Raw genomic sequence first — 55,202 nt, forward strand, 5'->3', positions numbered from 1 at the left:
CCAGGTGCTGGTCCTTGAGAATCCAGGGCGCTTCCAGGCCCAGGCCGAGGGTCAGAATCTGGGTGCCGTCCATGCCATGCCTCCTGTCCAAGTGGAGGTCATATCCTGGCCCAGCTCAGGGGGCGAATTCCACACCCAACGACGAAGAGCCCTTATTCTTGCGTGATGGTCACGGCCTTTCCCCTGGCGGGCTCCGGCCTTTTCGGCCTGGGCTTCGGGTTGGTGGCGCCCTTGGTCCACCCATGCTCGCGCATGTCTTGTTCGGGGCGGTGATCGGCGCCACCCATGCCTGGCTGCGCGGCATGTTTTAGGCCCCGTCCCCGACCCTCACCGCACCGGCATCGGCGTTGCGCCACGCCAGCGGCGAGTAGCCGGTATGACGGCGGAACACCTTGGCCAGGGCCGAGGCACTGCTGTAGCCCACCCGCTCGGCAATGGTGTCCAGCGGCACGCCGTCCCGCAGCAGGCTCTTGGCCAGGCTGATCCGGTACTGGCTCAGGTAGGCGGCGGGGGGCTGGCCGACGCTGTCGCGAAAGACGCTGGCGAAGCGGGCGCGGGACATGCCGGCCTCGTGGGCCAGCCCGTGCAGCGACCAGTCGGCCGCCGGTCGCTCGTGCATGGCGATCAGTGCCTTGACCAGCTTGGGGTGCGCCATGCCCGCCAGCATTCCGGAATCCACCTCACCGGCGTCCATCAGGTAGCGCAGCAACCGGATCACCAGCAGCTCGCACAGTCGGTCCAGGCTGGCCTGCCGGCCGCAGCGTTGCTCGCGCATCTCCTCGAGCATCAGCGGCAGCAGGCCGGCCATGCCGGTCAGCCGGTCCAGGGGAATCGCCAGCAGCGTCGGCAGGGCGCGATAGATCGGGCAGAGGTGGCCGGCCCCGAAGCGGAACGAGCCGCACAGGGTCTCGGCGCCCGCCGGGCCCGGCCCGAGCCGATGCGCGTCGCTGGTGGCCAGCAGGATCAGCACCGGCGCATCGAAGCGCCGCTGCGTGCCGTCCGCCAGCTCCAGGTGCACGCTGCCGTGGGTCAGGACATGGACGAAACCCATGCCGGCCTGTGCCGGATGACGAGTGCTGTAGCACAGCGGGCCGGCGTTGAACACGCTGGCGGCAAGGTGGAAGTGGGCGAGCAGGGCGGCGAGCCGGTCCATGGTGAGACTCCTGGACGCTATTTTAAGATATTTGGAATCCTATCGTCTAACCGTCGTTCTATACTGTCAATCGAGCGTGATCGAAACGGCACATGAACGAGAGGAGCGAGGCGATGATGACGACGATCAACACCCTTGGCCTGGCGGCGCTGCTGACCCTGGCCGGGATTCCTGCCTTCGGCGCCGATCTGGCGACCACGACCTTCCGTGACCATGTGGACGGTGAGGGCAACATCTCACTGCCGGCGGATGCGCGGGCCAGCTGGGTGCACCTGGGCTCCTGGGTGGTTAATGACGCCGAGGCCCCGGGCGCCGGCTTCCACGACGTCTATACCCAGCCCGAGGCCGCCCAGGCGTACCGGGACAGCGGCGAGTTCGCCGATGGCACCGTGCTCATCAAGGAAATTCGCGGCATCGAGTCCGCCGAGAAGACCACCGGGCCGGCGCTGTGGGCGGGTGAGCCGCAGCTCTGGTTCGTGATGGTCAAGGATGCCCAGGGGCGGTTCGACGGCCCCCACTGGGGCGAGGGCTGGGGCTGGGCGCTCTTCAAGGCCGACAATCCGGACGTGAACGTGTCCGAGAGCTTCGAAAGCACCTGCATGGGCTGCCATGTCCCGGCGCAGCAGACCGACTGGGTGTACGTCGAGGGCTATCCGACGCTGCAATGAGCCGGGGGCGGCCGACGGCCGTGGGGAACTGATGCCCCGGAGGACCATGCCGCTTCTCCGGGGCATCAGTTCCCCCATTCTTGCGGCGTCACATCACACCCGGACACGCCTCTACCGCCATCTGACCGCCGCACCTCCTATGGAGCGCCTACACTGAAAAGGCACATCAATAGCCGGGAGGACGCCATGAAGTCTCGCCTGTTACGCGGGGTGATGGCCGGGTTCACGGCCACCCTCGTCATCTCGCTGATCATGGTGCTGCGCCTGGCGGCGGGCATCATCCCCTGGTACAACCCCATCGAAGTCATGAACCTGGCCGCCCAGGACGTGCTCGGCACGCCGGATAGCCGCATGCTGGCCTGGGGCATCCATTTCGCCGTGGGCACGCTGATCTGGGGGCTGCTGTTCGCGCTGCTGGTGCCCTATCTCCCCGGCCGCACGCCCACGCGCCGCGGCCTGGAGTTCGGCGTGGCCAGCTGGCTGGTGGTGATGCTCACGGTCTTTCCCCTGGCGGGCTCCGGCCTGTTCGGCCTGGGCCTCGGGCTGGTGGCACCGCTCTCCATGCTGATCGCCCACCTCATCTTCGGTGCGGTGATCGGCGCCGTCTATGGCTGGGGGAGGGGCGTGGTCTAGCCTCGGCAGGGGCGGCACTCAACTGCCGCCGGCAAGTCGCATCGTCTAGGCTGTCAGGGGATGACGGCGGAGGACACGACGATGCTCAAGGCGGTACTGCTCGATATCAGCGGCGTGTTGACCGAGGACGGCGAGGCCCTGCCCGGTGCCGTGGAGGCGGTGGCGCGGCTCGAGGCGAGCGGGCTTGTGCTGCGCTTTCTCACCAATACTTCGCGCAAGACCTCGGCGGCGGTGTGCGAGGAGCTCGAGCGGCTCGGCTTCGCGGTGACGCCGGCGCAGGTCTTCACCGCGCCGGGGGCGATCCGCCGCCATCTCGAGCGCCATCGGCTGACGCCCTACCTGCTGATCCACGAACACCTCGAGCCGGAGTTCGCCGGTCTGCCCGAAGGAGAGCCCAGCGCCGTGGTGCTCGGCGATGCCGAGCAGCGCTTTGACTACGCCCACCTCGACACGGCCTTCCGTCTGCTGCTGGCGGGCGCGCCGCTGCTCGCCGTGGGCACCAATCGCTACTTCCGCGCGGATGGCACCCTGCACCTGGATGCCGGCCCCTTCGTGCGCGCCCTGGAGTATGCCGCCGACATCGAGGCCCGCATTCTCGGCAAGCCCTCGGGCGACTTCTTCCACGCCGTGCTCGACGCGGCCGGGGTGAAACCCAATGAGGCGCTGATGGTGGGCGATGATGTGGAGTGCGACGTGCTCGCCGCCATGGCGATCGGCCTCGCGGCGTGTCTGGTGCGCTCCGGCAAGTATCGCCCGGGCGACGAGGAGAGGGCGCCCGAGGCGCGCTGCGAGGCGAGCCTTGAAGCGCTGGTCGAGGCGCTGCTCGAGACGCCGTGATTTCGACCGCTACAGGTTGATAGCAGGCTAACGCGTCCCCATATCGGGCTCAGGTCACACGATTCGCCACCGAGGAGGGCCCATGAGCCAAGGCAATGACTACACCCCGCCGAAGGTCTGGACCTGGGAGAAGGCCAGCGGCGGCACCTTCGCCAGCATCAACCGCCCCGTCGCCGGGCCCACCCACGAGAAGGAACTGCCGGTCGGCGAGCATCCCTTCCAGCTCTACTCCATGGGCACGCCCAACGGGGTGAAGGTCACGGTGATGTTCGAGGAGCTGCTGGCACTCGGCCACCGGGAGGCCGAGTACGACGCCTGGCTGATCCGCATCGGCGAGGGCGACCAGTTCGGCAGCGGCTTCGTGGCGATCAACCCCAACTCGAAGATCCCGGCGCTGGTCGATCGCAGCGGCGACGAGCCGGTGCGGGTGTTCGAGTCAGGCGCCATCCTGCTCTATCTCGCCGAGCGTTTCGGCGAGTTCCTGCCGAGCGAGCTCGCTGCGCGCACCGAGACGCTCAACTGGCTGTTCTGGCAGATGGGCAGCGCGCCCTTCCTGGGCGGCGGCTTCGGCCACTTCTACGCCTACGCGCCCGAGCCGCTGGAGTACCCCATCGACCGCTACACCATGGAGGTCAAGCGCCAGCTCGACGTGCTGAACCGCCGCCTGGCCGAGACGCGCTACCTGGCCGGCGACACCTACACCATCGCCGATATCGCCAACTGGGCCTGGTACGGCCAGCTGGCGCTGGGCCGGATCTACGGCGCCGGCGAGTTCCTGCAGGTGCAGGAGTACGAACACGTGCAGCGCTGGGCCAAGGAGATCGATGCCCGGCCGGCGGTGCAGCGTGGCCGCATGGTCAACCGCACCTTCGGCGAGCCCTCCATGCAGCTCCACGAGCGCCACGACGCCAGCGACTTCGAGCACAAGACGCAGGGCGTTATAAGCTCTTAATCTTCTGGTCATTGCACACCGAGCGCCGTGGGCCTAAGGTCCGCGGCGCTTATCGTTTCCCGAGAGGTCAAGATGTCTACTCTTCTGTCCCCCCTGTGGCACGGCTACCGCGATGCCTCGCTGATCCTGCGCGTGAGCCTCGCCCTGGTGCTGGGCGTGGTGGTCGGCCTGGTCGGCGGGCCCGCGGTGGCCGAATGGCTGGCCCCGCTGGGCGAGCTGCTGATGCGGCTGTTGAAGTTCATCATCCTGCCCATCGTGCTGTTCACCCTGATGACCGGCATCAACCAGGGCCGGGCCGGCAGCCTGGGGCGAATCGGCCGCAAGGTGTTCCTCTACTACCTGGCCACCTCGGCGCTGGCCATCGCCGTGGGCCTGGCCGTGGCCACCCTGCTGTCGCCGGGGGAGGGCATGTCGCTGGCCGGGGCCGGCTCGGTCTCGGTGCCCGACAATCCCGGCATCCTCTCGGTGGTGCTCGGCATCGTGCCGAACAACATCGTCGCCGCCTTCGCCGAGCAGGACCTGCTGGGCATCATCTTCGTCGCGCTGGTCTTCGGCCTCGCCGTGGCGAAGATGCGTCAGTCCGAGTCCCAGGCGGCGCTGGGCGAGCGGCTCTATGGCCTGATTGAGGCGCTCAACGCCGCCACGCTCAAGGTGATGGGCGGCATCCTGCACGTCGTGCCGGTCGGGGTCTTCGCCATCGTGGTGGGCACCGTCGCCGAGCAGGGCTTCGCGACCCTGCTGTCGCTGGGCGACATGGTGGCGGTGCTCTACCTGGCGCTGGGCGTGCAGCTGCTGGTCTATCTGGGCCTGCTCAAGGGCTTCGGCGTGCCGGCGCGGGCCTTCTTCCGCGAGGCGCGCACCCCCATGGCCACCGCCTTCGCCACCCAGAGCAGCTCCGGCACCCTGCCGCTGACCCTGGACGCCGCGAGCCGCCTGGGCCTGCCGCGCAGCCTCTACGGCTTCAGTCTGCCGCTGGGCGCGACGCTCAACATGGACGGGGCGGCGATCCGCATCGCCATTTCGGCGGTGTTCGCCGCCAACGTGATGGGCGCGCCGCTGGACTGGTCGAGCATGCTGCAGATCGTGGTGGTGGGCACGCTGATCTCGGTGGGCACCGCCGGGGTGCCCGGCGCCGGCATCGTGATGATCGCCACGGTGTTCTCCCAGGTCGGCCTGCCCATCGAGGCCGTGGCGCTGCTCACCGCCATCGATGCGCTGGTCGGCATGGGCTGCACGGCGCTCAACGTCACCGGCGATCTCGTCGGCACCGCCGTGATCGGCCGCAGCGAGGGCGAGCGCCTCGACGAGGCTCGCGCCGCGCCGCAGGCGGCGGCCGCTGCCGGCCAGGGTGACGCCTCATGAGCAGCACCCCCTTCGCGGCGCTGGCCTGTCCGCTGGACGGCGGGGCACTAAAGCGCCACGACGGCGCCTGGCGCTGCGCCGCCGGGCACAGCTTCGATATCGCCCGGCAGGGCTACGTGCACCTGCTGCCGGTGCAGCAGAAGCGCTCCCGGGATCCCGGCGACAGCAAGGCGATGGTCGCGGCGCGTCAGCGCTTCCTCGAGGCCGGCCACTATCGGCCGGTGGCCGACGCGGTCGGCCGCGCCGTGCTGGCCGGGGCGGGGCCGGGCACGCTGAGCTGCCTCGATGCCGGCTGCGGCGAGGGCTACTACCTGCGCGAGCTCGCCCGAACTTGTGATGAAAGCTGTGACGAGGGGCTCGAGGGGGCGAGCGACACGCCGCCGTCGCTGTCGCTGCTGGGCCTGGATATCTCCAAGTGGGCGGTGCTCGCCGCCGCCCGGCAGGGCAAGCAGGCGGGGGTGTCGGCCAGCTGGGTGGTGGGCAGCAACGCCCACCTGCCCGTGCAGTCGGGCACGCTGGATCGGCTGCTGTGCCTGTTCGGCTTCCCGGTGGCCGCGGAGTTCGCCCGGGTGATGAGGCCCGGCGGGGTGCTGCTGATGGCCGAGGCCGGGCCGGATCATCTGCGCGAGCTGCGCGAGATCATCTACCCCCGGCTGAAGCCCAAGCGCACCGCAGAGCCCGCGGCGCCGGCGGGCTTCGAGCGCCTCGACACCGAGACCCTGCGCTACCCCCTCGAGCTCGAGGGCGCCGCGCCCATCGCCGACCTGCTGGCGATGACCCCGCATCTCTATCGCGCCGGCGTCGAGGGCCGGGAGCGGGCGGCGTCGCTCGAGTCGCTCACCGTCACCGTGGAGGTGCGCTTGACCCGCCTCAAACGCCGCGGCGCCGAGGAGCCGGCGGCATGACGCCCGTCGCGGATCAGGTCGCCCTCGAGGTCGCGAGGTTTTCGCCGACCACGGCGGGTGACTATCTTGACAGGTAGCATCGATGCCCAGATCAAGGAGCCCGTGCCCATGAACACACCCGTGATAGCGGCCAACTCGCCCGCGACCGTGACCCTGACCAAAGGCAAGGAGTACGCCTTCTGCCGCTGCGGACGCTCGGCCAACCAGCCCTTCTGTGACGGCTCCCACGCCGGCACGGGTTTCACGCCCCTGAGCTTCGTGGCCGAAGAGGACGGCGAGGCCACCCTGTGTCGCTGCAAGCACACCGCCGATGCGCCCTATTGCGACGGCACCCACGCGCGCTTCAGCGATGACCAGGTGGGCCAGGAAGGCCCCGGCGATGCCGCCGACGAGTCGGACGAGTCGGACGAGTCGGACGAGTCGGATGCATCGGAGGAGAGCGGCGGGGCGCCCGAGGCCAAGGCCACCGAGGAGGAGCCCACGGTGGCTTTCATCCACCGGCTGGCCCGCGAGGGGCTCGAGCGGATGGGCCCCCATGGGCCGATCAGCGCCATGGGCGTGCCGCGCCACACCCTGCCGCACTGGGACGACCTGCAGATCATGGCCGCCCAGCTGGCGACTCAGCCGCTCGGGGAAGAGGCTGGCGTCGCCACCGAACTGGTCATCGGCCCCGAGGCCAAACAGCCGCTGACGCTTGCCATGCCGCTGCTGGTCTCGGACATGAGCTTCGGCGCCCTCTCCGAGGAGGCCAAGATCGCCCTGGCCCGTGGGGCCGAGCGGGCCGGCACCGGGATCTGCTCCGGCGAGGGAGGCATGCTGCCCGAGGAGCAGCAGGAGAACTCGCGCTATTTCTATGAGCTCGCCAGCGCCCGGTTCGGCTACGACGAGGCGCTGCTGGAGAAGGTCCAGGCCTTCCACTTCAAGGGTGGGCAGGGCGCCAAGACCGGCACCGGCGGCTTCCTGCCGGGCAACAAGAACACCGCCAGGATCGCCGAGGTGCGCGGCATCCCTGAGGGTGAGCCGGCGGTCTCGCCGCCGACCTTCGAGGACCTGCACTCGGTCGCCGACTTCCGCCACTTCGCCGACCGGGTGCGGGAGCGAAGCGGTGGCATCCCGATCGGCTTCAAGCTCAGCGCCAATCATATCGAGCGGGACATCCAGTTTGCGCTCGACGCCGGCGCCGACTACCTCATCCTCGACGGCCGCGGCGGCGCCACCGGGGCGGCCCCGACGCTCTTTCGCGACCACATCAGCGTGCCCACCATCCCGGCCCTGGCGCGGGCCCGGCGCCATCTCGACGAGCAGGGCGCCAGCGGCCGCGTCACCCTGATCGTCACCGGTGGGCTGCGGGTGCCGAGTGACTTCGTCAAGGCCATGGCGCTCGGCGCCGACGGCATCGCCATCGCCAACAGTGCCATCCAGTCGATCGGCTGCGTGGCCGCCCGGATCTGCAACACCAACAACTGTCCCGCCGGCGTCGCCACCCAGCGCCAGGACCTGCGCCAGCGGCTCGACGTCGACAAGTCCGCCCGCCAGCTGCAGACCTTCCTCGAGGCCTCCGTGGCGCTGATGCAGGTGATGGCGCGGGCCTGTGGGCACCACCGCCTGGATCAGTTCAACGTGGAGGATCTCGCCACCTGGCAGCGCGAGATGGCCCTGCTCAGCGGGGTGCGCTACGCCGGGGTGCTGGATCCGCGCGGCTGAGCGGCGCTGATCGCCAGCGCGTCGGCGATCAGCGCCAGCCCATGTGCCAGGTGGCGTCGTCCTTGAGGGCCTGCCAGGGCAGGGTGGTCTCGCGCCGGGTATAGATCGCCTCGAGGATCACCTCGACCACGGTCTCCTCCTCGTCGCGCACGAGTTTCGTCACCAGGAAGTGCTTCTCCTTGTGGCGGGGCTGCACGGCGGTCCACTTGCTGTGGTGGAGCTTCTCGGGATTGATGGCGTTCATGGCCGTCTCCTCGGGGGGATGAGGCGCGGGGCGAGGCTGCGGAGTGTGACACCTCAGGCGCGCCTCAGGCTCTCAGCCCGGAAGGGGAAAGGCAACGGCGGCGCCGGCTTGGCCGGCGCCGCCGTTTGCATTACGCGATGCGGATCAGAGCCTGACCAGCATCTTGCCGCGGTTGGCGCCCTCGAATAGCTTGAGGAAGGCGTCCGGAGTGCGCTCGAGGCCCTCCTCGATGGTCTCCTCGTAGTCGATCCGGCCGTTCTCGACCTGCGGGCCGACCTCCTCGAGAAACTGCGGATAGTGGTCCCAGTGATCGAAGACGATGAAGCCCTGCATGCGGGCGCGGCGAATCAGGATCATCGCCAGGTTGCCCGGCCCGGCGCTCGGCGTGTCGTCGTTGTAGCGGGCGATCATGCCGCACACCGCGATGCGCGCGCCGACCCGCAGGGTGTTCAGCGCCGCCTCGAGGCAGGTGCCGCCGACGTTCTCGTAGTAGACGTCGAAGCCCTCGGGGCAGGCCGCGTTGAGGGCCTCGGTGAGCTGGGCGGCGTCCTTGCCCTGGTAGCTGACGGCCTTGACGCCGTGCGCCTCGAGCCAGTCGAGCTTCTCCTGGGAGCCGGCGATGCCGACCACGGTGCCGCCCTTGGCCTTCGCCAGCTGCACGGCCAGTGACCCCACCGCGCCGGCGGCGCCGCTGACCAGCACGTTGTTGTCTTCCTGCATCTCGGCGATCAGGTTGAGGCCGGTCCAAGCGGTCATGCCCGGCATGCCGAGCACGCCCAGGTAGGCCTGCTCCGGCACCTCGAAGGTGGGCAGGGTCTCGAGCTCTGCAGCGGGCAGCTGGGCGATGTCGCGCCAGCCGCCCATGTGGCGCACTTTGGTGCCCACCGGAAAGTTCGCATCGCGGGATTCGATGACCTCGCCGATGGCGGCCCCTTCCAGCGGCGCGTTGAGCTCGAACGGCTCAATGTAGGTGGTCACACCACTCATGCGGCCGCGCATGTAGGGGTCCACTGACAGCCAGCGGTTGCGGATGCGCACTTCGCCCTCGGCGAGGTCGGGCAGCGCCTGCTCGTGCAGATCGAACAGCTCCCGGGCCGGGGTGCCCTGGGGGTGATCGTTGATGGTGAAGAAGCGGGTTTGCATCGTGCGACTCCTGTCGGTGTGCGGTGTAAGTGTCACTAGACGACCAGTCTAATCCAGGGTGGCGAGCAGGCCAACCACCACCCTGGTGAAGAGCGGCGTCGTGGCGTTGAGAATGGAGGCGGTCCGTGCGGTCGCCTCGGCCTGTGCGGCCAACCGGATCGGCGTACTGATTCCCTGCCTCCGCGTGCTACGCGGCGACGGCAACCTGGGCGGCTATCGGTGGGGCTGGAGCGCAAGCGTGCCCTGCTGGAGGCCGAGCGAGGTGGCGGGGAGACACTAAGGCCGCTGATCTATAGTGATGGGTAGCCCTCACCGTGGCGACGCCAGGAGGCCTCTCATGACCATGATCCCCGTGATTCGCGACGATGCCAGAGGGGCGGCCCTCCTCGATGAGCAGATCCTCGATACCGCCCTGGCGATGGCCGAGGAGGGCGGCTGGAAGGCGGTGACCCTGCCGCAGGTGGCGGCGCGCCTGGGCATTCCGGCCAGCCGCGTGCTCGAGCATTTCCGCGACCTGAATGCGGTGGCCGATGCCTGGTTCGGCCATGGCTTGAAGGCGATGCTGGCCGATAACCCCGCCGGCTTCGCCGACTGGCCGGCGAGCGAGCGCCTGGAGCATTGTCTGATGGCGTGGTTCACGGCCATGGCGCGGCACCGCCGGGTGACCGTGGAGATGCTGTGCAGCAAGGCCCACCTGCCGCATCCGCATACCTGGGTGCCGATGGTGTTCGATCTGTCGCGATTGATCCAATGGCTGCGCCAGGCGGCTTTCCTCGAGGCGCCTTATGGCAGTCGCCACGCCCGGGCCGAGGAGGTCGGCCTGACGCTGCTGTTTCTCGCCACCCTGAGCACCTGGTCCCGCGATACCGCGCATGACCTGCATGCCACCCGCCAGGCCCTGCACAAGCGGCTGGCCTGCTGCGCCTGGCTGGTGCGCTGACCCACACGCCGGCCATCGCGGCTGGCGGCCCTGAACGAAAACACCCCATCCGGCGTGGGCCGAATGGGGTGCGGTGAGCGCAGCGTCGTGCTCATGGCCTCAGCGTTGAGGCTGTTCCTCGAAGAGTTCCGCCTTGGCATCGCGCATGACGTTCTCGCAGGCGGCCTGGTGGGCGAGCTGGATGAGCAGGCCCTGGGTCACGGCGAAGCCCTTCTCCAGGCAGGTGTCGACGTCCTCGCGGCTCACTTCGGGGGTGACGTTGCAGTCAAGCTTGATCGTTCTTCCACCACCGTCCAGCCGGTCGGCGAATTCCCGAAAGCGCCAGGCGATTCGCTCCTTCCAGCTGGCTGATTCTTCCACGCCCTCGTTTACGCTAAACGTGCACTGCCACTCCGGTTTGTAGACCTTCATGAGAACCTCCCGTGCTGGCTTGAAAGAATGATCGATCGTGTCTTCTGCTCCGTATCTAAAGATGTTGCACAATCATCATACAGGCTTTCGCTCGACTGACCATCGCTGTCGCCATGGGGCCCGTCGGCGGTCGCATCCCACGCGAGCGGGGCTCACTCGAGGTCGACCTCGCTCAGCACGCCGGTCAGCTGCTCCAGCACCTCGCCGCTATGTCGCCAGAAGTGCCAGAAGAGCGGGACGGACAGCGCGCGCTCCGGGGCGATGCTGGCCAGCCGGCCCTCTGCCACCGGCGACGCCACTTGCATGCGCGGCATCATGCCGTAGCCCATGCCGGCGAGCGTCAGGCGCACGAAGCCCTCCGACGAGGGGCAGAGGTGGTAGGGAAAGTGGCCGTGGCAGCCGCAGCTCGCCAGGAAACGGTGCTGCAGCTGGTCATGGGGGCCATAGACGATGGCGGGAGCTCGTCGGAAGGCCTCGGGCGTCGGTCCTGTCGGGAAGTGGCGGTCGATGTAGGCTGGGGTGGCGTAGGGGTGGTAGACCATGGTGCCCAGCGGCACGCAGCGGGCCCCGGCGATGGGCTGGTCGCTGGCGCACAGGCAGGCCGCCACCTCGCCGTCGCGCAGCCGCTTGAGCCCCACGTCCTGGTCCTCGATCACCAGGTCCAGCAGCAGGCCCTTGGCCCGGCAGAAGTCGCCGACGGCCGCGGCCCACCAGGTGGCCAGGCTATCGGCATTGAGGGCGATACGCAGGCGGGGTGCGGCCTCCTCCAGGGTCGGCAGCGTCGTGCGCAGGTCGTGCTCCAGCAGCTGCACCTGCTGAACATGGTTGAGCAGCCGCTGGCCCGCGGGGGTGGGCGCGAGAGTCGGGTGGCGGATCAGCACCGGCTGCCCCAGGCGGACCTCCAGCGCCTTGATCCGTTGGGAGACCGCCGACTGCGAGAGCCCCAGCTGCTCGCCGGCGCGCTCGAAGCCGCCGCACTCGATCACCGTGGCCAGCGCCTGGAGCAGCTTGTAGTCCAGCATGGGCCCTCCATCGGGCAGGCGTAGCAGGGGTTAGGTATAAGAAAAACTGATGTGATATTAGCAGGATGATTTTTTGGCATGCCAGGATGTCGCTATGCTGGCCCCTCTCGACGGGAATCAGGAGGGGGACACGCGATGCTGGAGAGCTATCTCACCGGGCTTTTGGTATGCGGCGGCATCATCGTCGCCATCGGCGCGCAGAATGCCTACGTGCTGGGCGTGGCCGTGCGCCGTGAGCATCACTGGTGGTCGGCGGGCCTCTGCATGAGTACCGATGCGCTGCTGCTGCTGGCCGGGATGTTCGGGGTCAGTGCGGTGCTGCTGAGCATGCCGAGTGCCCTGGAGGCGCTGCGCTGGCTGGGCGTGGCCTTCCTCGCCTGGCTGGCGGCCCAGGCCTTCCTGCGCGCCGCCAGCGGCCGTCAGGGGCTGTCCGTCGGCGGGGCGGGCGAGCGCAGCCCGAGACGCGTGATGCTGGCCACCCTCGCGGTCACCCTGCTCAATCCCCAGGTCTACCTGGATACCCTGCTGCTGATTCCCTCCATCGGCGCCCAGCAGCAGAGCACCGTCACCTTCGCCGCGGGCACCATCACCGCCTCGATCCTCTGGTTCAGCCTGCTGGCCTGGGGTGGCGCGGCGCTCTCGCCCTGGCTCTCGCGCCCCCTGGCCTGGCGGGCGATCGACGGCACCATCGGCGTGATGATGGCGGCCATCGCCGTGCACCTGTCCCTCGGCGCACCCTTGGCCGCCTGAACGCTAGCCCTCGTTGCCGGCCACGGCCTCCTCCCTGGCCGTCGGCTCCTCCAGCGGTGTCCACTCGATCGCGGCGCTGATCACGTCCAGGTAGTTGCGGATCCGCTGGACGTAGTGCACCGGTTCGTAGCCCCGGGCATAGCCGTAGCGGGTCTGGGGGTAGTAGCGCTTGTCGGCCTTCAGCGGCAGCACCTCCCGCATGTCGGCCCAGGAGTCCGGGTCCTTGCCGAGCTCGCGGGCCAACTCTCGGGCATCCAGCAGGTGGCCGCGGCCGATGTTGTAGCTCGCCAGGGCCAGGTAGGTGCGGTCCGGTTCGGGAATGGTGTCGGGCAGCCGGTCATGCCGATCGGCCAGGTAACGGGCCCCGCCGTCGATGGCCTCGGCCGGATCCAGGCGATTGGCGACGCCGAGCGACTCGGCGGTGTTCCGGGTCAGCATCATGATCCCGCGTACCCCGGTGGGGGAGACGGCGCCGGGATCCCAGTGGGACTCCTGGTAGGCCAGGGCGGCGAGCAGGTCGGCGGGCATCCCGGTCTCTTCCGAGGCCTTCACGAAGAGCTCCAGGAAGGAGGGCAGGCGTTCCTCGATGCGCCGGTTCAGGGCCCGCAGGTCGACGAAGTCGAAATCGCCGATGTAGTCGTAGTAGCGGTGTTGCATCGTCTCGACACGGGCCTCGCCCTCGGGGCTGGCCATCCACTCCCGGGCACGCGCGGCGAGGGCCCGATGCCCGGCGGGCAGGTACCAGCCCAGCCGATCGCCACGGGTGAGGTTCATGGCGACCTCCAGGTGCGGGAAGTGGCGGCGTACCACCTGCACGATGTTGGAGTCGGCCAGGGTGCAGTCGATCTGTCGCTCGGCCACCGCGGCCAGCAGCATCTCGGTGGTGCGCGGATCCTCCGCGTAGGCGATGCCGGTGTAATCGTTGGACAGGCTCTCGAGCCGTTCCGTGTAACTGGAGTCCGCCGTGACGCGGATCTCGACGCCGGCCATCTCCTCCACCTCGCGGGGCATCGGGCGCATCTCGCGATGGCACACCAGCTGCTCGACGACGTCGGTGTGGCTCGGCCCCTGGCGGAAGCGCTCGTCACGCGAGGGCAGATGAGTCAGGCCGGCGGCGGCCAGGTCGACCGCGTCGCCCTCCAGGGCTTCCAGCACCTCGGCGGTGGAGCCCAGCGGCACCCACTCGACCTGCCAGCCGTTGGCCTCGGCGAAGGCCTGCACCAGGTCGTGCTCCGGGCCGGCAGGTTCCTGTCGGCGGTCGAGATAGTAGGTGGTGGCGGCGTTGCGGGTGGCCACCCGGAGGGTCTCGCCGGGCTCGGGCGGCTCGAGGGTGGCGACCGAGGCCTCGTCCGGACCGCAGGCCTGGAGCATGGCCAGCGGCAGGAGGGCGATCAGCAGGCGGAACCTGGGCATGGCGATCACTCCTGATCGGCGAAGAGAAAACGTCAGCTGGGCACCAGCTTATCAGCCTCTCTCGCCGTGCGGTCGGGGCGAGTCAACGCAGCGCGGCAGGCGCCGGCCACCACCGGGCCGCCAGGGCGGCGGCGACGGCCAGCAGAGGCAGCCAAGCGCCGGGCTCGCGAAGAAGATAAAGGGTCAGCGCACTCTGCAGGCACCAGAGCGCGGGAAGGGCCAGCAGCGCCCAGGCGCGGCGGGCCGGTTCCGCCATGGCCAGCACGCCCAGGGTGGCGATGGCGAGTGGGTCGGGGGTGAGCCCGAGGATCTCGGCGCCCGCCAGGCCGCGGCCCGTCGCCAGGGCGACCAGCGGGTGCAGGGCCAGGGCATAGGCGAACAGCCCGATGCCGAGGCCGCGCCGCACGCTCCACCGTCGCGGCAGGCGGAGCCCAGCGCGTAGCGTGCCCAGGCCCGCCAGCAGCAGCGCCTGCAGGCCGAACAGCGGAGCGACATGGGCGATGCCCCACTGCAGGGGAGCATAGCGCTGCCACAGGAAGGTCCAGGTCACGAAGGCCCAGGCCACCGCCAGCAGGACGACGACCAGGCGAGTGCCCCGCGGGCCGGGGCGCAGCAGGACCGCCAATGCCATGGCGCCGAGTGCCAGGGCGAGCAGCTGAGCGGGCCACAGCGCCTGGTTGTGCAGCTCGAACAACCGCGCGTAGACCCGCGGCGAGACCATCAGCAGGTCCTCGGGGCGATAGGTCCACCAGACGCTGGTCGCCATGCCCTAGAGCCCCCGGACGTGCTCGGCCATGCATCGACGCATCGCCTCGTCGGGCAGCGGCTCGCGGGCGGCGGCGAGATTCTCGCGGACATGCTCGACCCGGGTGGTGGCAGGGATGGCGCAGGTGATCGCCGGGTGGGAGATGATGAACTTGAGGATGAACTGCGCCCAGGTGGCGGCGCCGAGCTCGGCGGCCCAGGGCGGCAGCGGCTTGTCTGCCAGGCGCCGGATCAGGCGCTTGCGCTGGAAGGGGCGGTTGGCGATCACGCCGATGCCGCGCTCCCGGGCGAGGGGCAGCAGGCGCCGCTCGGCCTCGCGGTCGACGATGTTGTAGGTGAGCTGGACGCTGTCCAGTTCCACGCGGCGCATGACGTGCTCCATCTCGTCATGGCGCCGTCCGTGGGAGGTGGTGATGCCGAGGTGGCGCACCTCGCCGGCCGCCTTCATCGCCTGCAATGTCTCGAGGTGACCCTCCCAGCCCCGCAGGTTGTGGACCTGCAGCAGGTCGAAGCGTGGCACCCCCCAGGCCCGGCGGGAGGCCTCGATCTGCGCCGGCCCCTCGGCGGGGCTGGAGGTCCATACCTTGTCGGCGGCATAGACGCGCTCCACGGCCTGGAGCCGCTTCAGGGCGTGGCCGATCGTTGCCTGCGAGGAGCCATACATCGGCGAGGAGTCGATCAGGCGTCCCCCCGCGGCGAAGAAGGCCGCCATCACCGCGGTACACGCCTCGAGCAGCAGTGGATCGTTGCCGACGTTGAAGGTGATCCAACTGCCCAGGCCGACCCGGGGCAGCGCCTCGCCGGTGCCGGGCAGCACGCGGGTCAGCGGCTCGGCCGCCCGCGCCAGGGGCCCGGCAGAGGGCAGCGCCGTGGCGGCCGCCGCGGCGAGTAGGCCGCGCAGCAGCCGGCGGCGGGAGAGGGCAGGGAGAGGCTGGGCCATGATGCGCTCCTGGGCATGCTGACCACAGTATAGCGGGCGGACGAGGCGGGCCGGGTGCCGTCAGGAAGAGGGGGCGGCCTGCAGGGCCAGCCAGCCCTGGAGCATGTCGCGCAGCTCGTCGGCGGCAGGCTCGGTCTGGCGCAGGATTTCGTCGATGCGGTAGAAGTGCAGCAGGCGCACGCCCCGGGTCTCCGGGCGCAGGTAGAGGTCGGGGGGCCGGTGGTGCAGCGCCTGTCGGATGATCGCCTGCTGCATGATCTTGAAGCTGTTGAACAGCATGTCGGTCAGGCCGACCTCCTTCCCGTCCTCCCGCTCCCGGCTGCCCGAGACGTCCACCGCGATGACCAGGTCGACTTCACCATGGAGCAGGTCGAAGGGCAGGGGCTTGGTGGTGCCGCCATCGATCAGCAGCTGCTCGCCGCGATGGACGGGCAGGAAGAGCCCTGGCACCGCCATGCTGGCCTCGATGGCCGGGAAGAGGAGGCCCTCGTCGAGGGTCACGCTCTCCCCCGTCCAGTAGTCGGTGGCCACCACCTCGAGCGGGATGCGCAGCTCGTCGAAGCTGCGAACCTCGGTATGAGCGGCCAGGAAGCGCAGGAAGCCGGCCGAGTCGAGCAGCCCGGCATCGTCGCGCCCGAACGGCACCAGCGCCGACAGCTCCACCTCCGATTCGGCCAGGCCCGAGAGGGCATCCAGGGGCGAGCCGGCCACGTCATCGAAGATGTCGCGGATCGCCTCGGCCGGGAGCCCCGCGGCATAGAGCCCGCCGATCACCGCGCCGATGCTGGTGCCGACGATGCGGTCGGGCACGATCCCGAGGTCGTCGAAGACCTGCAGGATGGCGATGTGCGCCAGGCCGTTGGCCCCACCCGAACCCAGCGCCAGGCCGATAGTCGGCCGGGGCGACGGGGTATCGGGGGAGGCCGACGCGCCCGGCGGCGCCGCCAGCAGGGCGGCGGTGAACAGGGCAAACGCGAGCCGGGGCATGATAAGCCGTGGCGTCATGCTCAGTCTCCGGGCCCGCACTCCATGCAGCGCTCGGTGATGGCCGGGCCCTGCTGCAGGTTGGCATTGAGGTCGCGCAGGGCGCTGCGCAGCCCCTCCTCGAGCACCGGGTGGTAGAAGGGCATCTCGAGGATGCGGCTCACGCTGGGCCGCTCTTCCAGCATCCAGGCCAGCAGGTGCGCCATGTGCTCCACCCGGGGGCCGAACAGCTCGGCGCCCAGGAACTGGCCCGAGCCGTGCTCGGCGTAGAGGCGCATCAGCCCGCGGTTCTGGCGCATCACCACGGCGCGCCCCTGGTCCTCGAAGGAGGCCTCGCCGGTGGCGATGCAGTCGCAGCCGCCGTACTGCTTTTCCAACTCGGAACGACTGGTGCCGATGGTGGCCATCTGCGGGTCGGTGAAGACCACGGAGAGGGGCACGTTGCGGGTGCCGGCGCGTAGTTCCGGGTAGCGCCCGGCGTTGTCGCCGGCGATCCGCCCCTCGGTATTGGCCACGTGCAGCAGCGGCAGCTCCTGGTTGGCATCGCCGGCGATGAAGACGTGGCTGGGGCTGTCGTCGGCGTTGCGGCACTGCAGGGTGAAGCGGTTGTAGTGGGGCACGCCCTTGTCGTCGACGGCCAGGCCGGCCTTCTCCAGGTCGAGCCGGTCGACGTTGGCGCGCCGGCCGGTGGCCGCGAGCAGGTAGCCGAAGCGCTCGGTGAGGCGCCTGCCGGTGTCGCGCTCGAGGAAGGTGATCACCACGGCGTCGCCGTCGCGCTCGATGCGCTCCACCTTGGCGTCGGGGTCGACGTAGAACTCCTCGTTGAAGGTGCGGTCGGCGTAGTCCCGCACGGCCTCGTCCTGGAAGGGCCCCAGGGCGCCACCCACGCCGAAGACCCGCAGGCGTACGCCCAGCCGGTGCAGCGCCTGGCCGAGTTCCAGGCCGATCACGCCGGGGCCGAACACGGCGACGGACTCGGGCAGGTCGTCCCACTCGAAGACGGCGTCGTTGACGACCAGCCGGTCGCCGGCCGCCTCGAAGAAGCCTGGCCAGGTGCCGCGCGAGCCGGTGGCGATGACGATGGTGCGCGCGGTCACGCGGGTATGGTCGCCGACGACCAGGGTATGCGGGTCCTCGAAGCGCGCATGGCCCTCGAGGCGGTTGTCCTCGCCCAGGCGCGCCACCGTCTTCATCACGCTGCCCACGAAGCCGTCGCGCTCGCGCTGGACGCGCTCCATGACGGCGCGCCCGTCCACCTCCACGGGGCCGGTGCGCACGCCGAAGCCGCCGGCATCGCGGGCGTGGTGGGCGGATTCGGCGGCGGCGATCAGCAGCTTGGAGGGCATGCAGCCGATCCGGGCACAGGTGGTGCCATAGGCCCCGCCCTCGATCAGCAGCACGCTGTCGCTGTGCTTGCTGGCGGCGTGCCAGGCACTCAGGCCGGCGCTGCCGGCGCCGATGATGGCGATATCGACCTCACGTTCCTGCATCGGGGTCTCCTCTCATGGGTGGGTGCGTCGATGTGCATGGCCTCACTATGGCACAGGGTGGGGATGGGCCGCCGGGACGCAACGGTGGCGTCTTGACGCAGGACAAGGCCGCCGGCCCCTCAGGCGGCCAGGCGCAGGGCGAAGCCGATCATCAGCGAGCCGAAGGTCCAGCGCTGCAGTCGCGCCCGCAGCGGGCTGCCGGCGAACCAGCGCTGCAGCGCGGCCCCCAGGGTGGCGTAGCCGGCATCGAACAGCAGGCCGATGCCCACCAGCAGGCTGCCCAGCAGGGCGAACTGCAGCAGCACGGGCCCCTCCCCGGGAGACACGAACTGGGGCAGCAGCACCGAGCAGAACAGCAGCGACTTGGGGTTGAGCAGGTTGGTCAGCAGGCCACGGCGCCAGGCGCGGCGGTGACCGTCGTCGAGCATCCCCACACTGACCGCGTCGATGCCCTCCGTGACGGGCGGCGAGCGGAGCAGCTGCAGGCCGATCCAGGCCAGGTAGGCGCCCCCCGCATAGCGCACCGCATCGAAGGTCCAGGGCGCGCTGGCGAACAGCGTGGCGAGCCCCAGGGCCGCCAGGGCCACGTGCAGGCCGCGCGCCACGGCCAGTCCCACCGCGGTGGCCAGCGCCCGGGTGTGCCCCTGCTGGCTGCCGGTCTGCAGCACCAGGAGCATGTCAGGGCCAGGCAGCAGGTAGACCGCCGCCAGGGCGCCGATGAACAGCCACAGCTCCATGGGTTCGCCTCCCGCCGTCGTGAAACGTCTTGCTGGAACGCTGCCAGTCTAGCCCCGGGGGCGCCGGCAGGTCCTTGCGAAGTCGGCCAGGAAAGCGGATAAAATTGGCAGAAAATGCCAATGAAGAAAATTGAGGTGAATGTTCATGCCAAACACTCGGCTGGATGCCATCGACCGGCGCATCCTGGCGGCACTGCAGCGTGACGCCCGGCTGAGCAACGTGCAGCTGGCCGAGGAGGTGAACCTCTCGCCCTCGCCCTGCCTGCGACGGGTGCGCCAGCTGGAGGCGGCGGGGCTGATCCGTGGCTATCACGCCGAGCTGGACCGCGGCGGGGTGGGCCTCGGCCTCACTGTCTTCGTCGGGGTCAAGGTGGAGCGCCACCACGAGGCCGAGGCCAACGCCTTCCGCGAGGCGGTCGTGGCGCTGCCGGAGGTGGTCTCCGCCCACCTGGTGTCGGGGGAGTCGGACTTCCTGCTGCAGGTGGTGGTGGCGGACCTGGCGGCCTACGAGCGCTTCCTGACCGGGACCCTGCTGCGCCTGCCGGGCGTCAGCGACATCCGCAGCAACTTCGCCATCCAGACCGTCAAGGAGCACGGCCCACTGCCGCTCACACGGCCCGGGGGCGAGGGCCGATAGCCGCTGCCCGTCGGTCGACGCCCCTGAGGCCCGCCCTGGTCCGGGACCCTAGCCGGCATCGAGCCAGCCCAGGACCGCCGCGTGCAGTCGCCGGGCCTGCGCCTCGTCGAGCCCGGGTGCCGTCATCTCGCGGCCAGGCATGTCGTGGCCTGCTTCTGCCGGCATCTCGATGCCGATGATCCGGATGCCCGCCCGGAAGAGCCCCAGGGCCTCGACCAGCGCCAGGGTACTGGCCAGGTCGAGGCCATGTGATGACAGCCGCGCGGCGGCCGTAGGGAGCTCCGCCGGCGCAAAGACCTTGAGGGTGCCGGGCGGCCCCTGGCCCCGCATGGCGTCGACCAGCAGCAGGCGGTCGCGTGGCGTCACCGCGTGCAGGAAGAGGTCGACGGGCTGGTCGAGTCGCGCGACCGTGAGGTCATCGCGCTCGCGTAATGCATCGCCCAGCCACTCGACGGCGAGCCAGCCCAGCCGGTCCCCGCCATGGGGTGAGCCGAGCCCGAAGAGATAGGCATGGCCCCCGGGCCGGCCATCTGCGGCGTTCGTCACGGCCGCGCCCGGGGCATTCCCGCGTGGCTTATTTTCGCAGGACATTTTTTCGCAAGTCATTTTCTCGCAAGACACGGAAGTCCAGGAAGTGGGTGGCGCAGGAGATGCAGGGGTCGTAATTGCGGATCACCATCTCGCCGTGAAGCCGCAGGGCGTCGTCGTCACGCTCCAGGCCGAAGCGCGTGAGGCTCGCCGCGAGGTCCTCCTCCATCCGCGCCTGGTTCTGGCTGGTCGGGGGGACGATGCGGGCCTCGACGACCCGGGCCTGATCGTCCAGCGCATAGCGGTGCCAGAGGATGCCGCGGGGGGCCTCGGTGCAGCCCACGCCGCCGCCGGCCCGGGCGGGCGCCTCGGCATGGGGCTCGGCGGCGGGGTCGTAGTCCTCGGTGAGGCGCAGCGCCTCGGCGAGGGCGACATGCATCTCCACCGCCCGGGCGACGATGCTGTGGAACATGTTGCGGCTGGGAAAGCGCACGCCGAGGTCGTCGAGCAGCTGTCGCAGCGCCTCGGGCAGCCGGTCGAGGTTGTTGTTGAGCCGGGCCAGCGGCCCGACCAGGTAGGGATGGCCGTCGAGCTGGGCGTGCAGGGCGGTGGAGTGGGGCACCTGGAACTCGCGAAAGTGCTGCTCGAAGTCGGCCGGGGCGATGTCGAGCCCCTGGTCGGAGACGATCCGGCCCTCAGTGATGGGGTAGTCGTGGTCATGGCGCAACGAGACGGAGACGAACGCCTGGTCGTCCTCGGGCAGCGGCAGGCCGGCGACCCAGGTGATCAGCTCGCGTGCCTCCTCGAGGCCTTCCGCCAGGTGCTGTCGAAGGGCCTCGATGGCCGCCGTGTCGGGGGCATGGAAGAAGCCGCCCGGACAGATGCCGACCGGGTGCACCGAGCGGCCGCCGAAGGTGCGGATGATCTCGTTGCCGAGCCCCTGGAGCCGCAGGCCACGGCGCACCTCGTCCGGGTAGTCCCTGGCCATCGCCGGGGCGCTCTCAAAGCCGAGGAAGTCGGGGGCGGCCAGCAGGTGGATGTGCAGGCTGTGGCTCTGCAGCCACTCGCCGCAGTACATCACCCGGCGCATCGCCTCCACCCAGGGGCTGGGCGTGACGCCGAGGATCGACTCGAGCGCGGTCACCGCGCTCATCTGGTAGGCCACGGGGCAGATGCCGCAGATGCGGGCCACGCTGTCGATCACGTCCTGGGTGCTGCGGCCCTCGAGCAGCTTCTCGAACAGCCGGGGCGGCTCGAAGATGCGCAGCGTCAGCGCCTCGATCCGGCCCGCCGCGATGCGGATGTCCAGGGCGCCCTCGCCCTCGACCCGTGCCAGGATGGGCACATGGATCTCGCCGGTTCGCGTGTCGTGACTCATCCCTGCTCCTCCTCGCGGCCCTGACGCGTGATGACCCGTGCCTGCCAGTCCAGGCCCTCACGCCGGAACGGTTCGGCATGGCCGTTGATGAACAGCAGGCGCCGGGCGACCTCGTCGGCCGGCATGCCGGTATCGGCCAGGTGGCTGGCCAGTGCCGAGACGTTGGCCTGCACGGCGGGCCCGTAGCAGGCGTAGCAGTCCCGCTGCCAGCGGGGGCAGATCGCGCCGCAGCCGGTGCTGGTGACCGGGCCCATGCAGGGCCGGCCCTGGGCGACCATCACGCACACCGCCTGCTGGCGCTTGCACTCCATGCACACCGCACTGTGGTCGACCCGGGGCAGGTGGCCGGCCAGCAGCGACTTGGTGGCGTCGAGCACCTGTTCGCCGCTGACCGGGCAGCCCCAGAGCTCCAGGTCGACCTTGACGCTCTCGGCAATCGGGGTCGAGTCGGCGAGCAGGTCGATATGCTCGGGCTTTGCATAGACCCCGGATACCCACTCGTCGGCGTCGTGGAGGTTGCGCAGTGCCTGGATGCCGCCGGCGGTGGCGCAGGCGCCGATGGTGACCAGGTAGCGACTGCGCTGGCGGATGCCGTGCAGGCGCGCGGCGTCCTGGGAGGTGGCCACGCTGCCCTCGATGAAGGCGACGTCGACCTCGGCCTCCTCGTCGATCGGCCCGGCCTCGGCGAAGTGCAGGATGTCGACGGTCTCGGCCAGGGTCAGCAGGGGCTCGCCCAGGTTGAGGAAGGCCAGCTGGCAGCCGTCGCAGGAGCTGAACTTGTGCACGGCGATGCGTGGGCGGCGGGTCGCGGTGGTCATGGTCAGACTCCCCTGTGCGACAGGTAGGGCGCCAGTTCCCGGCAGGTGAAGACCGGGCCGTCACGGCACACGAACTTGGGCCCCAGCTGGCAGCGGCCGCAGGAGCCGATGGCGCAGTGCATGTTGCGCTCCATGCTGAGCCAGATCCGCTCTTCCGGCACCTCGCGCTCGCGCATCGCCTTGATCACCGCCCGCATCATGCCCTCGGGGCCGCAGATGAAGACCGAGCAGCGCGCCGAGTCGAAGTCGATGCGCTCGAAGAACTGGGTCACCGGGCCGGTATGCCAGGGCCAGAACGTATCGCCGGTGTCGGCGGTCAGGTAGACCTCGACGTCCGGGTGACGGCGCCAGGCGGCGTAGCGATCGCGCCAGATCAGGTCGTTGGAGTGCTTCACTCCCTGGATGATATGCATCCGGCCGTAGCGTCCGCGCCGGTGCAGGACGTACTCGATCAGCGAGACCGACGGGGCGCAGCCCAGGCCGCCGGTGACGATCACCAGGTCGGTACCCTCGGCCTCCTCCGTGGGCCAGCCGCGACCATAGGGGCCGCGCAGGCCGAGCCGGTCACCGACCTCGAGCCGCCCCAGGTTGCGGGTGACCGAGCCGACCTTGCGGATGGTGTGGTCGATCATCGCCCGCTCGTCGGGGTCGGAGACGATGGAGATCGGCACCTCGCCCATGCCCGGCAGGTAGAGCATGTTGAACTGGCCCATCGTGAAGCGGTAGGCGGCCTGCACCTCGGGGTCGGTGAAGCGCAGCTGCAGGCTGAACATGTCCGGGGTCTCATCCCTGCGGCCGACGACCTCGGCCTCGTGGGGCACCAGCGCGCTGGTCATGGCGGGTTCTCCCCGTCGGGGGCCTTAGAAAGCGCCTCCAATTCCTCGGTCACGTCGATGCCCACCGGGCACCAGGCGATGCAGCGGCCGCAGCCCACGCAGCCGCTGCGGCCGTACTGCTCCACCCAGGTGCCGAACTTGTGGGTCAGCCACTGCCGATAGCGCTGGGGCCGCTCGGCGCGGATGACGGTGCCATGGATATAGCTGTGGTCGGGGTCGAAGCAGCTGCCCCACTGCCGGCCGTGCTCGGACGTCTTCCCGTCCAGCGAGAGTTCGTCGAGGTGGGTCTGGCAGAAGCAGGTAGGGCAGACCGCGGTGCAGTTGCCGCAGGTCAGGCAGCGGTCGTTGAGGCTCTGCCAGTGCGGGTGGGCGACGGCCGCCTGCAGCATCTCCGGCAGCGATCCCTCGGGCAGGCCGCGCGTCTGCTGGCGGGTGGCACGCTCGACCCCGGCTTCCACCTGCTCGAGCTGGTCATGGCTTGCCAGGGTCGTCTCCAGGGTGTCGAGGATGGCCTGGCCCTCCTGGGTGTGGGCCTCCACCACGAAGCCGTCGTCGAGTTCCGAGAGCGCCAGGTCGAAGCCGTGCTGTGCCCGCGGGCCATCCCCGGTGGCGGTACAGAAGCAGGTGGCCGCGGAGCGCATGCAGTTGACGGCGACCAGGAAGAGGTTCTGGCGTCGCTCGCGGTAGTGCGGGTCCGGGTGGGCGTCATGCAGGAAGTGGCGGTCATGGACCGCCAGCGCCGCGAGGTCGCAGGCGCGTACGCCGATGACCGCCGTCGGCTGGGCCTCGGGGGGCTGCTCGCGGAACACCAGGCGGCCGTCGGGCTGTCGCTCGCTTCGCCACAGGGTCTCGCGAGGGGCAAAGGTCAGCGGCTTGATCGCCTGCGGGCCCGTGGCCCAGTCGAAGATGCGTCCGGAATCCGTGCGCTCGAGCCGGTAGTGGCCGGGGGCCTGGTCATCGATGATCCCGACAGGCAGCTGCTCCACCGTCGCGAGGGGCTCGAAGAGGATGGCATGGTCGCGCACCCGGGGCCCGATGACCTCATAGCCCGCCTCCACCAGCCGGTCGATGAGTGACTGGAGGCGCTCGCGGGCGAGAAAGTGCCGTACCTTCATGGTGCCGTGTCCCCTTCAACGATCGTCAGGTGGGCGGCGCTGCCTCGCTCAGCAGATGCGCGGCAGCGGGTCGTCCTCGAGCTCCTGCAGGAGGCGCTCGCCGCCCCACTCGTTGACCAGCAGCAGCCGGTCGTGGTGCGGGTCGAGTGCGCCGATCCGCTGCGCCCCTCGCCCCTGCGGCAGCGCCTGCCAGCGGCTCAGGGCCTCGTCGGCCTCGTCCTCGGCCACGATGGCGACCACCCGCCCCTCGCAGGCGATGTACAGAGGGTCATAGCCCAGCATGTCGCAGGCGCTGCGCACGGCGCCGCGGATCGGTAGTCGCGCCTCCTCGAGGGTCACCCCCAGGCTCGTGGCGTGGATCACCTCGTGGAGCACCGTCGCCAGGCCGCCGCGGGTCGGGTCACGCAGGAAGCGCAGGCCGGAAAGGTCCAGCAGCGCCCGGGTCAGGGGCAGCACGCTGGCGCTGTCGGAGGCCAGCGTGCCGCTCAGGCCGAACTCCTCGCGGGCCAGCATCACGGCAATGCCATGGTCCCCTACCGGCCCGCTGACCAGCACCGCGTCGCCGGGGCGGATGCCGCCGGCGCCGAGCGTCAGGTCGCGCGGGCGCAGGCCGATCCCGGAGATCCCGAAGTAGGCGCCGCCGCAGAGGCCGCGCGGCAGCACCTTGGTGTCGCCGGCCACCACCTGGACATCGCAGGCCCGGGCCGCCGCGGCGAGGCTCTCGACGATGCGCTCGAGGTCCTCAAGCGGCAGCCCCTCCTCGAGGAAGGCGTTGAGGCTAAGGTAGCGCGGGGTGGCGCCGGCGACGGCGAGGTCGTTGACGGTGCCGTGCACGGCGAGGCTGCCGATGTCGCCCCCGGCGAAGAACAGCGGCTGTACGGTAACTCCGTCGCTGGTGAAGACCAGCGCCTGGTCGTCCGTGGCCGGGGGCAGCACGGCGGCATCGGCGAGGGGCGCCAGCCAGGGGTTACCCAGGTGGCGGACGAAGACCGATTCGATCAGCTGGCGCATGAGGCGTCCGCCGTTGCCATGGGCCAGGGTGATGGTGGCCGTCTCGACTCCGGGCTGTGTCACTCACGTCTCCTCGTCATGGCGGCTATTCGTTGCATGCCAAGGCCTCGATGACCTGGCCGACGCTGATGGCGGCGTCGTTGCAGGGCAGCCGCTCATGCAGCAGTACCGTGAAGCCGTCGCCTGTCAGTGTCGCCACTGCCGCCTCGGTCAGGCGACGGTTCTGGAACACGCCCCCGGTCAGGCCGAGGGTCGTCACCCCCGAGGTGGCCCGGGCCACCTCGGCCTGGTGCCGCAGCACCCGGACGAGGGTGGCATGGAAATCCGCGGCGCGCCGGCTCGGGGCGAGGCGGGCATCCGTGAGGTGGCGGATCAGCGGGCGCCAGTCACAGCGTAGCACCCCATCCGGATCGCGATGGTGGGGAAGCTCGAGGCCCTGGCCGTCGCCATTGGCCAGGGCCTCGAGGCGCATGGCGGCTTCGGCCTCGTGGCTGACTCGGCGCATCGGCAGCAGCAGCGCCGCGGCGGCATCGAAGAGCCGGCCCGCGGCGGAGCAGGGCGTCGCGTTGAGGCGCCGCTCCCAGATCCCTCGCAGCAGGCCGAGTTCGTCGCCGGAGGCTGGGACGTCCGGTGTCGCCAGGCCGCTCTGCCAGCACAGCGTGACGGCCAGGCGCCAGGGCTCGCGGATGGCCGCCTCGCCGCCGGGCAGGGCGAAGGGGGCGAAGGAGGCGACATGCCGCCAGTGGCCGGGTCGCCCGAGCAGCGCCTCGCCACCCCACAGGCTGCCGTCCGGGCCCAGGCCGGTGCCGTCCCAGGTGAAGACCAGGGTCGGCTCCTGGAAGCGGCCGTGCTCCGCGCAGAGCGCGGCGGCATGGGCGTGATGGTGGACGATAGCCTGGCGGGGCAGGCCGCTCTCCCCGGCCCAGCGGCTGCCGTGATAGCCGGGGTGGGCGTCGTGGAGGAGTCGCTCGGGGTGCACGCCGTAGAGCCTTGAGAGGGTCGTGACCTGGCGGTCGAAGGCGCGCTGGGCGGCGAGGCTCGAGAGATCGCCGATATGTGGCGACAGCACCAGCCGCCTCTCCCAGGCGAGGCAGATCGTGGCTTTCTGGTGGGCGCCCACGGCGAGCAGGGGCTGAGACGCTGGCAAGGTCAGCCGATCCGGCAACTCGAGCTCCAGGGGGGCGCCGCCGCGCCCCAGGCGCAGCGGACGCGCCCGGCCGGCGATGGGCCGCCTCACGCCATCGTCGATGCCCTGCAGGATGGGGCGGTCGTGATGCAGAAAGGCGTCGGCGACCCGGGCGAGGCGCGCCTCGGCCACCTCGGGGTCGGTAACGAGGGGCTCCCCGGCGAGGTTGGCCGAGGTGGCAACCAGCGGGCGCCCCAGGGCCTCCAGCAGCAGGTGATGCAGGGGCGCATAGGGCAGCAGGGCACCCACCTCGTCGAGCCCGGGGGCAATCCCGTCGGCCAGGCCGTGACCGGGTCGCAGAGGAACCAGCACGATCGGACGCTCATCTGAGAGCAGAGCCGCGGCGGCCGCCGGGTCGACCCGGGCGTGCTCGCGCACGGCGTCCAGGCCGTCCTCGCCCCTCCAGGGGAACATCACGGCGAGCGGCTTGTGGGGCCGGTGCTTGCGCTCGCGCAGGGTCGCCACCGCCGCCGCCCGGCCGGCGTCCACCATCAGGTGGTAGCCGCCGACGCCCTTCACGGCCACGACCCGCCCGGCATCGAGGGCCGCGACGGCGGCCGCCAGCGCCTCCTCGGGTTCCGTGAGCGTGCGCTCGTCCTCCGCGACGCCCTCTACGAAACCCTCTATGAACGTCAGGCGGGGCCCGCACCGGGGGCAGCCGATCGACTGGGCGTGGCAGCGTCGGCTCTGCGGATCGTCGTACTCCGTCTGGCAGGCCGGGCAGAGCGGGAACGCCTTGAGGCCGGTGCGCGCGCGATCGTAGGGCAGCCGTTCGATCACGCTGTAGCGCGGGCCGCACTGGTCGCAGTGGGTGAAGGGGTAGCGGTAGTGGCGATCCTCGGGGTCGCGCATCTCCGCCAGGCAGGCCGGGCAGACCGGGGTGTCCAGCGGCAGGTGGACCGGGCCCGCGGGCTCCTCCTCGCCGTCGCTTGGCCGAATCACGAATGATGGCATCCGCGCCGCTTCGATCGTCTCGCGGCAGGTGATGCGCGGGCTCGCCAGGCGCGGGGCCTCCCCGAGCAGGGCGTGCTCGAACGTGGCCAGCCGCTCGGCGCTTCCCTGGGCCTCGATCACTACCGCGCCGCCGCGGTTGCGCACCTCGCCGGCGAGGCCCAGCCGGCTGGCTAGTCGCTGGACGAAGGGCCGGAACCCCACGCCCTGAACCACGCCGGACAGCACCCAGCGTCGCGCTTCCTGGTTGGGTGTTGGCTCGGCTGGAGCCGTCTCGATCGGGACGGTCTTGTCCGGGTCCTTCTCATCCTGGGCTGTCTCACTAGGGGCAGCGTCGACGGAGGTGGTAGCGATCCGCCGAACGCTCGAGTCCTCGCCCGAGCGGACGCCGCTCGCCCACCAGATTCGGCAGGCGCCCTCGTCGGAGACCATACAGGGGCCCACTGGCTGATCCGGCGTACAGGCGCGGCCGTAGAGCCGGCACTCCGGCGGCCGAATCCGGCCCAGCACCACTGCGGCACAGTCGCAGCCGGGGGGCATCTCGCCGCGGCGTGCGTAGGCGGCCTCGAACACCTCGGGAAACTGCCGGCGGGCGTCGCGGTGGGCCAGGGCCTCCGTACAGCCGTAGCCCGAGTCGGGCAGGGGGCCGATGCCGCGCCACTCGGCGTCGGTGACCTCGAACAGCTCGCCCATCAGCGCCTGTGCCCGTCGGTTGCCGGCGGCGGTGACGCACTGCGGATAGGCGTTGTCGAGCCGTGCGGCCCCGTCGAGCGCCTGCCGGAGTACTGCATGCAGGCCCGCCAGGATCAGGCCGGGGGTGAAGCCGGCCACGGCGGTGGGCAAGGCGTGTGCCTCGGCCACGAAGCGCCACTGCTCGGCGCCCATGATGGTGGCGACATGTCCCGGGGCGATCAGCGCATCGAAGCCGGCACTGCCGTCCTTGAGCAGGTGGGCGATGGCCGGCCAGGTCTGGCGGGCGCTGAGTAGCAGCAGCAGGTTGTCCGGCAGGTCGGCGCGCGAGAAGAGCGCGGCGAGGGGAGCGGTGGTCGTCTCGAAGCCGGCGGCGAAGAAGACCACCCGCTTGTCGGGATGTTGGCGGGCCAGGGCCAGCACCTCGCCCGGGGAGGCGACCGGCACCACCTGGCCGCCGATGGCCCGGGCCGCCTGCAGGGAGCGGGGCTCCCGCTTCGGGGCATTGCAGGGTACGCGCACCATGTCGCCGAAGGTGGCGACGATGACATCGTGCGTGAGGCTGAGGGTCACCGCGGCATGGATATCCTCTTCGGGGCAGACGCAGACGGGGCAGCCCGGCCCGGGGATCAGCTCCAGGTAGTCGGGCAAGACCTTGCGCAGGCCGGCATGGGTAATGGTGCGCTCGTGGCCGCCGCAGACGTTCATGATCCGCAGGCGGCCCGAGAGGGGCCGGGGCAGGGCGCGTATCCGCGACAGCCAGTCGCCGGGAGAGGGTGTCATCATGGCTCGGGCGATGCCAGGTTGCCGAGAAAAGAGGGGCCTGGATGGTTAGGGCCGGGGCGCGTCAGCAGGCCCTCGTCTCCGGGCGCCGCCGGGTGAAAGACTCGCCGTCGCCGCTCGGCCAGCCCTGTCTCGAGCCACGCGAGCCAGGCATCGAGCGGGCCCGTCTTACTGCTCATCGCCAGCACCGGGGCGGTGGAGGCGAGCCGTCGCATATGCTCCGCCACCGCCGCGACGTTGAAGTCGTCGAGCACCGGCAAGAGGTCGGTCTTGGTGACCAGCACCAGGTCGCTTGCGCGGAACATGACCGGGTACTTGAGCGGCTTGTCGTCGCCCTCCGGGGTCGAGAGCAGGGTGACGCTGGCATGCTGGCCCAGGTCGAAGCTCGCGGGACAGACCAGGTTGCCGACGTTTTCGATGAACAGGATGTCCAGCGCGTCCAGCGCCAGCGCATGGGCGGCGCGGTGCACCATGGTCGCGTCCAGGTGGCAGGCGCTGCCGGTGGTGATCTGCACCGTCGGCACCCCCTTGGCGCGAATGCGTCGGGCATCGTTCTCGGTCTCCAGGTCGCCCTCGATCACCGCCAACCGGTAGCGGCCGCCCAGCGCCTCGATGGTGGCCTCCAGCAGACGCGTCTTGCCGGCGCCGGGGGAGGACATCAGGTTGACGACCAGCAGCCCGGCGCGGTCGAAGTGCGCGCGGTTATGACGCGCGGCCGCGTCGTTGTGGGCCTTGAGGCCCTCGAGCACCGCCACGGTGTGAACGTCTCGCTCGTTCGTTTCTGGACGAAGGTGGTCGGGCAGGGCGCAGCCGCAGGTCTGGCACACGATGGGGCTCCTTTTAGCTTGGCGGGACTAGCGGCTCGGTTGACGCCGAGGCGAGGTCGACGCTGACCAGCAGCAGCTCGTCGCCGCCGATCAGTCGAGTCTGCCAGTGGCCGCAGTGGGGGCAGGTCAGGTCGTTGACGCGGGCCTCGGCCTCCTGTGCGCAGCGGGGGCAGTGCACCCGCACCGGCGAGGTCGCCATCTCCAGTCGTGCGCCCTCGGCGGGGGTGTCGTGGCTGGCCAGCGGGAAGGCTTCGCGCATCAGCTCGACCTCGACGCCGGAGAGCGGTCCGATGCGCAGGCAGACGCGGCGAATGCTCGGTGCGCCATGCTCGGCCGCGACTCGGCTGGCCTGGCGAATCAGCGACCGACAGAGGCTCAACTCATGCACGTCCCTGGGCTCCCTGTTTATCCGTGTCGCCGGCGGCATCCATCTCGTCGATCAGCTGCCAGGTCGCCAGGGCATCGTCGGGCTCCAGGCGTTGCAAGGCATAGCCGACGTGCACGATGACGAAGTCGCCCACGGCGAGGGGCTGGTCCTGGACCAGCATCAGGTCGATGTCGCGCTCGATGCCGCGGGAGGCCGCGCGCGCCGTGTCGCCGTCGAGGCGGGTGATCTGCATGGGAATGGCCAGGCACATGGTCGGTGGTTTGCTCCCTGGTCGGCGGGCGTGTGCGAGGCGCCCACGCTCCGATCCTGCCGGTGCTCTTGTATGTCACTGTAGAAGACCGGGCGTGCTTCTACCGGCCTGGTCACTTGCGGGCGATGGGCGGCACTTTCTGCTATGCTGGCCGACTTTCATCCTCGCTCCTGTGACCCCGGGCAGGCGGCGTCCGCCGTCATCGCGCCCCGTCACGCCGCCCGCTTTTTCCTGCAGGTCTATTACGTGTCTGATTCCTCTGCCGATTTCGCCGCGCTGCCGCTGGCGTCGGAACTGCTGTCCAACCTCGCTACGCTGGGCTATCGCACCATGACGCCGATCCAGGCCGAGAGCCTGCCGCCGATGCTGGCGGGACGCGACGTGATCGCCCGGGCGAAGACCGGCTCGGGCAAGACCGTGGCCTTCGGCCTGGGGCTGCTCTCGCGGCTGTCCCTCGCGTCCTCTCGGGTACAGGGGCTGGTGCTCTGCCCGACCCGGGAGCTCGCCGACCAGGTGGCCGGTGAGCTGCGCCGCCTGGCGCGCAGCCTGCCCAACGTCAAGGTGCTGACCCTGTGCGGCGGCGCGCCCCTGGGGCCGCAGCGCGCCTCGCTGGAGCACGGCGCGCACCTCGTCGTCGGCACCCCGGGGCGGGTGGAGGAACACCTGCGCAAGGGCGCGCTCGACCTCTCCGGGCTCGAGACCCTGGTGCTGGACGAGGCCGATCGCATGCTCGACATGGGCTTTCAGGCCGCCATGGAGGCGATCATCGCCGAGACCCCGGCGCGCCGTCAGCTGTTGCTGTTCAGCGCCACCTATGCCGAGGCCATCCGGCCCATCGCCGAGCGGCTGATGCGCGAGCCGGTCACGGTGGAGGTCGACGAGCCCCACGACGACACCACTATCCGCCAGCACTTCTACCGGATCGCCGACGAGTCGGCCCGCTTCGAGGCGCTGCGCCGCCTGCTGCTGCACGTGAGGCCCGTCTCCAGCGTGGTGTTCTGCAACACCAAGCGCGAGACCGACGAGGTCGCCGAGGCCCTGAACGACGCGAGCTTCAGCGCCCTGGCGCTGCATGGCGACCTGGAGCAGCGCGACCGCGATCGGCTGCTGGTGCTGTTCGCCAACGGCAGCGCCTCGATTCTGGTGGCCACCGACGTGGCCGCCCGTGGGCTCGACATCGCGTCGCTGGACGCGGTGTTCAACTATCGCATCGCCCGCGAACTCGAGGTGCACGTCCACCGCATCGGGCGCACCGGCCGTGCCGGCGGCTCCGGGGTGGCCTGTACCCTGGTGTCCGAGCAGGAGGAGTACCGGCTGGCGCGACTCGCCGACTTCCTCGGCGAGACCCTCGCCACGGAGCCGCTGCCCTCCCGTGCGGTGCTGGAGCGCTCGCCCCTCACGCCGGCCATGGCGACGCTGGAGCTCGGCGGCGGCAAGAAGCAGAAGGTGCGACCCGGCGACATCCTCGGCGCCCTGACCGGTGAGGGCGGGATCGCCGGCGACCAGGTGGGCAAGATCAAGGTGCTGGCCAACAGCGCCTACGTGGCCGTGCGTCGCGACGTCGTCGGCGCGGCCCTCGACCAGCTGGCCAACGGCAAGCTCAAGGGACGCAGCTTCCGGGCCCGTCGCATCCGCCGCTGACCGATCCTGCAATGCGATTCGCCCGGGGCATACCCAGCCGCCGGGTTCTATGCCAACGTGGTGACATGAAGATACCCAAGAGATTACAGCCGCTGGTCGAGGATGGCCTGATCGACGAGGTCGAAGGCCAGCTGATGAGCGGCAAGGAAGCCCAGGTGTTCGTGGTGCGCTCCCACGGCGAACGGCGCTGCGCCAAGGTCTTCAAGGAGGCCAAGCAGCGCAGCTTCAAGCAGGCCGTGCAGTACCAGGAGGGGCGCCGCGAGCGCAACAGCCGCCGCTCCCGGGCCATGGCCAAGAAGACCCGCTACGGTCAGAAGGAGCAGGAGCAGGCCTGGCTCAACGCCGAGGTCGATGCCCTCTACCGGCTGGCGGCCGCCGACGTGCGGGTGCCCAAGCCCTTCGGTTTCATCGACGGCGTGCTGCTGATGGAGATGATCACCGATGCCGAAGGGCTGACTGCCCCGCGACTGGACGACGTGACCCTCACGGCCGATGAGGCCCGGGCCCACTACGCCAAGGTGATCGGCGATGTGGTGCGCATGCTCTGCGCCGGCCTGATCCATGGCGATCTTTCCGAGTTCAACGTGCTGCTCGCCGCCGATGGCCCGGTGATCATCGACCTGCCCCAGGCGGTGGATGCCGCGGGCAACAACAGCGCCGCCTGGATGTTCGAGCGCGACGTCGACAACATGCGCCGCTACTTCGGCCGCTTCGCCCCGGAGCTGCTGGCGACCGACTATGGCAAGGAGATCTGGTCGCTCTATGAGGCCGGTGATCTGCACCCGGAGAGCCAGCTGACCGGCTGCTTCGAGCACGACACCCGGGAGGTCGACGTGGACGACCTGATGACCGTGATCGACGACGTGCGCGAGGAGGAGGAAGAGCGGCGGGCCCTGCTCGGCGGCGACCGGGACGCCGGCGTGGCCGAGGCCGCAGCCGACTGGCGGGCCGCCCACGACGAGCGGTAAGGCGCATTTCGGATGCGATTTTGACTGCCGGGCGAGGACGTGATATTCACGGTTATTCGAACCATCAAACAATAATTCGGTCGATTCATTTCTTGTGGTTCTTATCAAGCGGGATCGAATCGATTGAGTGACATGGCCTAGTCGTGTAAGGATCTCCCGTGTCAGTTGCCACTCACTGCCAGTCTCATGATCATGTCGTCCAGTTCTACGAGGACGACGCCTTTCTCGCCGAGGTCGTGGCCGATTATCTCAAGGCCGGTGCCGAGGCCGGAGAACACCTGCTGGTGTTGTTGACGGCCCCCCACCTGGCGGCCGTGCTGGAGCGGCTGGAGGCGTCGGGCCTAGATACCGACGCGGCCCTGGCCAGCGGGCAACTGGTCACCTGTGATGCGCAGACGGTGCTGCAGGCCATCATGCGGGATGGCATGCCGGATGAGACCCTGTTCGAACAACATCTTCTCGACGACATCGCGGCCCGGGCGCCCCTGCCCACTCGTGCCTTCGGCGAACTGGTCAACCTGCTGTGCGCGGAGGGTAATCACGAGGCGGCAGTGCGTCTCGAAGCCTTCTGGCACTCGGCCTGTCAGCATATGCCGCTGACCCTGCTGTGCAGCTATGCCCTACGGCATTTTGACGATGCCCAAGACGCCTTCGAGTCCATCTGCGATCACCACTCCCATGTGCTGCCCGCCGAACGCTACAGCCGTCTGGCGCCGAGTCAGCAGTTGCGCGAGGTTTCCCGACTACAACAGCAAGCCCTGGCACTGCGCCGCGAACACGCGTCTCGCCTGCAGGCAGAGGCCACGCTGGAGGCGGCCCAGGCATCAAGCAACGCCATGTTGATGGACCTGGCCGATCATGCCCTCCACGATGGAGTGACCGGCCTGACGACCCGTCACTATGCCCAGCAGCGACTGGCGGCCCTGATCACCGATCCCCCCGGCCCCCTGGGCAAGGTCGCGGTGCTGCATATCGACATCGACCAGCTCAAGGCAATCAACGATTCGCTGGGGCTGGAAATGGGCGATTACTTCCTGCATGAGTCCGCGCAGCGTATCAAGCGCTGCCTCGGCAGCGATGCCGTTGTCAGCCGGCTCAGCAGTGACGAGATGGTGGCGGTGCTGTCTGGCTTCGCGCGCACAGAGGCGTTGTGGCCGATCATCGAGCGCCTACTTGACTGGACCAGCATGCCCGTAGAGCTCGATGGCCAGCAGGTCTTCACGAGCTGCTGCATCGGCCTCAGCCTGTTTCCCGACCATGGGGAAACCGTCCAGGCGTTGATGCGTCACGCCAACCTGGCTCGGCGCCGTGCCCAGCAGCTCGGGCGTCGCCGCTACCAGCTCTTCTCACCGGCGCTGCTCGAGGACATGGATCCGGCCCCCCTTGCGCTGCTTTCCGCCCTGCGCGAGGCCCTGCCCCGCGGGGAGCTCGAGCTGCATTTTCGTCCCTTGATCTGTGCGCGCGGCGGCCAGGTCGTGGCCGTGTCGGTACATCCCCGTTGGCACTCGAGTCGCTTCGGCGATATCGGGCAGGCGCGCTGGATGGCGGCCGCCGAGGCGGCCGGTGAGATCGCCCCCATCGATCGCTGGCTGCTCTCGAACGCCTGTCGTCATGCCCGTGCCTGGTTCGATGCGGGTGTCGAGTTGCGCGTGGTGGTACAAGTGTCGAGCACCGAACTGCTGGGTGAGCTGGTCGAGCAGGTCGAGGAGGCCCTGTCACGCAGCGGGCTGCCGAGCAAGGTGCTGGAACTCGAGCTGGCCGAGAGCGTGCTGATGCGCACTCCTCGGCGCAGCGAAGACATCCTCGAGAAGCTGAATGCACTGGGGGTGAGGTTGACCCTCGACCCATTCGGCAACGGCCAGCCGCTTCTCGGGCAGTTCAAGAACGGCTGTCCCTTCGATAGCCTCAAGATCCATGAGCGGTATATCGCTGGCTGCCTGGACAATCCCCAGCATCAGGCGATCATCCGTTCCGTCATCGTCCTGGCCCAGGCGCTCGGCATGGCGGTCGTTGCCAGTGGGGTGACGAACCGTGCCCAGGCCGATTATCTGCGCCATCAAGGCTGTGACTTCCTGGAAGGCAGTCTCTGGTCGCGGATGGAGTATCGCGATACCGCGGTCCAAGGCATCGGGCAAGGGGGCTAATTGGGAGTCCCATGCCACGGCGGGCTCCATATTCGTCCAGGCTTAGCTACGCTGGGGAGGTGGGTAATCCTTCGGGACGGGCCTGCTAGGTGCTGAGGTGACACGCCGTCATCGCGACCTTTCATCATGCGACAAGGAGAGGAGCAATGAACATGCGGATCTGTGGCCTGGCGCTGGGGCTTCTGGGCGGTGCCATTCTGGCTGCCCCGGCCCTGGCCCAGATGGAACGCGCCTCGGCCCCGGAGGGCACCGAGGTCTACTTCATCTCGCCTCAGACGGGGGCGACAGTCGAGAGCCCCGTCACCGTACGCATGGGCCTCTCGGGCATGGGCGTGGCACCCGCCGGGACCGAGCGCGAGGGCACCGGCCATCATCACCTGCTGGTCGACACGCCGCTGGACGAGGTGGACCTCGACCAGCCGCTGCCGGCCAACGAGGCCATGCGCCACTTCGGCGGGGGGCAGACCGAGGTCGATCTCGAGCTCGAGTCAGGGGAGCACACCCTGCAGCTGCTGTTCATGGATGCCAGCCACATGAGCTTCGACCCGCCGGTGACCTCCGAGGCCATCACCATCACGGTGGAGTGATCCACCGCCGTCAGGCGCATATCAAGAACGTCAGGCGCCTGACGGGCCTTCCTCCCGGGCGCCTGACGTTCTCGTTGAGCATGCCTGATGCTCGCGACGGATTTTACCTCCTCCCGCTGGCCGATGCGGGCCTTCTCCGCTGTACTGAAGCCGAGTGTTCGAGTGGGCACATGACGGCGAGGTAGCGACAATGAAGCACCTGTATGGCGGTATGACACCCAGGGTCTGCACGGGCCTGGTCGCGCTGCTGGCGTGCCTGGCCGGGAGCGGGGTGGCCCTGGCCGACCAGGCGATGATCGATGATGCTCTGGCGGCGGCCTCGCCGGGCCTGGCGGAAGGCGCCAGGGTGGTCGACTGGGAAGGCAACGTGCTGAAGGAGGGCTCGATCGGCTATACCTGCATGCCGACGCCACCGAGCCTGACCGGGACCGCGCCGATGTGCCTCGACGAGGCCTGGATGCAGTGGGCGCAGGCCTGGCAGAGCAAGGAGCCGTTCGAGGCCGAGTCGATGGGCATCGCCTATATGCTGGCCGGCGACGAGGGGGCGAGCAATGTCGATCCCTATGCCGAGGGACCCACGGACGACAACGAGTGGATCGAGGAGGGGCCGCACCTGATGCTGATCGCCCCGGCGGCGCTGCTCGAAGCCTACCCGACCGACCCGGACAACGGCGGCCCCTATGTGATGTGGAAGGGTACCGATTACCAGCACCTGATGGTGCCCGTCGGGGCGCGTGACTGAGCGTCCCCGGACATCGCCGTGCATGACCCGCCACGGCATGGCGTGACCTCCATGCACCTCAAGTACAACGGCCGGCCCTGAGGGCCGGCCGTTTGCGGAGTGCGGCAGGGGGAGGCCGCGTTACGCCTGGCCCTCAACCTCGGCGCTGTGGAAGACGTTCTGCACGTCGTCCAGGTCGTTCAGGGTGTCCATCAGCTTCTCGAACATCGCCACGTCGTCGCCCTCGACCGGGGTCATGGTCTGGGGCACGAACTGGATCTCGTCGACCTCGAAGTCGAGCTCGCCGAAGGCGTCGATCAGCGCCTGCTTGGCCTTGGCGTACTCGGTGTGGGGCGCGAAGACGGTGATGCGTCCCGATTCGTTCTCGATGTCGGTGACGTCGACATCGGCCTCCATCAGCGTCTCGAGGGTAGCCTCCTCGTCATCGCCCTTGAAGGCGAGGATGGCGCAGTGATCGAACATGTGGCTGACGCTGCCCGGGGTGCCGAGCTTGCCCTTGGCCTTGGTGAAGCAGGCGCGCACGTCGCCGAAGGTCCGGTTCGGGTTGTCGGTCAGGCATTCGACGATGACCATGCAGTTGCCCGGCCCGAAGCCCTCGTAGCGGGCCGACGAGAAATCCTCGCCGCCGACGCCGCTGGCCTTGTCCAGGGCCTTGTCGATGACGTGGGATGGCACCTGGTCCTTCTTGGCGCGCTCGATCAGACCGCGTAGGGCCAGGTTGCCGGCGGGGTCGATGCCGCCCTGCTTGGCGCAGACGTAGATCTCGCGACCGTACTTGCTGTACACCTTGGTCTTGGCGTCGGCCGTCTTGGCCATGGATTCCTTGCGGTTCTGGAAGGCCCTGCCCATTGCATTGTCCTATGGCGTCGAAATTCGTGGCTGGATTCTACGAAACCGATGCGGACGGTAACAGGGATATTTTGCGCATCGTGCCTCCGTCGTGACGGCCGTCATGGCTACACTGCCAGTGACCCCGCCCGCCCTGGAGCCTCACCGGATGGACCACCACGCCTACCGCCATGCCCTGGCCGAGTACCTCGCCGAGCGCGAGCTGCCCTTTGCCCCCGAGGAGTTCGACACCCGTCGCCACCGCGTGCGACAGGCCATGCGCGTCGCCGGGCTCGAGGCGCTGCTGCTCACCGACCCCGCCGACATCTTCTACCTGACGGGCTATCACACCTTCGAGGTCTCGGTGTACACCTGCCTGGTGGTCTCGGCGGACCGGCTGGTGCTGCAGGTGCCCTCCATCGAGACCGGCCCGGCGGTGGTCACCGCCACGGTGGACGAGATCCTGGGCTATCGCTGGGAGGGCATCGAGGAGGTGATCGCGCCGCTGACCGAGATCCTCGCCCCCTACCATGCCATCGGCCTGGACCTCTTCGGGGCCGGACTGCGCCATGGCGTCATTCGCGCCCTGCAGGCCCGCCTCGGGGTCGAGCGCTTCCGCGACGACGGTGGTGAGTTGCTCGACCGCCTGCGCATCGTCAAGACGCCGGCGGAGCTCGACTGCCTGCGCGAGAGCGCGCGGATCACCGCCGCCGGCCTGCGGGCGGCCATCGAGGTCATCGCGCCCGGGGTCACCGACAACGACGTCGCGGCGGAGGGCAGCCGGGCGCTGCTGGCGGCCGGCAGCGAGTTCATGAGCCTGCAGCCCATCGTCACCACCGGCCGGCGCATCAGCGTCATCCACGTCAACCACAAGCGGCACGTGATCGCCGCGGACGAGCCGGTGTTCCTGGAGTTCGGCTCCGCCTACCACCGCTACACCGCGCCGATGATGCGCACCGCCGTGGCCGGCCGGGCCAGCGCCGAGATGCAGGCGCTGCGCGACGTCTGCCGCGACATGTATGAGACGCTGATCGCCACCATGCGCCCCGGCCGCTCCTTCGACGCGGCGGCCCGGGCCGCCGAGGCGGTGCTGGCGCCCCATGCCGAGCGCGTGTTCTTCTCGGGGGTGTTCGGCTATGCGGTGGGCGCCCAGTTCCCGCCGAGCTGGGTCGAGGGCACCGGCTACATCGCCCGCGGCCAGCATCGCGAGTTCGCCGCCGACATGGTCTTCCACCTGCCGCTCTGCCTGCGCCTGCCGGGGCAGTGGGGCATCGGCCTGAGCGACACCGTGCGGGTCACCCCCGAGGGGGGGCAGCCGCTCACCGACAACGACTGGCAGCTGGCCGAGCGTCCCGGCTGAGCAGGGGCCTCGCCGTCAGTGGCGCTGGCTCAGGCGGCGAGCCGGCGCTCCAGGTAGTCGAGCAGCCCCTCCAGGGTCTCGAGCTCGTGGTAGTCGCTCTCCGGCACGCCGACGCCGAGGCGCTTCTCGAGGTCGACCAGGATGTTGAGGAAGTCGAAGGAGTCGATCTCCAGCGCCTCCCGCCAGGGGCGGCCGGCGGGCAGGGCGTCGATGTCGGCCTCGGGGGCCACCGCCAGGATGGCGTCGATGACGGTGTCGCGGAGGGTGTCGCGGCTCAGGGGGGCCATAGGCGGTCGGGCTCCGTCAGCAGGTCGGTGAGTCGGGTGAGGAAGCGGGCGCCGATGGCACCATCGGTGACCCGGTGGTCGGCGGCCAGCGATACCTGCAGGCAGCGGGCGGCCACGACCCGGCCGTCGCGGACCCAGGGCCGTTCGGCGATGCGCCCGAACCCCACCAGCGCCACCTGGGGCGGGTAGATCACGCCCTGGACACTGTCCACGCCCAGGTCGCCGAGGTTGGTGACCGTGAGGCCGGCGGCGGTGAGCTCGGAGCTGCGCAGTCGGTCCTTTCGGGCGCGGGTCAGCAGGTCGCGCAGGGCGGCCATCATGGCATCGGGGTCGAGCCGGTCGGCATCATGCAGCGCCGGGGCCACCAGGCCCCCGCCGCGCAGGGCGATGGCGACCCCGAGGTGCACGCCCTCGGCGGGGCGGAAGGCGCCGTCGACGAACCAACCGTTGAGGGCGGGCACCTCCTGAAGCGCCATCGCCACGGCGCGCAACTGCAGCACCGGGAAGATCAGCCGCTCGGCCACCGAGCGTTCGGCATTGTAGGCCGCCAGCCATTCGAGCGTCGGTTCCGCGCTGAGGGTGTGGCCCAGGTAGTAGTGGGGGATCTCGCGCTTGGAGCGGGCCATGGCGGCGGCGATGGCCTGGCGCATGGCGGCATGGGCGTCATGACCGGCGGCGCGGCGGGCCGGCCGAGGCCCGGCAGGCGCCTCGGGGGCCTGCTCGATGTCCGCCAGGGTGATGGCGCCGCCGGGGCCGCTGCCACTCACGTTCGCCGGATCGAGCCCCAGCTCGCCGGCCCGCTTGCGCGCCGCGGGGGATATACGCCGTCGCCCGCCGGTGGCCGCGGCGTGAGGCGGAACCGGCGGCGAAACGTCGGGTGCCCGCGGCGAAGGCGCCTGGGGCGCTTCGGCGGGGGAGGGCTCGACCGGGGCCTCCTGGCCGGCGGCCTCGCCCTCGGCCTTTTCGCCTTCGGCAAGGATCACCGCCATCACCTCGCCCACCGGGACCTTGTCGCCTTCCTCTGCCACCAGCCGCTCCACGGTGCCGGTCTCCCAGATCTCCACGTCGATGGCGCCCTTCTGGGTCTCGACCACGCAGACGATCTGCCCGCGCTCGACGCGCTCGCCGGGCCGTATGTTCCACTCGACCAGGGTGCCGCTCTCCATGTCGGCGCCCAGCGAGGGCATGCGGAACTCGCTCATGAAGCTCCCCCGCTTCCTGACCCGCCCATCAGCCGATGGACGGCGGCGACGATGTCCTCGACCTGGGGGATCGCCGCGTCCTCGAGGTGTTTGGCGTAGGGCACCGGCACCTCCTGGCTGCAGACCCGCACCGGCGGCGCGTCGAGCTCGAAGAAGGCCTGCTCGTTGATGCGGGTGATGATCTCGGCCGACAGGCTGCCGCTGCGCCAGCCCTCGTCGACCACCACCAGCCGATGGGTCTTCGCCACGCTGGCCATGATCGCCGCGTCGTCCAGCGGGCGCAGGGTGCGCAGGTCGAGCACCTCGGTATCGATGCCCTCCGCGGCCAGCTGCTCGGCGGCCGCGAGGCTCTTGTGCAGCATGCCGCCGTAGGTGATCAGGCTGACCTGGCCGCCCTCGCGCCGGATCGCGGCGTGGTCGAGCTCCATGGGGTGGGGCTCGCCCTCGACTGTCCCCTCGGCGCCCAGCAGCAGGGCATGCTCGAAGATCAGCACCGGGTCGGGGTCCTCCAGGGCGGCGAGCAGCATGCCGCGGGCATCCTCGTGGGTCGCCGGGGCGACGATGCGCAGCCCCGGGATATGGGCATACCAGCCCTCCAGGCTGTGGGAGTGCTGGGCGGCGAGCTGGCGGCCGCCGCCGGTGGTCATGCGGATCACCAGCGGCACGCTGAGCTGGCCGCCGGACATGTGCCGCAGGGTGGCGGCGTTGTTGATGATCTGGTCGAGGGCCAGCAGGCTGAAGTTCACCGTCATGATCTCGACGATGGGGCGCATGCCGTTGAGCGCCGCGCCGATGCCGGCCCCGGTGAAGGTCGACTCGGAGAGCGGGGTGTCGCGGATGCGTGACTCGCCGAACTCCTCCAGCAGGCCGTGGCTGACCGCATAGGTGCCGCCGTAGCGGCCCACGTCCTCGCCCATCAGGAAGACGCGGTCGTCGCGGATCAGGGCCTCGCGCAGTCCCTGGCGCAGGGCCTCGCGGTAGGCGATCGTCTGGGGGGTCATGGGCGTGCCTCCCGGGCATAGACGTCGCGGCACAGGTGCTCCACCGGCTCCCAGGTGCCGGCCTCGGCGAAGGCCACGGCGGCGTCGATCTCCTCGGCGACCTCGCGCTCGATCTCGTCGCGCACCGAAGCCTCGAGCAGCCCGCACGCCACGGCGTCCCGGGCGAAGGTCTCGACGGGACAGCGCTGCTTCCACTGCTCGACCTCCGCCTTGTCGCGGTAGTGCTCGGGGTCGAACATCGAGTGGGCGCGGAAGCGGTAGGTCCGGTACTCCAGGAACATCGGCCCCTGGCCGCCGCGCACCTGGTCGATCGCCGCCTCGGTGGCCCGGCTCACCGCCACCACGTCCATGCCGTCCACCGATTCGCTGGGCAGGCGGTAGGCGGCGGCCTTGGCGGCCAGGTCGACCTGGGACTGGTGGCGCTCCAGTGCGGTGCCCATGGCGTAGCGGTTGTTCTCGCACAGGAAGAGCACCGGCAACTGCCAGAGCGTTGCCAGGTTGAGGGACTCGTGGAACTCCCCCTCGGCCACGGCCCCATCGCCGAAGAAGCAGACGGTCACGTTGTCGCGACCGGCCAGCCGGTCGGCCAGGGCGAAGCCCACCGCCAGGGGCAGGGAGCCGCCCACGATGGCGCTGCCGCCGACGAAGCGTCGACTGGCATCGAACAGGTGCATGGAGCCGCCGTGGCCACGGCTGCAGCCCTCCTGCTTGCCATACATCTCGGCCATGATCGCCCCGGCGGGGACGCCGCGGGCGAGGGCATGGCCGTGCTCGCGATAGGTGGCCAGCACATTGTCGGTGTCGCGCAGGGCCGGCATGGCGCCGGCGGCGATCGCCTCCTCGCCGATGTAGAGGTGCAGGAAGCCGCGGATCTTGCCGGCGCTGTAGAGCTCGGCGCACTTCTCCTCGAAGCGGCGGATGCGGATCATCTGCCAGAGCAGCGCCCGGGCCCTTGCGGGGTCATCCAGGCCGGCCGCGCCGATGGCGGGGGAGGCCTCGGGGCCTTCCCGGGGAGGCGAGGCGTTCATCGGGAGGTCTCCAGGGTCGAGGTGTCACCCTCCGGCAGGCCCAGTTCCCGGGCCTTGAGCAGGCGACGCATGATCTTGCCGCTGCGGGTCCTGGGCAGCGAGGTCTGGATCTCGATCTCCTTGGGCGCCACCGCCGGGCCGAGGCGCTGGCGGGCGAAGCCGAGCAGTTCGCGGCGCAGCGCCTCGTCGGGCGCATGGCCCGGCTTGAGGGACACGAAGGCCTTGACGATCTCGCCGATCACCGGGTCCGGCTTGCCGATCACCCCGACCTCGGCCACCGCCGGATGCTCCATCAGCGCCGATTCCACCTCGAAGGGTCCGATCAGGTGGCCGGCGGACTTGATCATGTCGTCGGCGCGGCCCACGAACCAGAAGTAGCCCTCGGGGTCGCGACGCGCCAGGTCGCCGGTCAGGTACCAGTCGCCGACGAAGCAGCGCCGGTAGCGTTCCTCCTCATGCAGGTAGGTGCGAAACATCGAGGGCCAGCCGACGCGCAGCGCGAGCTCGCCCTCCTCGTCGTGATGCGCCACCCGCTCGACGCCGCCATCCGGCAGGCGACGCAGCACGGCGGCCTCGATGCCGGGCAGCGGCTTGCCCATGGCGCCGGGCCGGATGTCCATGCTGGCGAAGTTGGCGATCATGATCCCGCCCGTCTCGGTCTGCCACCAGTTGTCGTGGATCGGCAGCCCGAAGGCCTCCACACCCCAGTGCACGGCCTGGGGGTTGAGTGGCTCGCCGACGCTGGCGATGAAGCGCAGCGACGGATAGGCGCGTGTGCGGGCTCGCTCCGAGCCCCCCTTCATCATCATCCGTACCGCGGTGGGAGCGGTATACCAGACGCTGACCGCCTCCTCGTCGAGGATCCGGTACCAGCGCTCGGCCTCGAACTCCGCCTCGTCGATCACCAGGGTGGCACCCAGGGAGAGCGGGGCGATGATGCCGTAGGAGGTGCCGGTGACCCAGCCGGGATCGGCCGTGCACCAGAAGATATCCCCCGCGCGTAGGTCGAGGGCGAAGCGGGCGGTGGAGTGGTGGGCGACCACGGCCTGGTGGACGTGCAGTGCCCCCTTGGGCGTGCCGGTGGTGCCGCTGGTGAAGTGGAGCAGGGCCGGTGTTTCGGGGGCGGTGGCCGGGATCACATAGTCGGGCGAGGCCGCCTCGAGCAGCGGGCCGAGCTCCCGGGTGCCCTCGGGCAGCACCTCGACGTCGTCGTCGCGGATCACCAGCACGTGTTCGAGGCTCGGCAGCCGGTCGCGGATCGGGGCCACCTTGCGGCGATAGAGGCTGGTGGTGGTCACCAGCACCCGGCCCTCGCCGAGGGTCATACGGGTCGCGATGGGGTCGGGGCCGAAGGCCGAGAACAGCGGTGTGACCACGGCCCCCTGCTTCAGTGCCCCGAGCACCGCCAGGTAGAGCTCGGGAATCCGCCCGGCGAGCAAATAGACGCCGGCGCCGCGGGCCACGCCCAGGGTCTCCAGCACATTGGCGAAGCGGCTGCTCAGCTCGGCGAGCTCGCGGTAGCGGATCTCGCGTCGGGTGCCGGACTTGCCGAGCCAGCGGATCGCGATGCGCTCGCCCGCCGCACCGGCAGCATGGCGATCCACCGCCTCGTGGGCGATGTTCAGCCCACCCCCCGGCAGGCCATCGAGCCAGCCGCGGGCCGTCTCCCAGGAGAAGCCGGCGCAGACCGACGGGTAATCGTGCAGCACCGCGGCCTGGGCCTCGCGGTGGCTCTTGCGCAGAATCTCCATGGGCGACGACCTCGTGGATCCATGACTCCTCTCAGCGTAGTCCGCGGCCCCGTTCCCGCGCGTCCGTCATGGGGCCGACTTGATCCGGGACAAGCACCGCGAAGATCGCCTGGCCCGTGACGGGGGAGCCGCGATGACTACACTGCAGGCGAGGGGGTATCCCCCTCTCGGCGCGTCCCGGCATCGCCCGGTGCCAAATACTCCATATCCCTGTTGCGGAGGGTGTCATGACACAGACCGTTACGGCTGCCTATGGCAGCATCGACAAGGCCGTCAACGCCTTCGATGAGCTGGTCTCGGAGGGCTATCCTCGCGAGAAGCTGTTTCTCGACAAGGAGACTAGCGAGGTCAAGGTGATCGTCCCCGAGGAGGCGCAGCCGGAGGCGGAAGAGATCCTCAATCGCCACGGCCCCGACGAGGTCTGGGCACGGCCCTACGAGGCCTCCTAGCCGTCCCGGCCGGGTAAGCCTGGCCCGATGGCTCGACGTGCCGTTGCTGGCGATCGATCGGCAGTGAACCGCGAGTCCGACGTCGAATGGCCGTCGGGGACTCTCTCGGCGCTCACGTCAGCCAGGCCAGCGCCAGACCCGCCAACATGGAGGCGACCATCGGCAGGGCAACGCGCAGGCCGAGTCGTCGTGTGCCGAAGACGCTGGCCAGTCCCGACTTGAAGAGGTTGTTGATCGCGGCGGCGATGATGATCCCCAGCACCGCGGTGGCGGGGGCGATCCGTTCCAGCGACATGCGGGTCAGCGAGAGGGTGATGGCATCCACGTCGGCCACGCCCGACGTGGCGGCCAGCAGGTAGATGCCGGCCTCGCCCAGCCCTTCGCGTAGCCACTCTCCGAGCAGCATGATCAGCGCGAGCAGGCCGCCGAACAGCAGCGCCATGCGCAGCTCCAGAGGGTTCTGGATCGGTGTCGGGCTGTCGACCCTGAGGGTATGACGATGGCGGCGCCAGAGGTGCAGCGCCGGCAGGTAGAGCAGCAGGCCCATCACCGCGATCGGCAGCAGCAGGCGGGGCAGCAGGCTCGGGCTGATCACCGCGGCATAGATCAGGATCCGCGGGAACATGGTGCCGCAGGCCACCAGGATGCCGGCGGCCAGCATCGCCTCGATCTCGTGACTCTGGCGCGACAACCGGGCGAAATGCAGGGTCAGCGCCGTGGAGGAGGAGAGACCGGCGAAGAGCCCAGTGAAGAGGATGCCCTTCTCGGCGCCGCCCACGCGCATGGCGAAGTAGCCGACGAAGGAGATCGAGGCGATCAGCACCACCATCCACCAGATCTCGTAGGGGTTGAGCACCTCGCCTGGCCCGAGGCCGCGGTCGGGCAGCAGCGGGAGCATCGCCACGCTGATCAGCAGCAGCTTGAGGCCGGCGTCGAGCTCGTGGGCCTGCAGCTTGTTCAGCAGGCCGTGGATCTCGTGCTTGTTGTCGAGGATCACGGCGGTGATCACCGCGCCGGCGGTGGCCAGTGCCAGGTCGACCGCCACCGCCACCGCGCCGAAGCAGAAGGTCAGCAGCAGCCCCACCAGCCCGGTGATACTGTAGTCGGGGTGCCGGGCCAGCCTCGCCCGCCAGGCGACCAGGCTGGTGGCGGCAAGCGCCAGGAAAATGATCGGGAAGGCCCAGTCGCTGACGGCCTCGGAGAGCAGGGCGGCGATGCCGCCGAGCAGGCCGACCAGGGCGTGGGTGCGGATGCCGGCGATGCGCTCGCCGGACTGCTGCTCCCGGGCGACCCAGCCACGCTCGATGCCGATCAGGGCGCCCAGCAGCAGCGCCACGCCCAGGCGCAGCGCGGGTTCGTTGGCGATAAGAAAGTCGCTGGCGACATCGTCCATGGCGAGGGCGTCCCCGTGTCATCCGGTGATCGACGGATGCCTTCAGGGTGGCCGCTGCGCGCCGGGGCTTCAACGTCGGGCCCCTCTACATGTAAGTGTCGCGCCGATCGTCCATCGGGGCGGGCCCGGTCGAATCGAGACAGAACAGCCCCACAATCCAGTACACTGTGAGATCCTTACCGGCGTAACGACAAGGATATCGGGCGGCATGAAGGACTCTCTACGCACCGCCGGCACGCGACACGGCTGGCTTCGGCTGCACGCCATCGGCACCTACCTGCTAGCGCTTCTGGTGCTGGCCGCCTTCCTGACCTGGGTGCTCATCGATCATCGCCAGCGCACGATCGACGGCGCCGAGGCCCGCGTCGAGGCGCGGGCCGACCTGGTGGCCGAGTGGGTGAGCACCACCTTCGCGGTGGGTGAGCAGGCCCTCGGCGACCTGTCGCAGCTGCTCGAACGGCGTCTGGCGAAGGAGGAGCCGGCGCTGGCGGCTGCCGATGTCGAGGCCCTGCTGGCCGAGCGGCGGGATCGCTTTGCCTTCATCGACGAACTGGGCCTGGTCGACGCCACGGGGCGCGTCGTGGCCTCCTCGGCGGCCTACTGGCCCCCCGGCTACGACCTCAGCGGGCGCGACTTCTACCGTGCCTTCCGCGAAGACCCCGGACTCGACGCCCTGGTGACGCCGCTCTACTGGTCGCCCTTCGGCGAGACCTACCACCTCGTTCACGCGCGCCGCCTGCGCGGGCCGGACGGTCGCTTCCAGGGCCTGGTCGTGATGCGTCTCGAGCCGACGATCTTCAACGCCGCGCTGACGCGGCTGAGCATGCTCCCGGGGGAGAGCATCGCCATCCTCGATACCGAGATGCAGCTGATCGCCCGCCGGCCGGCCTTCGACGGCGGCGGCGCGATGGGTGGGCTCGGCGTGAGCGTTCGCGAGCCGCTGACCCAGGCCTTCCTGGCGAGCGGCGAGGGCTCGACGGTCCAGCGCATCGTCTCGCCGCTGGACGGCCATGAGCGACTCTATGCCCAGCAACGCGTGACCGGCCTGCCCCTGCTGGTGGTAGTCGGCGAGAAGCTCGAGGTGCTGCTGGTGAGCTGGTGGCAGCGGCTCTGGCTGCTGGGCGGCGTCTTCCTGGTGGTGGCCGTGCTGGGCGGGGGGCTGTTGCGCCACTATCTCGGCCTGCGACGCCTGGAAAGCGAGCTGCGCTGTCGTCTCGAGGAGCGCGAGCAGGCACGGCGCGCGGTGCTGGAGCGCGAGGCGCGGCTGCGGGCCCTGGTCGGCTCGATCCAGGACATGATCTTCGTCTTCGATGCCGAGGGGCGCTTCGTCTACGTGCATGCCGTGGACCGCGACCAGCTGGTCGGCGATGCGGAGTCGCTGCTCCAGCGCCACTACCGCGAGGTCCTCTCGGCGGACGTGGTGCGTCAGCTCGATCGTGCCCTGGACGAGCTGCGGGCCAGCGGCGAACCGGTGGAGATTGATTATCGCGTCACGCTTGCCGGCGTGCCCCGCGACTTCCACGCGATCCTCAGCCCGCTGGACGAGGGGGACGCCTTCAGCGGTGTGCTGGCCGTGGTGCGCGAGGTCACCGAGGCGCGCGCCACCGAGGCCCAGCTGCGCATCGCCGCCATGGCCTTCGAGACGCACCTGGGGATGCTGGTCACCGATGAGCGGGGCGCGATCCTGCGGGTCAACGAGACCTTCACCCGCATCACCGGCTATTCGGAGGCGGAGGTGCTGGGGCGCAATCCGAGCATGCTCAGCTCCGGGCGACACGACGACGCCTTCTATCGGGCGCTCTGGGAGAGCGTGCAGCGGCATGGCAGCTGGCAGGGCGAGATCTGGAACCGCCGCAAGAACGGCGAGGTCTTCCCCGAGTGGCTCACCATCAGCGCGGTGCGCGACGCCGCCGGCGAGCTGACCCACTACGTGGCTACCTTCAACGACATCACCCGGCGCAAGGCGGCCGAGGAGGAGATCCATCAGCTCGCCTTCTTCGATCCCCTGACCGGGCTGGCCAATCGCCGTCTGATGCTGGACCGCCTCGCCAGTGCGCTGAAGGATAGCTATCGCAATGGCCAGTTCGGTGCCCTGTTCTATCTCGACCTGGACAACTTCCAGCGGATCAACGATACCCGGGGTCACCTGGTCGGCGACGACCTGCTGCAGCAGGTCGCCCGGCGACTGGGCGAGGTGCTGCGCGAGACCGATACCCTGGCGCGGCTGGGGGGCGACGAGTTCGCCGTGCTGCTGCACGACCTCGGACGCGATCAGGCGCAGGTGGCGGTGGTGGCCGAGCGGGTCGCCTACAAGCTGCTCGGCGCGCTGCAGGCACCGATGCGCCTGGCGGGCGACGAGCTTGCGGTGACTGCGAGCCTGGGCATCACCCTCTACCGCGACCACGAGACGACCCTGGAGCAGATTCTCCAGCAGGCCGACATGGCGCTCTACAAGGCCAAGGAGGCGGGCCGTGACACCCTGCGCTTCTTCGACCCGGCGATGCAGGCGCAGCTGCAGCAGCGCGCCCGGCTCGAGGCGGACCTGCGCCAGGCGCTGCCCCGGGGCGAGCTCCTGCTCCATTATCAGCCCCAGATAGGCGACGACGGCAGGATGATCGGCGCCGAGGCGCTGCTGCGCTGGGCACACCCGGAGCGCGGCATGGTCGCGCCCGGCGACTTCATTCCGCTGGCCGAGGAGAATCGGCTGATCGTGCCCATCGGTGCCTGGGTGCTGGAGCGTGCCTGTCGTCAGCTGGCGGCCTGGGCCGACGACCCCGCCACCGCCGAGCTGACGATTTCGGTCAACGTCAGCCCCGAGCAGTTTCGCGAGCCGGGCTTCGCCGAGCGGACACTGACCATCCTGTCGCGCACCGGGGCGCGGCCGTCGCGTCTCAAGCTCGAGGTGACCGAGAACCTGTTCGTCCACGACCGCGACGAGGCCCGCGAGACCATGCTGTCGCTCAAGGCGCACGGCGTGACCTTCTCCCTGGACGACTTCGGCACCGGCTACTCCTCGCTCTCCTACCTCAACCGCCTGCCGCTGGACCAGCTCAAGATCGATCAGTCCTTCGTGCGCGACCTGCTGGAGGACGAGGCCAGTGCGGCCATCGTCGCCAGTACCATTGCGCTCTCTCGCAGCCTGCAGCTGGAGGTGATCGCCGAGGGCGTCGAGACCGAGGCCCAGCGGGCCTGGCTGGTAGCGCATGGCTGCCACGCCTTCCAGGGCTACCTCTTCGGGCGGCCGGTGTCGGTCGAGGCGCTTGCGGCGACATGCCCGACCACCTGACTCCTGCCCCGCGTCACGTCGTGTCGCGACGCGACGGGCGGCCCCACGGGGCCGCCTCCTTCGTTCCGGGGCCGTCATTCCCTCAGGTGCTGGCGGGCCTCCTCGGCGCTCTCGTAGATGTGCGGCGAGACGGCGCGCGCCTCCAGGGCGTGACCGAGCTTGCGGCGCATGAAGCCGCTGGTGGTGTAGCGGGTCACCCGGGTGTAGAAGCGCTGCTCGAGGCCGCGCACCATCTCGGTGTAGGGGGCGAGCAGGGCGTCGTCGATGCGGCAGTGGTCGTAGTTGACGATGGCCTGGACGCGGTGGCACAGCGGGGCGAGGCGGCGCTCGACCTCCTGCTCGATGGCGTCGATGTCCTCCGGGGAGGCGACGCGCAGGTGCTCGAAGTTGATGAAGAGGATGCCTTCCTCCTCGTCGAGGCTGAGGCGCTGTGCCAGCGGCCGCTCCAGCAGTTCCTCGGCGAGCCCCATGGGGGCCTCCTGGAAGATGCGCGCGTCCATCAGCCGGGGCGGCTCGGGCATCCGCGGGGTGAAGGCCATCAGCGCCAGGACGTCGCGCTTCAGGTCGACTCCCGGGGCGATCTCGGTGAGGGTGAGCCCCTCCGGGGTGAGCTCGAACACCGCCCGTTCGGTGACGTAGCAGACCGGCTTGCCGTCCGCGGCGGCCAGGGTCCCGCTGAAGGTGCGGTGCTCCACCTCGGCGACGAACTTGCCCTGGCCGCCGGGGGGCGCCTCGAGCCGCCCGTCGACGATGGCAAGCGCCTCCCGGGTGGCCACGAAGGTGCCCATGAACACTACCTTGCGGGCGTTCTGGCTGATGTTGATGAAGCCGCCGGCGCCGGCCAGCCGCGGGCCGAAGCGCGAGACGTTGACGTGGCCCGCGCCGTCCACCTGGGCCATGCCCAGGAAGGCGATATCGAGCCCGCCGCCGTCGTAGAAGTCGAACTGGGCCGGCTGGTCGATGATCGCCTGGGTGTTCAGCGCCGCGCCGAAGTCGAGCCCGCCGGCCGGCAGCCCGCCGATCACCCCGGGCTCGGCGGTCAGGGTCAGGTGCTCGAGCAGGCGCTCCTCGCTCGCCACCGCGCCCACGCCCTCGGGCATGCCGATCCCCAGGTTGACCACGCTGTTGGGCCTGAGCTCGAAGGCCGCGCGCCGGGCGATGATCTTGCGCGCCGAGAGCGGCAGCGGCTCGGGGCTCGCCATGGGCGCGCGGATCTCGCCGGAGAAGGCCGGGTTGTAGGCGGTGCGGAAGGTCTGCCAGTGGTGGGCGGGATCCTCGCAGACCACCACGCAGTCGACCAGGATGCCGGGGATCTTGACGTCCTTGGGGTGCAGGGTGCCGTGCTCGGCGAGGCGCTCCACCTGCACGATCACCACGCCCCCGGAGTTGCGCACCGCCGTGGCGATGGCCAGCGCCTCCAGGGTCAGCGCCTCGCGCTCCATGCTGACGTTGCCCAGGGTGTCGGCGGTGGTGCCGCGCAGCAGCGCCACCTGCAGCGGCAGGGCCCGGTAGAAGAGGTACTCCTGGCCGTCGATGGGCAGCAGCGAGACGCGCTCCTCGAGGGTGACGTCGTTGATCCGGCCGCCGCCCAGGCGCGGGTCGACGAAGGTGCCGAGCCCCACCCGGGTCAGGGTGCCGGGCTTGCCGGCGGCGATGTCGCGGAAGAGGTGCGAGATCACCCCCTGGGGCAGGTTCCAGGCCTGGATGCGCCCCTCGATGGCGAGCTTCTGCAGGGCGGGCACCAGCCCCCAGTGGCCCCCGATCACCCTCGCCACCAGCCCCTCGTGGCCCAGGTGGTTGAGCCCGCGCTCCTTGCCATCGCCCTGGCCGGCGGCATACATCAGGGTCAGGTCGCGGGGCTCGCCGCTCTCCAGGAAGCGCTCCTCCAGGGCCACGGCGAGCCCCTCGGCGAAGCCGATGCCGACGAAGCCGCCGGTGGCGACGGCGTCGCCGTCGCGGATCAGGTTCACGGCCTCGCGGGCGGAGACCACCTTGCCCTTCGCGGCAAAGGGCTGGCGGGAGAGCAGGGGATGGGGCATGGCGGGCGTCCTGGTGAGGTGTGTCGTGATCTGCCTTCACGGTAGCACGCGCCCCGGCGGGCCGGCAGGACTTGCCAGCGGGAGGGAAGTGGCGAATACTGTACATGAATACAGTATTTGTGGAGGTGCCCATGAGCTCGACGACGCCTATCGCCGTGCGGCCGATCGGCCGCGCGGTGGCGCTGCCGGGGGAGGCGACCCTGCCGCTGATGGGGTGTCGGGTGCGGGCCGGCTTCCCGAGCCCGGCCGATGACCATCTCGACGTGGAGATCGATCTGCACGCCCACGTGGTGCGCCGCCCGGCCGCCACCTACTTCGTGCGCGCCGAGGGCGACTCCATGCTCGGCGACGGCATCCACCACGGCGACCTGCTGGTGGTGGACCGCAGCCTGGAGCCGCTGCCCGGGCGGGTGGTGGTGATCGCAGTGGACGGTGAGCCCACCGTGAAGCGCCTGGAGCGCCGCGGCGAGCGGACCTTCCTGATGGCCAGCAACCCGCGCTTCGCGCCGATCCCCCTGGCCGGGCGCGAATGCCAGGTTGTGGGGCGTGGTCACCCACGTGCTCCATGCCCTGCCGGGAGGCGAGCCGTGATCGCGCTGGTCGACTGCAACAACTTCTACGTCAGCTGCGAGCGGGCCTTCGCCCCGCGCCTGGAGGGGCGGCCGGTGGGCGTGCTCTCCAACAACGACGGCTGCGTGGTGGCGCGCTCCAACGAGCTCAAGGCGCTGGGCGTGGCCATGGGGGCGCCCCTGCACCTGCTGCCGCCGGCCATCCGCCGCCAGGCGGTGCTGCTCTCCAGTAACTACGCGCTCTATGGCGACATGAGCCGGCGGGTCAACCGGATCCTCGACGAGTTCTCGCCGGACGTGGAGGCCTACTCCATCGACGAGAGTTTCGTGGGGTTCACCGGCTTCGCGGCGGACGGCCTGGAGGCGCATGCCCAGCGGCTGCGCGAGACGGTACGCCGGGATACCGGGATCCCGGTCTGCGTGGGGCTCGCGCCCACCCGGGTGCTGGCCAAGGTGGCCAATCACGCGGCCAAGAAGCAGGCGGCCTTCGAGGGCGTCTGCCGGCTCGAGGCCGACGCCCCCGCGCCCCGCGCGCTGCTCGAGGGACTGCCGGTGACCGAGCTGTGGGGCGTGGCGCGACGCACCGCCGAGCGGCTGGCACTGATGGAGATCCACACCGCCTGGCAGCTGCGTGAGGCCGATCCCAAGCAGATCCGCCGCCACTTCTCGGTGGTGCTGGAACGCATCGTCTGGGAACTGCGCGGTCGCCCGGCCATCGTGCTCGACGACCTCGAGGCGCCGCGTCAGCGCATCATGGTCTCGCGCTCCTTCGGGCGGCTGACCGGGGCCTTCGCCGACCTGCAGGAGGCGGTGCGCCAGCACGCCGCCCGGGGCGCCGAGAAGCTGCGCGGCCAGGGCAGCCAGGCCCGGGCGGTGATGGTCTTCCTGCGCACCAACCCCCACCAGGTCGGCGAGCGCCAGTACCGCAACAGCGCGGTGGTGCCGCTGCCGGCCCCCAGCGACGACAGCCGAGCGCTGCTCTCGGCCGCCGCCCGGGGGCTCGAGGCGATCTTCCTCGCGGGGCCGCGCTACCAGAAATGCGGGGTGATGCTGCTCGACCTGGTGGAGGCCGAACGCCACCAGCTCTCGCTGCTGGCGCCGCGCAGCGAAGCGGCGCGCGGGCGCAGCCAGCGGCTGATGGCGGCGGTGGACCGGCTCAACCGCGAAATGGGCCGCGACACCGTGCGCTTCGGCTTGCCGCGCATGGGCACCGCTTGGGCGCTGCGCTGCGAGCGGCGCACGCCGCGCTACACCACCCGCTGGAACGAGCTGATGCGCGTTCGCACCGGCTGAGGTCAGGTGTCGGCCCACATCCGCAGCAAGTTGGCGAGGCTCTTCGAGAGGGTGTCGAAGGTCGGCGTCTTGCCGTTCTCCTCGAAGAGGCGGCGGCGGGTGGTGTCCAGATCGAAGAGCACCTCCCGTTGCTGGGGATCGCGGACCAGGCTCTGTGCCCAGCCGACCGCCGCCAGGCGCTCGCCCCGGGTGACCGGCTCGACCCGGTGCAGGGTCGAGGAGGGGTAGAGCACCAGCGAGCCGGCCGGCAGCTTGAAGGTCTGCTCGCCGCCAGTGGTCTCGATCAGCAGCTCGCCGCCATCGTAGGCGTCCGGATCGCCGAGGAAGAGAGTGAAGGAGATATCGGTGCGCATGGCGCCGCCGGGGCTGCCCATGATCGCATCGTCCACGTGGTTGCCGTAGCTCATGCCCGGCTCGTAGCGGCTGAACATCAGCGGCTTCATGCGCCGCGGGCGCACCGCCATCTGGAACAGCGCATGGCGCTGGAGGTGGCCGACCACCTCCTCGCGCAGCGCGCTCACGGCGGGATGGCTGCTCTCGGCCTGGTGGTTGTGCTTGACCGTTCGGGCATGCCAGCCGGCGGTCTCGCGGCCGTCCTGGAAGGGCGTGTCGGCCAGGGTGGACTGGATCCGCTGAAGCAGTTCCTCGGGAATGATCTGGGCGATGCAGAGGATCACGATCGACTCCATTCGGGTGGGGACGGCCCCAGTATATCTGAATGAAAAGGATTTGCGTTCCGTGGCCGGGCAGTACTATCGTTTCGTCGCGGTGTCTGCCGCCCATATTCATGCAACGAGACCCATGCAACGAGAGGAAGCGCGCATCATGGCCAATACCCGCACCAAGCTCTGGATCGGCGTCGGAACGAGTGTCCTGCTGGGCACGGCGAGCGCCGGCTGGGCCGACAGCGTCGAGGCCCACGAGGGCGAGATGAACGCCGCCGAGCAGAGCCGGCACAACGAGGGTGGCGAAGGCGTCGAGCAGAGCCAGCACCATGAAGGTGGCGAAGGTGGCGAAGGTGGCGAAGGTGGCGAAGGTGGCGAAGGCGGAGAAGGCGGCGAAGGCGGAGAAGGCGGCGAAGGCGGAGAAGGCGGCGAAGGCGGAGAAGGCGGTGGCCTGGGACCGGATCCGCTGGCGGTCTTCTCCGGCTGGGATGCCACCCAGGGCGGCGAAGGCGGTGAAGGCGGCGAAGGCGGCGAAGGCGGCGAGAACGCCACCGCGCCCGCCGACAACCCCGGCGTCACCTATACGCGCCTGGCCATGATGCAGGGCCACCTCGAGGTCGCCCGCGAGCTCTATCGCCAGGGCGAGCAGGATGCCGCCGTGGTGCACTTCGCCCACCCCCTCGACGAGCAGTATCCGTCCGTGGAGTCGGCCCTGGCATCCCGGGGCGTCGACGAGGCCGTCCACTCCTCGCTCGAGACCCTCGAGCAGGGCGCTCGTGAGGGATTGGCCTGGGAGACGCTCGAATCGCGCTATGCCGAGGTCGAGACCACGCTCGAAGAGGCCATGGCCACCACCGAGGCATCGCTGCTTGAGGATCCCGCCTTCGTCAGCCGGGTGCATCGTGCCCTGGTCACCGCCTCGCTGTACGAGTATGCCGAGGCCGTCGAGGAGGGTGAGTTCACCAACGTCGTCGAGTATCAGGACGGGCGCGGCATGATGCAGGTGGGGCGTCAGCTGCTCGAGGGTCAGGGCGAGGTGTTCGGCGCGGGCGAGGACGCCGAGGGCTACCAGGCCCTGCTGAGCGCCTACGACGAGGTACTGCAGGCCTGGCCTTCGGCCGAGGCTCCTGCTCAGCCGGCGATGAGCTTCGGTGAGCTCTCGGGTGCCGTCTTCCGCCTGGAACAGCTGCTGGGCGACTACTGAGGCACGATCCGCCGCCGTCATGCCGCGGGCAGGGCGGCGGCAGGATGCTGCAAGCGACGAGATCGCCGACGCGTGGCGTCAGCGAACGCCCATCCGGCGCATGGCCTCCCTGGCAGGCTGCTACCCTGTGAGTCTGCCAAGGAGGACAGCATGCGATACATGGCGATGGCGCTGCTGCTCCTGCCGCTGATGGGGCAGGCGCAGATCATGAAATGCCCGGATGGCTCCTACCGCGACCGCTGCTCGGGAGGCGAGGCCTTCCAGGGCGGCGGCGTCTCCCGCTACGCGGCGCCCGAGCCGCGTGCGTTCTCCCC

Annotated in this window: 52 protein-coding genes (1 of these 52 running past the window's edge); 22 read left to right on the plus strand and 30 right to left on the minus strand. The window is 70.0% G+C overall.

From position 1 onward, the window contains the following. Positions 1-307: 307 nt before the first annotated feature. Positions 308-1,153 carry an AraC family transcriptional regulator gene (locus FEI13_RS09425; protein ID WP_138181290.1) on the minus strand — a complete coding sequence of 282 codons (846 nt, stop codon included), beginning with the start codon at positions 1,151-1,153 and terminating at the stop codon, positions 308-310. Positions 1,154-1,245: 92 nt separating this feature from the next. Between FEI13_RS09425 and FEI13_RS09430 the strand changes: the two genes are divergently transcribed. The 7 genes from FEI13_RS09430 (at position 1,246) to FEI13_RS09460 (ending at position 8,214) form a co-directional block, all read left to right on the plus strand. Continuing rightward, positions 1,246-1,821, plus strand: a complete 576-nt coding sequence (locus FEI13_RS09430) for a cytochrome P460 family protein (RefSeq protein ID WP_204758390.1) — start codon at positions 1,246-1,248, stop codon at positions 1,819-1,821. A gap of 186 nt (positions 1,822-2,007) precedes the next feature. Further along, complete coding sequence (locus tag FEI13_RS09435; protein WP_138181291.1) at positions 2,008-2,454, plus strand: DUF6789 family protein; 447 nt, start codon at positions 2,008-2,010, stop codon at positions 2,452-2,454. Positions 2,455-2,535: 81 nt separating this feature from the next. Then, the gene (locus FEI13_RS09440; protein WP_138181292.1) at positions 2,536-3,291 is read left to right on the plus strand and encodes a TIGR01458 family HAD-type hydrolase; all 756 of its coding nucleotides are present in this window, start codon (positions 2,536-2,538) and stop codon (positions 3,289-3,291) included. An 82-nt stretch (positions 3,292-3,373) separates the two neighbouring features. Next, positions 3,374-4,243, plus strand: coding sequence for a glutathione-dependent disulfide-bond oxidoreductase (gene yghU / locus FEI13_RS09445; protein ID WP_138181293.1), 870 nt, complete (start codon positions 3,374-3,376; stop codon positions 4,241-4,243). 72 nt (positions 4,244-4,315) lie between these two features. Continuing rightward, a complete protein-coding gene (locus tag FEI13_RS09450; protein WP_138181294.1) occupies positions 4,316-5,605 on the plus strand; it encodes a dicarboxylate/amino acid:cation symporter in 1,290 nt (429 codons plus the stop codon). Further along, positions 5,602-6,510 carry a putative RNA methyltransferase gene (locus tag FEI13_RS09455; protein ID WP_138181295.1) on the plus strand — a complete coding sequence of 303 codons (909 nt, stop codon included), beginning with the start codon at positions 5,602-5,604 and terminating at the stop codon, positions 6,508-6,510. Before FEI13_RS09450 ends, FEI13_RS09455 begins: the two co-directional genes overlap by 4 nt. A 108-nt stretch (positions 6,511-6,618) precedes the next feature. Beyond that, complete coding sequence (locus FEI13_RS09460; RefSeq protein WP_138181296.1) at positions 6,619-8,214, plus strand: glutamate synthase-related protein; 1,596 nt, start codon at positions 6,619-6,621, stop codon at positions 8,212-8,214. 28 nt (positions 8,215-8,242) lie between these two features. Here the strand turns inward: FEI13_RS09460 and FEI13_RS09465 are convergent, their stop codons facing one another. Then, positions 8,243-8,458: a TIGR02450 family Trp-rich protein gene (locus FEI13_RS09465; RefSeq protein WP_138181297.1), complete on the minus strand. Its 216-nt coding sequence runs from the start codon at positions 8,456-8,458 to the stop codon at positions 8,243-8,245. Between the two features lie 144 nt (positions 8,459-8,602). Then, entirely contained in the window at positions 8,603-9,601 is a 999-nt protein-coding gene (locus FEI13_RS09470) for an NADP-dependent oxidoreductase (RefSeq protein WP_138181298.1), read from the minus strand. 112 nt (positions 9,602-9,713) lie between these two features. Here FEI13_RS09470 and FEI13_RS09475 point away from each other — a divergent pair, with 112 nt between their 5' ends. Both FEI13_RS09475 and FEI13_RS09480 read left to right on the plus strand, forming a co-directional pair. Beyond that, on the plus strand, positions 9,714-9,881 hold the full coding sequence (locus FEI13_RS09475; protein WP_338035085.1) for a methylated-DNA--[protein]-cysteine S-methyltransferase: 168 nt from the start codon (positions 9,714-9,716) through the stop codon (positions 9,879-9,881). Positions 9,882-9,938: 57 nt separating this feature from the next. Continuing rightward, complete coding sequence (locus FEI13_RS09480; RefSeq protein WP_138181299.1) at positions 9,939-10,541, plus strand: TetR/AcrR family transcriptional regulator; 603 nt, start codon at positions 9,939-9,941, stop codon at positions 10,539-10,541. Positions 10,542-10,640: 99 nt separating this feature from the next. Here the strand turns inward: FEI13_RS09480 and FEI13_RS09485 are convergent, their stop codons facing one another. Both FEI13_RS09485 and FEI13_RS09490 read right to left on the minus strand, forming a co-directional pair. Next, positions 10,641-10,952: a hypothetical protein gene (locus FEI13_RS09485; protein ID WP_138181300.1), complete on the minus strand. Its 312-nt coding sequence runs from the start codon at positions 10,950-10,952 to the stop codon at positions 10,641-10,643. 152 nt (positions 10,953-11,104) lie between these two features. Next, positions 11,105-11,974: a LysR family transcriptional regulator ArgP gene (locus FEI13_RS09490; protein WP_138181301.1), complete on the minus strand. Its 870-nt coding sequence runs from the start codon at positions 11,972-11,974 to the stop codon at positions 11,105-11,107. 135 nt (positions 11,975-12,109) lie between these two features. On the opposite strand from FEI13_RS09490, the gene FEI13_RS09495 reads away from it, so the two are divergent. After that, positions 12,110-12,724, plus strand: coding sequence for a LysE/ArgO family amino acid transporter (locus FEI13_RS09495; protein WP_138181302.1), 615 nt, complete (start codon positions 12,110-12,112; stop codon positions 12,722-12,724). 3 nt (positions 12,725-12,727) lie between these two features. On the opposite strand, the gene mltF is transcribed toward FEI13_RS09495, so the two are convergent. The 6 genes from mltF to FEI13_RS09525 all read right to left on the minus strand — a co-directional run bounded on the left by mltF (position 12,728) and on the right by FEI13_RS09525 (position 19,053). After that, positions 12,728-14,137 (minus strand): membrane-bound lytic murein transglycosylase MltF, encoded by a 1,410-nt coding sequence (gene mltF / locus FEI13_RS09500; RefSeq protein WP_138181303.1) that lies wholly within the window; start codon positions 14,135-14,137, stop codon positions 12,728-12,730. An 82-nt stretch (positions 14,138-14,219) separates the two neighbouring features. Beyond that, on the minus strand, positions 14,220-14,903 hold the full coding sequence (locus FEI13_RS09505; RefSeq protein WP_138181304.1) for a DUF6064 family protein: 684 nt from the start codon (positions 14,901-14,903) through the stop codon (positions 14,220-14,222). A 3-nt stretch (positions 14,904-14,906) separates the two neighbouring features. After that, positions 14,907-15,842 carry an aldo/keto reductase gene (locus FEI13_RS09510; RefSeq protein ID WP_138181305.1) on the minus strand — a complete coding sequence of 312 codons (936 nt, stop codon included), beginning with the start codon at positions 15,840-15,842 and terminating at the stop codon, positions 14,907-14,909. Positions 15,843-15,902: 60 nt separating this feature from the next. Continuing rightward, positions 15,903-16,847 (minus strand): patatin-like phospholipase family protein, encoded by a 945-nt coding sequence (locus FEI13_RS09515; RefSeq protein WP_204758391.1) that lies wholly within the window; start codon positions 16,845-16,847, stop codon positions 15,903-15,905. A 2-nt stretch (positions 16,848-16,849) separates the two neighbouring features. After that, complete coding sequence (locus FEI13_RS09520) at positions 16,850-18,316, minus strand: dihydrolipoyl dehydrogenase (RefSeq protein WP_138181306.1); 1,467 nt, start codon at positions 18,314-18,316, stop codon at positions 16,850-16,852. Positions 18,317-18,435: 119 nt separating this feature from the next. Continuing rightward, positions 18,436-19,053, minus strand: a complete 618-nt coding sequence (locus tag FEI13_RS09525) for a LysE family translocator (protein WP_138181307.1) — start codon at positions 19,051-19,053, stop codon at positions 18,436-18,438. 145 nt (positions 19,054-19,198) lie between these two features. Between FEI13_RS09525 and FEI13_RS09530 the strand changes: the two genes are divergently transcribed. After that, the gene (locus tag FEI13_RS09530; protein ID WP_138181308.1) at positions 19,199-19,690 is read left to right on the plus strand and encodes an Lrp/AsnC family transcriptional regulator; all 492 of its coding nucleotides are present in this window, start codon (positions 19,199-19,201) and stop codon (positions 19,688-19,690) included. A gap of 48 nt (positions 19,691-19,738) precedes the next feature. Here FEI13_RS09530 and FEI13_RS09535 read toward each other — a convergent pair whose 3' ends face one another. The 10 genes from FEI13_RS09535 to FEI13_RS09580 are packed head-to-tail and all read right to left on the minus strand — an operon-like array spanning position 19,739 to position 30,451. Beyond that, positions 19,739-20,236, minus strand: coding sequence for a hydrogenase maturation protease (locus FEI13_RS09535; RefSeq protein WP_158294535.1), 498 nt, complete (start codon positions 20,234-20,236; stop codon positions 19,739-19,741). A gap of 28 nt (positions 20,237-20,264) precedes the next feature. Beyond that, on the minus strand, positions 20,265-21,596 hold the full coding sequence (locus tag FEI13_RS09540; protein ID WP_138181310.1) for a Ni/Fe hydrogenase subunit alpha: 1,332 nt from the start codon (positions 21,594-21,596) through the stop codon (positions 20,265-20,267). Further along, complete coding sequence (locus FEI13_RS09545; protein WP_138181311.1) at positions 21,593-22,414, minus strand: NADH-quinone oxidoreductase subunit B family protein; 822 nt, start codon at positions 22,412-22,414, stop codon at positions 21,593-21,595. Before FEI13_RS09545 ends, FEI13_RS09540 begins: the two co-directional genes overlap by 4 nt. 2 nt (positions 22,415-22,416) lie before the next feature. Continuing rightward, a complete protein-coding gene (locus tag FEI13_RS09550) occupies positions 22,417-23,250 on the minus strand; it encodes an FAD/NAD(P)-binding protein (protein ID WP_138181312.1) in 834 nt (277 codons plus the stop codon). Next, positions 23,247-24,365, minus strand: a complete 1,119-nt coding sequence (locus FEI13_RS09555; protein WP_138181313.1) for a 4Fe-4S dicluster domain-containing protein — start codon at positions 24,363-24,365, stop codon at positions 23,247-23,249. Before FEI13_RS09555 ends, FEI13_RS09550 begins: the two co-directional genes overlap by 4 nt. A 48-nt stretch (positions 24,366-24,413) precedes the next feature. Beyond that, positions 24,414-25,439, minus strand: a complete 1,026-nt coding sequence (gene hypE, locus FEI13_RS09560; RefSeq protein WP_204758392.1) for a hydrogenase expression/formation protein HypE — start codon at positions 25,437-25,439, stop codon at positions 24,414-24,416. Positions 25,440-25,461: 22 nt separating this feature from the next. Beyond that, a complete protein-coding gene (hypF, locus tag FEI13_RS09565; protein ID WP_204758393.1) occupies positions 25,462-28,986 on the minus strand; it encodes a carbamoyltransferase HypF in 3,525 nt (1,174 codons plus the stop codon). Then, positions 28,986-29,813, minus strand: a complete 828-nt coding sequence (hypB, locus tag FEI13_RS09570; protein WP_204758394.1) for a hydrogenase nickel incorporation protein HypB — start codon at positions 29,811-29,813, stop codon at positions 28,986-28,988. The genes hypF and hypB overlap by 1 nt, the downstream gene beginning before the upstream one ends. Positions 29,814-29,826: 13 nt before the next feature. After that, entirely contained in the window at positions 29,827-30,201 is a 375-nt protein-coding gene (locus FEI13_RS09575; RefSeq protein ID WP_138181315.1) for a hydrogenase maturation nickel metallochaperone HypA/HybF, read from the minus strand. Further along, complete coding sequence (locus tag FEI13_RS09580) at positions 30,194-30,451, minus strand: HypC/HybG/HupF family hydrogenase formation chaperone (protein ID WP_138181316.1); 258 nt, start codon at positions 30,449-30,451, stop codon at positions 30,194-30,196. The genes FEI13_RS09575 and FEI13_RS09580 overlap by 8 nt, the downstream gene beginning before the upstream one ends. Positions 30,452-30,697: 246 nt before the next feature. Here FEI13_RS09580 and dbpA point away from each other — a divergent pair, with 246 nt between their 5' ends. The 5 genes from dbpA to FEI13_RS09605 all read left to right on the plus strand — a co-directional run bounded on the left by dbpA (position 30,698) and on the right by FEI13_RS09605 (position 36,533). Continuing rightward, complete coding sequence (gene dbpA / locus FEI13_RS09585; protein ID WP_138181317.1) at positions 30,698-32,092, plus strand: ATP-dependent RNA helicase DbpA; 1,395 nt, start codon at positions 30,698-30,700, stop codon at positions 32,090-32,092. A gap of 65 nt (positions 32,093-32,157) precedes the next feature. Continuing rightward, positions 32,158-33,060: a PA4780 family RIO1-like protein kinase gene (locus tag FEI13_RS09590; RefSeq protein ID WP_138181318.1), complete on the plus strand. Its 903-nt coding sequence runs from the start codon at positions 32,158-32,160 to the stop codon at positions 33,058-33,060. Positions 33,061-33,218: 158 nt separating this feature from the next. Next, positions 33,219-35,204, plus strand: coding sequence for a putative bifunctional diguanylate cyclase/phosphodiesterase (locus FEI13_RS09595; protein WP_138181319.1), 1,986 nt, complete (start codon positions 33,219-33,221; stop codon positions 35,202-35,204). A gap of 146 nt (positions 35,205-35,350) precedes the next feature. Next, the gene (locus FEI13_RS09600) at positions 35,351-35,791 is read left to right on the plus strand and encodes a DUF4399 domain-containing protein (RefSeq protein ID WP_138181320.1); all 441 of its coding nucleotides are present in this window, start codon (positions 35,351-35,353) and stop codon (positions 35,789-35,791) included. A gap of 190 nt (positions 35,792-35,981) precedes the next feature. Then, positions 35,982-36,533 (plus strand): hypothetical protein, encoded by a 552-nt coding sequence (locus FEI13_RS09605; RefSeq protein ID WP_204758395.1) that lies wholly within the window; start codon positions 35,982-35,984, stop codon positions 36,531-36,533. A gap of 120 nt (positions 36,534-36,653) precedes the next feature. On the opposite strand, the gene FEI13_RS09610 is transcribed toward FEI13_RS09605, so the two are convergent. Continuing rightward, positions 36,654-37,382 (minus strand): YebC/PmpR family DNA-binding transcriptional regulator, encoded by a 729-nt coding sequence (locus tag FEI13_RS09610; RefSeq protein WP_138181321.1) that lies wholly within the window; start codon positions 37,380-37,382, stop codon positions 36,654-36,656. A 148-nt stretch (positions 37,383-37,530) separates the two neighbouring features. Between FEI13_RS09610 and FEI13_RS09615 the strand changes: the two genes are divergently transcribed. Continuing rightward, complete coding sequence (locus tag FEI13_RS09615) at positions 37,531-38,721, plus strand: M24 family metallopeptidase (protein WP_138181390.1); 1,191 nt, start codon at positions 37,531-37,533, stop codon at positions 38,719-38,721. 29 nt (positions 38,722-38,750) lie between these two features. Here FEI13_RS09615 and FEI13_RS09620 read toward each other — a convergent pair whose 3' ends face one another. Genes FEI13_RS09620 through acsA form a run of 5 tightly spaced genes read right to left on the minus strand, consistent with a single transcriptional unit; the run spans position 38,751 to position 43,990 of the window. Beyond that, positions 38,751-39,008 carry an acyl carrier protein gene (locus FEI13_RS09620; protein WP_138181322.1) on the minus strand — a complete coding sequence of 86 codons (258 nt, stop codon included), beginning with the start codon at positions 39,006-39,008 and terminating at the stop codon, positions 38,751-38,753. Further along, complete coding sequence (locus FEI13_RS09625) at positions 38,996-40,210, minus strand: dihydrolipoamide acetyltransferase family protein (protein WP_138181323.1); 1,215 nt, start codon at positions 40,208-40,210, stop codon at positions 38,996-38,998. Before FEI13_RS09625 ends, FEI13_RS09620 begins: the two co-directional genes overlap by 13 nt. Next, the gene (locus tag FEI13_RS09630; protein ID WP_138181324.1) at positions 40,207-41,211 is read right to left on the minus strand and encodes an alpha-ketoacid dehydrogenase subunit beta; all 1,005 of its coding nucleotides are present in this window, start codon (positions 41,209-41,211) and stop codon (positions 40,207-40,209) included. The genes FEI13_RS09625 and FEI13_RS09630 overlap by 4 nt, the downstream gene beginning before the upstream one ends. Beyond that, positions 41,208-42,239 carry a pyruvate dehydrogenase (acetyl-transferring) E1 component subunit alpha gene (gene pdhA / locus FEI13_RS09635; RefSeq protein ID WP_138181325.1) on the minus strand — a complete coding sequence of 344 codons (1,032 nt, stop codon included), beginning with the start codon at positions 42,237-42,239 and terminating at the stop codon, positions 41,208-41,210. Before pdhA ends, FEI13_RS09630 begins: the two co-directional genes overlap by 4 nt. Further along, on the minus strand, positions 42,236-43,990 hold the full coding sequence (acsA, locus tag FEI13_RS09640; RefSeq protein WP_138181326.1) for an acetate--CoA ligase: 1,755 nt from the start codon (positions 43,988-43,990) through the stop codon (positions 42,236-42,238). The genes pdhA and acsA overlap by 4 nt, the downstream gene beginning before the upstream one ends. Before the next feature lie 227 nt (positions 43,991-44,217). On the opposite strand from acsA, the gene FEI13_RS09645 reads away from it, so the two are divergent. Continuing rightward, positions 44,218-44,439: a hypothetical protein gene (locus FEI13_RS09645; protein WP_138181327.1), complete on the plus strand. Its 222-nt coding sequence runs from the start codon at positions 44,218-44,220 to the stop codon at positions 44,437-44,439. A 112-nt stretch (positions 44,440-44,551) separates the two neighbouring features. Here the strand turns inward: FEI13_RS09645 and FEI13_RS09650 are convergent, their stop codons facing one another. Beyond that, the gene (locus tag FEI13_RS09650; protein ID WP_138181328.1) at positions 44,552-45,832 is read right to left on the minus strand and encodes an MgtC/SapB family protein; all 1,281 of its coding nucleotides are present in this window, start codon (positions 45,830-45,832) and stop codon (positions 44,552-44,554) included. A 208-nt stretch (positions 45,833-46,040) separates the two neighbouring features. On the opposite strand from FEI13_RS09650, the gene FEI13_RS09655 reads away from it, so the two are divergent. Then, complete coding sequence (locus FEI13_RS09655) at positions 46,041-49,118, plus strand: bifunctional diguanylate cyclase/phosphodiesterase (protein WP_138181329.1); 3,078 nt, start codon at positions 46,041-46,043, stop codon at positions 49,116-49,118. 74 nt (positions 49,119-49,192) lie between these two features. Here FEI13_RS09655 and FEI13_RS09660 read toward each other — a convergent pair whose 3' ends face one another. Further along, entirely contained in the window at positions 49,193-51,157 is a 1,965-nt protein-coding gene (locus tag FEI13_RS09660) for an acyl CoA:acetate/3-ketoacid CoA transferase (protein ID WP_138181330.1), read from the minus strand. 131 nt (positions 51,158-51,288) lie between these two features. On the opposite strand from FEI13_RS09660, the gene umuD reads away from it, so the two are divergent. Then, positions 51,289-53,019 (plus strand): translesion error-prone DNA polymerase V autoproteolytic subunit, encoded by a 1,731-nt coding sequence (gene umuD / locus FEI13_RS09665; RefSeq protein WP_158294536.1) that lies wholly within the window; start codon positions 51,289-51,291, stop codon positions 53,017-53,019. Positions 53,020-53,021: 2 nt separating this feature from the next. On the opposite strand, the gene FEI13_RS09670 is transcribed toward umuD, so the two are convergent. Then, positions 53,022-53,696 carry a Fe2+-dependent dioxygenase gene (locus FEI13_RS09670; RefSeq protein WP_138181332.1) on the minus strand — a complete coding sequence of 225 codons (675 nt, stop codon included), beginning with the start codon at positions 53,694-53,696 and terminating at the stop codon, positions 53,022-53,024. A gap of 124 nt (positions 53,697-53,820) precedes the next feature. On the opposite strand from FEI13_RS09670, the gene FEI13_RS09675 reads away from it, so the two are divergent. Both FEI13_RS09675 and FEI13_RS09680 read left to right on the plus strand, forming a co-directional pair. Then, a complete protein-coding gene (locus FEI13_RS09675) occupies positions 53,821-54,888 on the plus strand; it encodes a hypothetical protein (protein WP_138181333.1) in 1,068 nt (355 codons plus the stop codon). A gap of 150 nt (positions 54,889-55,038) precedes the next feature. Continuing rightward, positions 55,039-55,202: the beginning of a hypothetical protein gene (locus FEI13_RS09680; RefSeq protein ID WP_138181334.1), read on the plus strand. 331 nt of this gene lie beyond the right edge of the window; only the first 164 of its 495 coding nucleotides appear in the window; its start codon is at positions 55,039-55,041; the stop codon falls past the right edge of the window.

It is taken from the genome of Halomonas urmiana, assembly GCF_005780185.1.
GTDB lineage: Bacteria > Pseudomonadota > Gammaproteobacteria > Pseudomonadales > Halomonadaceae > Halomonas > Halomonas urmiana.

Bases quoted from the DNA above. Each gene is read 5' to 3' on its own strand.
- FEI13_RS09590 (WP_138181318.1), top strand. From the start codon at position 32,158: ATGAAGATACCCAAGAGATTACAGCCGCTGGTCGAGGATGGCCTGATC.
- FEI13_RS09470 (WP_138181298.1), bottom strand. From the start codon at position 9,601: ATGCAAACCCGCTTCTTCACCATCAACGATCACCCCCAGGGCACCCCG.
- FEI13_RS09605 (WP_204758395.1), top strand. From the start codon at position 35,982: ATGAAGCACCTGTATGGCGGTATGACACCCAGGGTCTGCACGGGCCTG.
- FEI13_RS09525 (WP_138181307.1), bottom strand. From the start codon at position 19,053: ATGGAGCTGTGGCTGTTCATCGGCGCCCTGGCGGCGGTCTACCTGCTG.
- FEI13_RS09580 (WP_138181316.1), bottom strand. From the start codon at position 30,451: ATGTGCCTGGCCATTCCCATGCAGATCACCCGCCTCGACGGCGACACG.
- mltF (WP_138181303.1), bottom strand. From the start codon at position 14,137: ATGCCCAGGTTCCGCCTGCTGATCGCCCTCCTGCCGCTGGCCATGCTC.
- FEI13_RS09555 (WP_138181313.1), bottom strand. From the start codon at position 24,365: ATGAAGGTACGGCACTTTCTCGCCCGCGAGCGCCTCCAGTCACTCATC.
- FEI13_RS09620 (WP_138181322.1), bottom strand. From the start codon at position 39,008: ATGGCCCCCCTGAGCCGCGACACCCTCCGCGACACCGTCATCGACGCC.
- FEI13_RS09505 (WP_138181304.1), bottom strand. From the start codon at position 14,903: ATGGCGACCAGCGTCTGGTGGACCTATCGCCCCGAGGACCTGCTGATG.
- FEI13_RS09435 (WP_138181291.1), top strand. From the start codon at position 2,008: ATGAAGTCTCGCCTGTTACGCGGGGTGATGGCCGGGTTCACGGCCACC.
- FEI13_RS09430 (WP_204758390.1), top strand. From the start codon at position 1,246: ATGAACGAGAGGAGCGAGGCGATGATGACGACGATCAACACCCTTGGC.
- FEI13_RS09530 (WP_138181308.1), top strand. From the start codon at position 19,199: ATGCCAAACACTCGGCTGGATGCCATCGACCGGCGCATCCTGGCGGCA.
- FEI13_RS09650 (WP_138181328.1), bottom strand. From the start codon at position 45,832: ATGGACGATGTCGCCAGCGACTTTCTTATCGCCAACGAACCCGCGCTG.
- FEI13_RS09475 (WP_338035085.1), top strand. From the start codon at position 9,714: ATGGAGGCGGTCCGTGCGGTCGCCTCGGCCTGTGCGGCCAACCGGATC.
- FEI13_RS09615 (WP_138181390.1), top strand. From the start codon at position 37,531: ATGGACCACCACGCCTACCGCCATGCCCTGGCCGAGTACCTCGCCGAG.
- FEI13_RS09425 (WP_138181290.1), bottom strand. From the start codon at position 1,153: ATGGACCGGCTCGCCGCCCTGCTCGCCCACTTCCACCTTGCCGCCAGC.
- FEI13_RS09675 (WP_138181333.1), top strand. From the start codon at position 53,821: ATGCAACGAGAGGAAGCGCGCATCATGGCCAATACCCGCACCAAGCTC.
- FEI13_RS09510 (WP_138181305.1), bottom strand. From the start codon at position 15,842: ATGGCCCAGCCTCTCCCTGCCCTCTCCCGCCGCCGGCTGCTGCGCGGC.
- pdhA (WP_138181325.1), bottom strand. From the start codon at position 42,239: ATGAACGCCTCGCCTCCCCGGGAAGGCCCCGAGGCCTCCCCCGCCATC.
- FEI13_RS09480 (WP_138181299.1), top strand. From the start codon at position 9,939: ATGACCATGATCCCCGTGATTCGCGACGATGCCAGAGGGGCGGCCCTC.
- FEI13_RS09520 (WP_138181306.1), bottom strand. From the start codon at position 18,316: ATGCAGGAACGTGAGGTCGATATCGCCATCATCGGCGCCGGCAGCGCC.
- FEI13_RS09460 (WP_138181296.1), top strand. From the start codon at position 6,619: ATGAACACACCCGTGATAGCGGCCAACTCGCCCGCGACCGTGACCCTG.
- yghU (WP_138181293.1), top strand. From the start codon at position 3,374: ATGAGCCAAGGCAATGACTACACCCCGCCGAAGGTCTGGACCTGGGAG.
- FEI13_RS09485 (WP_138181300.1), bottom strand. From the start codon at position 10,952: ATGAAGGTCTACAAACCGGAGTGGCAGTGCACGTTTAGCGTAAACGAG.
- acsA (WP_138181326.1), bottom strand. From the start codon at position 43,990: ATGGAGATTCTGCGCAAGAGCCACCGCGAGGCCCAGGCCGCGGTGCTG.
- FEI13_RS09490 (WP_138181301.1), bottom strand. From the start codon at position 11,974: ATGCTGGACTACAAGCTGCTCCAGGCGCTGGCCACGGTGATCGAGTGC.
- FEI13_RS09545 (WP_138181311.1), bottom strand. From the start codon at position 22,414: ATGACCACCGCGACCCGCCGCCCACGCATCGCCGTGCACAAGTTCAGC.
- FEI13_RS09630 (WP_138181324.1), bottom strand. From the start codon at position 41,211: ATGACCCCCCAGACGATCGCCTACCGCGAGGCCCTGCGCCAGGGACTG.
- FEI13_RS09660 (WP_138181330.1), bottom strand. From the start codon at position 51,157: ATGCCCCATCCCCTGCTCTCCCGCCAGCCCTTTGCCGCGAAGGGCAAG.
- FEI13_RS09515 (WP_204758391.1), bottom strand. From the start codon at position 16,847: ATGACGCCACGGCTTATCATGCCCCGGCTCGCGTTTGCCCTGTTCACC.
- FEI13_RS09495 (WP_138181302.1), top strand. From the start codon at position 12,110: ATGCTGGAGAGCTATCTCACCGGGCTTTTGGTATGCGGCGGCATCATC.
- hypF (WP_204758393.1), bottom strand. From the start codon at position 28,986: ATGACACCCTCTCCCGGCGACTGGCTGTCGCGGATACGCGCCCTGCCC.
- FEI13_RS09540 (WP_138181310.1), bottom strand. From the start codon at position 21,596: ATGAGTCACGACACGCGAACCGGCGAGATCCATGTGCCCATCCTGGCA.
- FEI13_RS09455 (WP_138181295.1), top strand. From the start codon at position 5,602: ATGAGCAGCACCCCCTTCGCGGCGCTGGCCTGTCCGCTGGACGGCGGG.
- umuD (WP_158294536.1), top strand. From the start codon at position 51,289: ATGAGCTCGACGACGCCTATCGCCGTGCGGCCGATCGGCCGCGCGGTG.
- FEI13_RS09645 (WP_138181327.1), top strand. From the start codon at position 44,218: ATGACACAGACCGTTACGGCTGCCTATGGCAGCATCGACAAGGCCGTC.
- FEI13_RS09465 (WP_138181297.1), bottom strand. From the start codon at position 8,458: ATGAACGCCATCAATCCCGAGAAGCTCCACCACAGCAAGTGGACCGCC.
- FEI13_RS09655 (WP_138181329.1), top strand. From the start codon at position 46,041: ATGAAGGACTCTCTACGCACCGCCGGCACGCGACACGGCTGGCTTCGG.
- FEI13_RS09625 (WP_138181323.1), bottom strand. From the start codon at position 40,210: ATGAGCGAGTTCCGCATGCCCTCGCTGGGCGCCGACATGGAGAGCGGC.
- FEI13_RS09610 (WP_138181321.1), bottom strand. From the start codon at position 37,382: ATGGGCAGGGCCTTCCAGAACCGCAAGGAATCCATGGCCAAGACGGCC.
- FEI13_RS09600 (WP_138181320.1), top strand. From the start codon at position 35,351: ATGAACATGCGGATCTGTGGCCTGGCGCTGGGGCTTCTGGGCGGTGCC.
- FEI13_RS09450 (WP_138181294.1), top strand. From the start codon at position 4,316: ATGTCTACTCTTCTGTCCCCCCTGTGGCACGGCTACCGCGATGCCTCG.
- FEI13_RS09550 (WP_138181312.1), bottom strand. From the start codon at position 23,250: ATGACCAGCGCGCTGGTGCCCCACGAGGCCGAGGTCGTCGGCCGCAGG.
- FEI13_RS09440 (WP_138181292.1), top strand. From the start codon at position 2,536: ATGCTCAAGGCGGTACTGCTCGATATCAGCGGCGTGTTGACCGAGGAC.